A 56,165-nucleotide genomic window follows, 5' to 3' on the forward strand; every position below is an offset into this window, starting at 1 on the left:
CCCCACCCACCCCCCCCCCCCCCCCGGCCCGCGGCGGTGTTGCTTTTTTTTGGGGTGGTATTTTTGGCGGGGGGCGGGGGCTCGCCTCCCGCCCCGCGCCCCGCCCCCCCCGGGGGGGACTATCGACCGAGCGGAATGGCCAGGTCGACGACCTGGAAGTCACGCGGGAACGACCCGAGCCGGGTCGCCTTGCCGGTGGTCAGCTCGACGTCGTACAGCCGCATGCGGTCGCCGGTGCTCAGTACTGCGAGCCCGCGGTTGCCGCCTTTCTGCGTGGAGATGTCGAACCCGGCCCACGGGCCCGCATCGACCGTGAGCTTGCCGGTCGGCGCGAGCAGTCCGGCGTTCGCGGGCGACTGGATCACGACCTGGTCCAGCATGGTGTCGATGTCGAACAGCGTCGTCGCGGTGTTCGGATCGAGGTCGTTGTTCGTGTACGCCGCGGCCGTCACCCCGGTCGCCGTAGTCGCCGGAGCAGGCGGCACACCGGGGTACGCCAGCGTGCCGTCGACGGCAGTCATGCCGGCCGCAGGCGCACCAGCGGGGTCGTCGATGTTGTGACGCAGATTCTGGCCGGTATCACTGATCACCCGCAGCCGATTCGCCGCCGGGTTGAAGTCGACACCGAAGTTCTGCCCGTCCAGCGCCACGCTGAGCTGCGACACCTTCGTCGTCCGGCCGAAGGACGCCCCGGTGTTGATCGTGTAGATCCCACCGCGGTCCCCAACGCCGTACAACTTCCCGTCCTGAACCCGGAAGTCGATCCCCACCAGCCGCCGATCGTCCTTCAACCCCAGCACTCGCGCCGCATCGCGAATCCTGTCGGCCGAAGTACTACGAAACTTCACCAGCCGCCCCTTGTCCGTCAGCCCGACCACATCAGAACTCTGGGAGGGACCCTTCGCTGCCGGACCCGCCACAGTCGTGGCCACGCTGTCGCCGGCCGTCGCCTGCGTCGCACCGCTGAGCACCAGGGCCGTAGCAGGCAACGCGATCGCAGCCAGCGTCGCGGCGACGATACGAGCACGTCGTCGTGGTTGATACATGCCGATTCACCTCTCGGTAGCGGCGCCGTCCACCTCTCGCGTCCGGTCGCCAGCAATACCACCGGGCCGGGCCCAACTCCCGCGGCATCGCACTACCACTTCGGCACCACCAACCCACCGGATGTGCCCAACCACCCCGCCATCCGACAACCGCCAACCCCAACAACCGCGGCCGCCGTGGTTGGCGTGACGCAAGGGCCTTCGAGGTGTGCTGAACCGGGGTGGTTGGGGGTCAGCGGTCCGGGAGGTTGAGGCGCTTCAGGCGTTCGTAGGCGCCGAGGATGTGTTTGTCGATTCCGTCCTGGGCGGCCTGCGGATCGCCGAGGGCCAAGGCGTCTCGTAGTTCCTTGTGCTCGCTGTAGCCGACGTCGAGGAAGTCCGGGAAGCTTGCGTTGCGGGCGCGGAGGAAGACCGTCACCTGACCGCGGATGGACTCCCAGACGCGCAGCACCCGGGTGTGGTCGCAGTAGGCGTAGATGATGTCGTGGAACTGGAGGTCCAGCCGTACGGCGTCCTCCGGGTCGATCTTGGTGTCGACGCTCTTCATCTGCTCCAGGACCGCATCCATCTCGGCGAATCCCTGACCCTGCATCCGCGTACACGCCCGGCTGACGGCCAGTCGCTCGATGGCGCCGCGGAGGGTGTGCACTTCCTCGACATCGGTCTTCGTCAAGGTGCTGACGAACGCGCCGCGGTGCCGCCGGAGCTCGACGTGGCCCTCTTCCTCGAGTCGGGCCAGCGCCTGCCGAATCGGTCCTCGGCTGACCTTGAGTGCCTCGGCCAGCTCGGTCTCCTTGAGGTGCTGTCCCGGCTGGAACCTGGCGCCGGTGATCATCTCCCGGAGTACGTCGGTCACCAGATCACCAAGAGCGCGCTGCGAAGGCAGCGAGGGCACGACGTCGTCGGACATCATGCCGACCACCTCCTCGAAGCAGTTACCGCCAGTATCCGAAGTAGGACGACTCTAACCCCTGTCAGGTCTCTCTGTAGATTGTAAACAGTAAGTCATTGACAGTAAATCAATCGCAAGAGCAGACTCGGAACCTCCACTCAGGCAGAGGGCCGGCGCGAAGCCGGCCGACCGTGAGGCAGCCCGATCCCCCCAGGGCAGAGAGGTCACGACGATGACCACCGACACAGCGGTTCACACCGGACGCAAGTCACTCGGCCCGTTTCCGCCGGCCGCTCCCCGGAATCCCGATGCGCCGCACGTCACCACGGCGACGATCGACGTCGACGCCGCGGAGATCGAGGGTCCGCTGACGCGCATCTGGGAGAGCTTCGGGTACGACGAGTTCAACTGGACGTACACGCCGACCGGCAAGCGGCTGCTGCAGACCTTCGCCGACTTCTCCGGCGGCGGCTACTTCGTCCGGCCGCACTACATGTACTGCTCCGGCAGCGGCTTCGGGATCCCGCACTGGAGCAACGGCAACGTCTACCACGAAGACGCCGACGGCAATCCGTACTACGACTTCACGCTGCTCGACCAGGCGTACGACGCGATCGTCGGCGCCGGACATCACCTGCTGGTGGAACTCGGCTTCACCCCGCGCGATCTGCTGCCACCCGAGGCCGCTGAGCTGACCGTCGTACCGAGCCCCACGGCGTACACCAACTACGAGGCAGGCGCCTGGGGGTATCCGCCCAAGGACTACGCCAAGTGGGCGGGTCTGATCAGCGCCACGGTTCGGCACTGCATCGATCGGTACGGCGAGGCGGAGGTGAAGACCTGGCTCTGGGAGCTGTGGAACGAGCCGGACATCAGCTACTGGCGCGGCACTCTCGATCAGTACAACGAGCTGTACACCGCAACCGTCCATGCGATCCGGGCCGTGCTGCCCGAGGCCAAGGTCGGCGGACCGGCTGTCACCAGCGGCGGACTCGAGTTTCTGCGGGGCTTCCTGGACTACACGTCGCGCCGTGACGAGCCGCTGGACTTCATCGCCTATCACACCAAGGGCTGCCGCTTCCCGACCCGCGACTACCGGCCGTTCGCCGAACCGGCGGCCGAGCTCCTCAGTCCGTCGTCGACGAAGATGTTGTACGACCTGCGCGAGTTCAACCGGCTGATCGGTTCGTACGACGCGTACGCCGATCTGCCGGTGATCGTCGACGAGTGCGATGCCGCAGTGCCGGCGCACTTCGGACGCTACGACAACCGCAACTACAGCTTCCAGAACACCGAGTACTACCCGGTCTTCCAGGCGAAGCTGATGAAGAAGATCCTGGATCTGAACGCCACCGAGCCGGCCAAGGTCGCCTATGCGACCTCCTGGAGCTTCTACTTCGAGGCCGAACGCTATTTCGAAGGCACCCGGTCCTTCCTGACCGCGGGTGGCGTCGAGAAACCGTTCCTCAACGCCTATCGGATGCTGTCACTGCTCGGTCCGGATCGGCTTCGCGCGACCTCGGACGCGGCCTGGCAGGTCGGCGAACTCGAGCACACCGACGGCAGCAGCATGCCCGAGGAAGTCGACGCCCTCGCCTCGCGTGCGGAGGACGGGAGCATCGCCGTGCTGGTCTGGCGGCACATCGATGACCAGTACCAGACCAGCGAGGACCTGACGCCGGTGAGCGTGACCGTACGCAACCTGCCGGCCGGGTCGTACAGGTTGCGGCATCTGCGCATCGACGAGGACCACAGCAATTCCTTCACCGTCTGGCAGCAGCTCGGCTCACCTCAGGACCCGACCGCCGAACAGCTCGCCACGATCACCGGCCGGCAGGGTCTCGAGGAGTTCGACGCCGAACGCCGCCTGACGGTGGACGGCGACGTGTCCCTGGAGGTCACACTTCCGTTGCCCTCGGCATCGTTGCTGATCCTCGAGCCGAGCAGCTGACGGACGAGAGGGCAGACGATGGACCAGAACGTGATCACGCTGAACAACGGCGTACGGATCCCTCAGCGCGGCTTCGGCGTGTTCCAGGTCCCGCCGAACGAGACCCAACGCGCGGTCGAGCAGGCGATCGAGACCGGATACCGGCACATCGACACCGCGGCGGCGTACAACAACGAGGCTGGCGTGGGGGCGGCCGTGCGGGCGAGCGGGCTTTCCCGCGAGGAGCTGTTCGTCACCACCAAGCTCCGCAACGGCGAGCACGGCTACGAGTCGGCACTGACGGCGTACGACGAGACTCTCCAGCGCCTCGGACTGGACTACGTCGACCTGTATCTCCTGCACTGGCCCAATCCGACTGCTGATCTCTATGTCGACAGTTGGCGTGCTCTGGAGCGGATCCACACCGAGGGGCGGGTGCGGGCCATTGGTACGTCCAACTTCCTTTCCGAGCACCTGGACCGCTTGGCCAAGGAGGGCGAGATCGTTCCGGCGGTCAATCAGATCGAGCTGCACCCCACGTATCAGCAGCGCGAACTGACCGAGCTGTGCCGCGAGCGGTCGATCGCGGTCGAGGCGTACTCTCCGCTCGGCCAGGGCGGCGACCTCGATCATCCTGTACTGGCGTCGATCGCGAGCGATCACGAGGTGACGCCGGCCCACGTCGTACTGCGTTGGCATCTGCACCTCGGGCACATCGTCATCCCGAAGTCCGTCAGTCCCCAGCGGATCCGCGCCAACTTCGAACTCGGCGGCTTCGAGCTGACCGACGCCGAGGTCGCGTCCGTCACCGCGCTGGAGAACGGCAACCGGCTCGGCAACGATCCGCGCACGTTCGCGATCAGCCAGATCAGGTAGCCCGACGATGACGAGCAGATCAATGCAACTCAGCAGGCGGCAGGACCGCCGATCGAGGTCCGGCACGGCAGCCGTCGACCGACCACGTCACGGCTGGCAGAAGACCACCTGGATCTGGATCTTCCTGCTGCCGACCGTGGTCCTGTACGGCATCTACACGATCTACCCGATCATCGCGAGCTACTGGTACTCGCTGGTCGAGTGGAACGGCTTCGACTCCGGCCAGAAGTTCGTCGGACTGAGCAACTATCGCGAGGTGTTCGCCGATCCGCTGTTCTGGAACTCGTTCAAGGTCACGCTGCTCTTCATGCTGCTGGTGGTGCCGGCGCGGGTCCTGCTCACGTTGCTGATGGCAATGATCCTCAACTCGCCGAAGCTACCACTGATCGGCGTACTGCGATCGGCGTTCTTCATCCCGGTGGTGACCACGACGGCGATCATCGGCGTGGTGATGCGCTTCGTGCTGGACCCGGCCAGTGGTCCGGTCAGTTCCGTGCTGGCCAAGCTCGGCTTCGGGAGCGTCGACTTCCTGGGTGACCAGCACCTGGCGTTGCCGGCCGCGGCCGTGTTGTACATCTGGAAGTTCTTCGGCGTGACGATGATCTACTGGCTCGCGGCGCTGCAGACCATCCCGTACGAGTTGTACGAGGCGGCCCGGATCGACGGCGCCGGCACCTGGCAGCTCTTCCGGCACATCACGCTGCCGATGCTCAAGCCGTTCCTGATCATCATCACCGTGCTGACGATCGAGGAGACCTTCCACAACTTCGATCTGATGTACACGCTGACCTCGGGTGGGCCGTACTTCCACACCGAGATCATCGAGATCTACATCTACCGGTGGGCGTTCGCCGCCCCGATCCCGCAACTGGGGCACGCGTCCGCGGCCGCCGTGGTCTTCGGGCTGCTGGTCGCGATCGTCGGCGCCCTCCAGCTGTGGGCCCTGTACACCGGCCGTCGGCTGAGAGGTGACCAGCGATGACCGCTGAACTGACTGTCCAACGCTCGGACCGGCAACGACGCATTCTGTATCGACTGCCCTGGTGGATCGCCGCGATCGTCCTGGTCGGCATCGCCCTGGTCTGGATCTTCCCGTTCCTGTGGATGCTGTCGGCATCGCTGAAGGACAGCATGGAGATGTTCTCCGGCGGACTGAAGCTGTGGCCGGACAAGTTCGTCTGGGACAACTACGCGCGGGCCTGGAACGACGCGCACTTCGGCCGGTACCTGATCAACACCGTCCTGGTGACGGTGATTACGGTCGTGATCGTCACTGTCCGGTGCGCCCTGGCCGGCTATGTCCTTGCCCGCTACCGGTTCCGCGGATCCAAGCTCTTCCTGGGGATCCTGGTCGCGACGCTCTTCGTCCCCACCGGCTACACGATCATCCCGGTGGTCAAGATCTCGATGCAGTTGCACCTGATCGACTCACTGAGCGGAATGATTCTGGCGCTCAGCGGCGGGGCGTACGTGTCCGCGATCTTGCTGTACTACGGCTATTTCCGGCAGATCCCCCGGGAGTTGGAGGAGGCCGCGCTCGTCGACGGCGCCGGCTTCGTCCGGACGTTCTTCTCGGTGATGCTGCCGCTGGCGATGCCGGTCACGGCGACTGTCGCAGTACTCACCTTCATCGCCACTTGGAACGCCTTCTTCCTGCCCTTGGTGTTCACCTTCAGCCGGCCCGATCTCCGGACGGTGAGCGTCGGCATGCAGGCGTTCGTCGGGGAGACCGCGACCGACTGGTCCGGTATGGCTGCGGCCGGCGTGATCTCGATCGTCCCGGTCGTGGTGCTCTTCATCTTCCTGCAGCGCTACTTCGTCGAGGGAATCTCCGGCGCAGTCAAGTCTTAGCTCTTAGCAACACCCGAAGGAGTGGAACGATCATGACCGGAATGACACGTCGCAGTCTGCTCGGCGCATCGGTACTTGCCGTCGCCGGCGCCGCGGTGGGATGCAGCAGCTCGACCGATGAGGCCGGCGGCACGAGTGGCGGCGGCGCCACCGGAACGCTGGACTGGTGGGATCACTTCAGTTCGTTCAAGAAGCTCAATGACGACTGGGCGAAGAACCAGTCGTCGGCGCTGAAGACCAACGTCGCCCACACGTATTACGACGCGTCCAAAGCGCCGCAGGCGTTCCAGTTGGCGCATCAGGCCAACAAGATGCCGGACATCTACTCCAACGTGGTCGGGCTGCCGTTGTCAGCCCTGGTCAGTGGCAAGTGGGTGCACGAGGTGACGCTGCCGGCGGATGTCAAGTCGAAGCTGCCCAAGGACGCGTTCACCGAGGGCATCACCCAGTTGGACGGCAAGCTGTACGGGTTCCCGATGTTCAGCCTCCGGCAGAGCTCGACGCTGGTGTGGGTGAACAAGGATCACTGGGGCAAGGCCGGGCTCGACCCGAACAACGTGCCCAAGGACTACGCGGGGTTCAAGGACGCCCTGGGGAAGCTGAAGGGGGCCGGGCTCCAGCCGCTGACGCTGGCGATCGGTGCCGACGGCGGGCGCATCCGTGACCAGGTCGACGACATGGCGCAGACGGCGGGATTCCCTGGCTACCAGGGTCTGCAGTTCACCACCGGCGAGTACGCCTACCACCACGACGCCTACGTCACGGTGATCGAGTTCCTCAAGGAACTCAACGACGCCAAGCTGATCATGCCGGGCTCGAACAACTTCGGTGTCGTCGACGCCCGTACCCGCTTCGCCTCCGGTGCGGTCGGGACCTTCATCGACGGCATCTGGTGTGCCGGTGGATCGAAGGCGCTGGCGCCCCCGATCGTCGACAAACTCGCCTCCGGGTGGGTGCTGGCACCGACGGCCGACGTGAAGCCCTTCTGCTACCGCGGCCGGCCGTCCTCGGGGTACTTCGTCTCCGCGGACAGCAAGAACCCCGACGCGGCCGGGAAGCTGCTCGCGTCCTTCATGACCGAGGACTACCAGAACGGGATGATCGAGGCGATGGACCAGCCGCCGCTGAACCTCGACCTGGTCGCGGCGTCGAAGGCGATCGACGCGTACAAGAAGGGCGTCGAGTTCTGCAAGGCCAACGTGTTCCAGATGCCGCAGGCGATCGTGAAGAACCCCGCCCAGGCCAAGGTCGACGCGCTCCGCAAGCCGGTCACCCCGCACGTCGGCAACATCGTCCAGGGCTACCTGGGTGGATCGATCAGTGACCTCAAGGCCGAGCTGAAGAAGCTGAGCGACGCCACCACCGCCGACCGGGCCCAGGCGCTCCAGAAGGCAAAGGCAGCCGGAGCGAAGGTCTCCGAGGACGACTACGCCTTCACCGACTGGAAGCCCGGACAGGACTACGAGGGAGCCAAATGAGCCGTACCGCAGTTGTGACCGGTGCCGCCTCTCCGCGCGGCATTGGCCGTGCCACAGCGGTGTTGCTCGCCGAACAGGGCTGGAACATCGGCATCCTCGACATCGAACCCGGCCACGCCCTTGCTCAGGAGATCACCGAGAAACACGACGTCAAGGCCCTCGCCGTGACCGCCGACGTCTCCGACGAAGCCCAGGTCCGTGCGGCGATCGACGAACTCGAAGCCTATTTGCCGCCGCTCGCAGCCCTGGCCAACATCGCCGGCGTCAGCTCCCCGGTCCCGTACCTCGAACTCACCTCCGACGAGTGGCACCGCGTCATCAACATCAACCTGAACGGCGTCCACTACGTCACCCGCCGAGTCGCCGAATCCATGATCCGCCACAACTACGGCCGAATCGTCAGCGTCTCCTCCACCTCAGCCCAACGAGGCGGCGGCACCTACAGCAAAACCCCCTACTCCGTAGCCAAAGCCGGCGTAATAGGCCTAACCCGAGCCCTAGCCCGAGAACTCGGCCCGTACGGAATCACCGTCAACGCAGTAGCCCCCGGCCCCATAGACACCGACATCATGGGCGGCCCCCTAACCCCCGACCGCCGCGATTCCCTGGTCGCCGACCTAGTAGTCAACCGCCTGGGGCAACCCCAAGACGTAGCCACCGCCATAGCCTTCCTAATGTCCGAAGACTCCGCCTACATAACCGGCCACACCCTAAACACCGACGGCGGCCTATACATGCACTAACTGCCTCACCCGCGCGGACGGCCACCCCACCATCTGGACGGTCGCGCACCATTAGCCCCCGAAAGCCTGCGAACTGACGTGGTGGATCAGCGCAAGTTCACACTGGCTACTGGTGACCAGATCGCTGAGGCACCGCAGTCACTCGGACGCACCTCAATCGGGACAGGCCAGGCCGAGTGCAGCCATCAGATTCAGAGGCTGGGAGGGCAGGATCTGATTCGCTGGCGGGCCGGTGGCTGGGTGAGGCTGGATGCGAAGGAGGCCATGACACTGGCCGATGCAGACACGCGCTCACGGACCTCGACCACCGTCGCCGACTACGTCAGTCGGCGAGCTCGCCAGCCGGAGGCAGGAAGTCTCTCAGAGGAGCCGCTCAGGCGCATCCACCAGCCGGATCGGCAACCGACTGCAGGTCCCGTGATCGAGTCACCACGATGCCAAGCCAGTAGGACCCCTCAAGAACATGCCGGACGTGCATGTCCCCAGGTGGTGGAGACGAGGGACTCGAACCCCTAACCACCGCTTTCTGGGCAGTCACTTCCTGTAGTTACGCGTTGATGCTCAAATTCCTTGTGACACAGGGATTCTGGCGGATCGACTGGTTCGTCATGGGTCGGCTTCTCGCATCGGTTCGCGTTGAAACCCATGGGTTAAAGCATGGCCTCGGACTGGCGGGAACATCAGCAAGCTCGGTCCCGGCTTCGGGCATCGCTTCGACCACCTTAGGGTCGAGTGGTCCGTCCTGCGCCAACCGGCCGACACCCGGCATCCGTGCGGCCGAGGTGGAGTCGGACAGACTCCGGGCTACACCAGATCTCCGGACCCGACGCTCACGGTGGGCTGCGCAGGTCGGGGCGCTCACACCACGGCGCGGCAGTCCGATACTGTCGGTCCGCGCAGGTAGATTCCGGGGGAGTGACGGCGCATCCCATGCCGGACGGTGGACCCGACAGAGAGGGACAACATGACTGGCGGACCGACTCGCCACTTGGTGCACGAGGGCGATGCCCGCGACCTCTCATTCATCGAGACTGAATCTGTGCATCTCGTGTGCACCAGCCCACCGTACGCGATGCTCAAGGAGTATCCCGATCACGCCGGGCAGATGGGGAACATTCCGGTCTACGATGAGTTCCTCGATGAACTTGACAAGTCTTGGCGCGAGGCACTTCGAATCCTCGTGCCTGGCGGCCGGCTTGCCTGTGTAGTCGGTGACGTGTGCATTTCTCGAAAAAAGGGCGGGCGACACCACGTGCTACCCCTCGGTGCAGACATCCAAGTCCGAGCGCGCAAACTTGGTTTCGATAACCTAACCCCCATTCTTTGGTACAAGATTGCCAACGTAAAACTTGAGGCTAGTCGCAGCAGTCGATTCCTCGGCAAGCCAAACCTACCTAACGGCATCGTAAAGAATGACGTCGAGCATATCTTGCTTTTTCGGAAGCCTGGAGGCTATCGCAGTCCCACGCCTGACCAAGAGCGCCTTTCGCATATCCCGACAGAGGAATACTCTAAGCTATTCGCGCCTATTTGGTCAGATGTCCGAGGGCAGATCCGTAAGGATCATCCGGCGCCATACCCGCTCGAAATACCGCGCCGTCTCATCCGCATGTACAGCTTCGTGGGTGACACGGTTGTCGACCCCTTCGGTGGTACCGGGACGACTGCGGCGGCCGCCCTCGAGACTGGTCGAAATAGTGTTTCGGTGGAGATCGACCCCGGGTATGTCGATCTCATCGAGAAGCGACTCGCTGAACCGGGTCTGCTGGGGAGAATCGAGGTCCACAGGCCGGAACTGGAGCCGACACTCCCGCTGGCGAGCGATGGTAGCGCGTAACAGACATACTGTCCGTCATGGCTGAGCCTGTTTCCCTCCTCGCGCACCTCCGTGGCGAGGGCTATCACCCCCGGTCGTCGAAGCATGGCGACGCCATGGTGCGAGCAATCGTCGAAGACCTTATGGCGTACTGCCCGAAGATCGCCGCGCACGTCGCGTCTGGCCAGCTCGTGTACAACGTCGGTCATAAGCTCATGGTTGGTTCCGATTCGTGGAATACGGACCTTGCGATCGGAACCGCTCCTCACGCAGGTATACCAGCGACGTCGCCGCGGCTTGCAGGCATGCCTCAGGGCGCGCCCGTGCACGTACGAATTGCGGTGGAGGCAAAGGCCGTGATGACGAAGCACAGCGGCGCACGCCGTAATCGCAAGCGAGATCTTGAGGCCCATCACGATCACACGCATCGATACCGGAGCGAGTGCGTGGCAGCCGGGTTGACGATCGTTAATGCGGCATCAACCTTCTATTCACCTGTGCCACCAGCCGGCATGCGCAAGCACGTCCAGCCGCGCGACGCGGAGGGCGTGATCGACGTAATGCGTGGCGTTACGCGATCGGCGGGACAAGGTAAGCCGGGTCTTGATGCGATCGGTGTTCTGGTTGTCGACATGGACAATGTGAACTTGCCAACAACGAATTACGTGACATCTAGGCCTGCACCTAGGCCAGGCGACCCGATGCACTGGGACTCCTTCATTGCGGATATCTGCGCGGCCTACGACAAGCGTTACTCGTCGGCGTAGCCGTAGGCTGGGACTCCGCTCGTCTGCTGGTGCGTGAGTAGGTGCCCTCAAGACCGCTGGCTGAGCTCTCCTGATGCGTCAGTTCCATCTTGCTCAGACGGCCGAGGTCCCAGGATCGATGGTGGTGACCTGGCCCAGGCAACGCGGGTCTTCCGAGAGGAGGTCGTCATCGATGCGTATCCTTCGTGATGGCGAGGCCCCCTGCGGGCTAGTAGCAAGCGTTGGCGTCAGACTGGCACGGAACGATTGACGGTCGATTCAGGACTAGCGTGCCGTAGGGAAGGGATAACTGTGCACATTGTGCCAAGCAACATGACGGTCTCCGACTACTGTGCGGGCCTTACAAACCAAGGGATCACGGTTAACCGTGAGTACCAGCGCAGTGACAAAGTTTGGCCACTCATCGCACAGTCTTTTCTTATTGAGACCGTGCTGCTGAGTTATCCAGTGCCGAAGCTTTCTTTGCATCAGGTGACCGACGTGATAAGCCGCAAGACGGTCAAGCAGGTCGTCGACGGCCAACAACGCAGTCGTGCGTTGCTCAACTTCTACAACGACGATTTGCGGCTTTCCAGGTCGATAGATTATGCACCGGCCGCGGGCAAGAAATATTCTCAGTTGAGCGAGGAGTTGCAGGGACAATTCCTCAATTACTCGCTGAGCATCGATTTGTTCGTTGGTGCAAGCCAGGACGATGTTCGCGAAGTGTTCCGGCGTATGAATCTTTACACGGTTCCGCTCAACTATGAAGAACAACGTCATGCCGTGTATCAGGGCGAATTCAAGTGGTTTGTCCACCGCGTAACCCGTGATTATGATGATGTATTCGCGCGAATAGGACTTTTCCCGCAGAAGCAGTTGGTCAGAATGCAAGATACGAAATTGATCACTGACATTTGCCACGCGTACCTCAATGGCATCAAGACGACCAGTCGAACTGATCTTGATAAGCTCTATCAATCGCGAGACAGGGACTTCCCGGAGCAGTCAGATCTGGATGAGAAGGTGCGTGGAGCAATTGACGAATTGCTAACATACACCGATATTCAAAAGACTGCGTTAATGAAGCCACTGCACGCGTATGCTTTGATCCTTGCCTTGATACACACCAAGGAGCCTTGCCCCTCTTTGGAGTCGGCCTACCCAATGGAGGGCCGGGCGCGCGATACCTTCGAGGGATCGTCGGCGGCGCTTGAGGCATTGATCCTCGCCCTGGATAACCCCGATGACACGTACGAAGAATATGATCAAGACTATGACGAATTCGTAGATGCATCGACGGCGCGGACAAATGTAAAGAGCCAGCGTGAGACAAGGTTCGCCTGGTTCTGCGCAGCGCTCACCGTTGAGGCTTAGTTGCATCCCGAACCTCGGCTCTCCGACCTCATCAGCCAGGCACTTGGGCGACTGGACCGCATACGAGACTTGCCGAGCATAAAGGGTCCGTCCACCGATCCTCAAAAGGAGCGAGATACCGCCCACGCTTGTATTGAGCTTGTCACCCTTTGGGCATCATTTTCGCGATGTTTCTATCTTTCAAGCGCACTTGGCGCAAAAAATTCCGCAGGTCAACGAGTAAGAGTGCCTTCAATTACCGTCAAGAACACCGACGACGCTCTGACTGCCGCCATACATCACACCAAGCCCAAGCTCAGGTCGAAATCCGCGCCTTGGTCCGATCTGGATGAGCCGACTTGGCGCAAGCCCGATGTCCTGCTCGCCATTCTTTCAATGGCTGGCGCGACGAATCTGCAAACTGTTAGCGCGGCTCTCTCGTCTCCTCAGACGGACGTTTTCAAGGACCTCGCAGTATTTCGTAATCACTACGCCCACAAGAACCTTGACACTGCCCTCCGCTGTCGGAAGCTGTATATAAAGTATGGGCAACCGCGGGGCACTAGACCGACGATGGTGTTGCTCGGCCGACAACCACAGCGTCCGCAGTCTCTCCTCTACGACTGGATCGACGACATTGAGAACGTGGTCACGCTTATGGATTAGGCTTCCGCAAAGTCGGGCCAATGCTATGAGCATGTCGACTCGCGGCAAGACTCGGGTGGGAGCAGCCCTCGGTGACGCTTACGTGTCAAGCGCGCGGCAGTCCTCTCGCATCGCCCCGATAGCTGCCGACCTTAGGTTCGGTGCGGTGCGGGTCAAGGGTCGGAGATCCCGGAGGGACGCCGTAGGCGCCCTTGAGGCGTGCTGTGCCGGGCCGTCCCTTCCATGATTGCTAGCGGGGCGATGCGGGAGTCCACCGGCAGACGGGAGCATACGGTCACGGCGAGCGACGGGTAGCCGGCCATTTCCCTGGCGAGCGGTATACCGACAGGGTGTCGAGCGTTGACGGCGAGTTGTGCTGTCTTCGACCCAGGCACCCTGTTGGCACGTGCGCGCCAAGCCAAGGGACGCGCCCAGAACGTAGCGAAGCGGAGTGGCGGGCAGGCGGCCCGCCCTGTGGTGGCGGCGCGCTTTCGGGCCCCTGGAGGGGCCCGTCTTGAAGGCGTAGAGAAACTTGTCAGGCGGATGGACGAGTCACGACATGGACGAGGGCGCTCAAGGCGGACGCCAACCCGATGACAGAGCTCGAGGCGGCTCGGGATGTGGTCTTTCCCGTCATGCAGGTTGACTGGGTGGTATATACCCGGTTTATGCTAAGGATGTGTACGCCGTTCACGAGAGGGGACGCTAATGCCAGCGGCTGCTGCGCCGTCCCCACTTGGCGTTGAGCTTCGCTGGATGCGCAAGCTCGCAGGGCTGACAGGTAAGCACGCGGCTGACCTGATGGGCATCTCGCAGGTTGCGGTTTCTCGCTGGGAGACTGGGGCTCGTCATCCTGATCTGGATTCGGTTGAAGCTCTCAGGCGCGTAGCTGCCGAGACCGTCTCGGGGATCCTTGCCGGAGCAGGCCTTAGCGACGCCGAGCGACGTCAGCTCTCTGAGGGGTACGAGCGGCTAACAAGCGAGGATTATCAACTGCTACTTTCGCGCTTGGTGGACGATGGTGCCACAGAGGTGCTTTCCACATTTGTGATCACGCGCACTGGCCTCGTTGAGCGGCAAGAGGAAATCCATCGTCTGGAAATGCAGGCTCAAAAGATTAGGCATTTTCAGCCACTGTTTGCTCCGGGCCAGCTCCAAACATTGGAATATGCCCGCTACCTGATGCTCGGATATGAAAAAGATCCGCGCAAGGCCGAAGAAGCGGCGATGGCGAGAGTGCGGCGAGTTGAAGTAATCCTTAAGGGTCCTCGCCCGGAATATCATGTTGTTATCACCGAGTCGGCGCTTGACGTTACCTTCCGTGGTGCGCCACCAGACTTGCGCCTGGGGTTGTTGAGGCAGATCTACGACGGCGCACAGCGCCCGCACATTACAGTCCAGATTATGCCCCGAGACCGCCCGTATGGGTTGGTGCCGATTGGAAGTTTCGTCAGTTACGACATTGGGAATGATGACTCCGTCGTACTGGCGGACACGTTTGCCGCCCAAGTCACATTCAGATCAGGTCGTGATGTCCGTCAATACAACACGTTCTGGGATGAATTGACTGAAATTGCGCTAGATCCAGAAGAATCGTTGAACTGGCTGGCTGAAGCCATCCGTGAGAGTGAAGGGAATTGATCGTGACTGCTGTTCCTGCTCCGCCCCCGCTCGAAGAGTTCGGCCCATTCAAAGCGGCACAGAATGGTGGCAACTGTGGCAATGACTCGCCATGCGTCGAGGTCGCAAATGGCCCTGACGGCTGGCGTGCCGTGCGTGACTCAAAGCTCGGCGACGGGTCGCCAGTGCTGACGTTCGACGCTGCAGAATGGCGGGTCTTCTCCGCTGGCTTGAGGGCTGGCGATTTTGACTAGCTGTTAGTGATGCCAACCCCGAAGGAGGAGTTGAGGAGATGCCCATCATGCAGGAGCGCAAGGCTGGCCTAATGGGCCGCCTGCGTGCGCTCTACGTTGCAACCGCGGTCTCCTCCTTCGGGGATGGCGTGTTCGCTGCCGCTGTTCCGCTAGCGGCCGCTGCGGTGACACGTGATCCTGCCGCTGTAGCCATCGTCAGCGCTGCGGAGATGATCCCGTGGGTTCTGATCGGCCCGTTCGCCGGTGCGATGGTGGACAGACTGCCCTACCGTGCCGTGATGATTGGGGCTGACCTAGCACGCCTGATCGTGCTGGCAGTTGTAGGTCTTGCGATTGCTACAGGACACAGCTCCGTTCTCCTGCTGGCCTGTGCAGCTTTCCTCGTGATGGCCGGTACAACCTTCTTCGACGCAGCCTCGCAGAGCATCATCCCGGAGCTCGTCGATCGTAATGATGAACTGCTCAACCAGGTCAATGGTCGTCAAGGGTCGCTGAGTAGTGCCGGCCGTTCCCTGCTTGGCCCACCGGCAGGCTCGGCCATGTTCGTAGCCGGTCCAGCGATTCCATTTGTGGTCAACGCCGTCACGTTCCTGGTGTCCGGGCTTTGCGTCGCCTTCCTCAAGCACAAGACGGCGCGGATCCCGAATCGAGACGTGTCGATCGGTCGCTCGATTCGTGACGGAATGGTGTGGCTGGCTCGTCACAGTGTCCTTCGAGCGCTTGCGATCTTAATTGCTGTAAGCAACTTGTCATACAGCGCTGCGACCGCGACGCTCGTACTCTACGCACAGGAGTCGTTGCGGCTTGCGGATGCCGCGTACGGCATTCTTCTGGCCGTGGGGGCCATCGGTGGCATCGCCGGAGGCCTGCTGGCATCCCGTGTGATTCGTAAGATCGGTGACGCACGAGCGCTTCAGGTTGCGATGGCGTCGCAGGTAGTGGCCTGGGTCGGGCTGGCTTTGACGACGAGTCCGTACGTCGCGGGTGCGATGCTGGCCCTTGCATTCATGGGAACTTCTGTTGCGACCGTGGTAGCCGTGAGTGCACGACAGCGGCTTACGCCACCGGACATGCTTGGCCGGGTCGTGACTTCATTCCGGGTACTTGGAACGGGCATGCTTCCGGCAGGCGGTTTGCTCGGCGGCCTCGTAGCGGCCAACTGGGGTCTGCGAGCCCCACTGTGGGCTGCTGCGGCCCTTCTGATTGTGCCCACGATTCTTGCCCCCTTAGTGATCGGTCGATCGCTGGCCGGCCCATCTGAGCCAGTCGAGGAGTAGCCCAGCCCGGGCAAGTACATCGGGGCGTTGACACTTACGTGTCAGCGCCCTTCCTCTTGCCTCGGACTTGAAAACTACCAGCTAGTAGGACTTGTCTCGGTATATGCCTGGTATATACCATGGTTATACCGGGTTGAAGCATCTTGTGAGGATGCGCCTGGCTGACGCCTAGGAGGGCGATTCCTGATGAAGCTGACCGTCGACACCACGGGCAAGACGTTCACAGTCACCAAGGCAGTGGAGGAGAAGAAGGACCAGAACGGCCGGCAGAAGGCTGACCGGAACACCAACGAGCTGCTCTGGTCGGTTCAGGTGATGGCGCTCGACGAGACGGGCGGCGAGGTGATCAACGTGACTCTGGCGGGCAATGCCATGCCGAAGATCAACGTTGGCTCCGTCGTCGTACCGGTCGAGCTCGAAGCCATGCCGTGGGCCACCAACGGGCGGAACGGTGTCGCGTACAAGGCCAAGACCCTCGGTCCGGCTGGCAACGCGAAGGCCTGATCTCCACTCGTCCCGTGATTCGTGCACTGCTCAGCTAGGGGGTAGTCATGTCGCAACCGACGGAGCATCGAACCATCACCGCGAAGCAAGCACGGTCCGAATACGTGGCCAAGTGCAACGAAATCGTCGAGATCGAACTGGTGCTCGTCTTCTTGGATGAGAGCATCGCCAGCAGCCTGAACCGGGCTGAACCTGTCGTTGCGATCAGCAACGATGCCGTCGCCGTCTACGCCTCACAGGCGTTTTGGCAACTGCTGGATCTGTACCGCGAGGCATCGAACCGTCGCCTCGATCTGTATGCCGCACGCGACTACGCGTACGCGGTCTGGAAGTCGGCTTCGGCCGAACACCCCGCGGCTGACACCTACGTGTCAACGCCGATGAACCACCTGTAGAACCCAAGAACGGCCCTCGAAAGGGCCGCTCCCTGGAACACAGACGCGAAGTCGGGCTCAAGGCCTAGGAAACCGTTCCCGGCTTCGTGTCTTTCCATCTCACCACCCCACTGGGAGGGGCGAGCTATGCCCAAATCTACCCGTTCGAAGTCGTCCTGGCGATCTCGCCGTAGCGGCGGCTCAAGCCGTGTCCTGCCGGGTGCGGTCGAAACCATCACCCGGCCGAATCAGACCTGGCCGATCATCCTGCTGCTCACGATCTGGCGCTGGCGCTGGGAACTGGCCTGTCTCGCCGGACTCGTCTACGTCTGGCACTGGCACCTGGCAGAGATCCGGGTGTTCTTCACCGACACGCTCCCGACCTGGGTCGCGGTCGTGTTCCTGCTCGGCACCGTCTACTGGCTCATTGCCGACACCCTGGTCCGCCGGTTCACCCGTAACCGGTTCTGGTGCGTCATCACCCGCCACCGGGTGCGGGCCTGCCTGATCGAAACCAGGATGCTCAATTACTCCGGCAACCTGCCGTTCATCGTGGGCTGCTTCGCCACCAAGACCGGACAGGTCGTCTGGTTGTGGATGCGCCCCGGCCTCTCGGTCGAAAAGCTCGAAAACCAAGCCGAAACCCTGGCCTCGGCGTGCTGGGCACGCAAAGCCACCATCGCCCGGCACAAGCGCAACGCCGCCCTCGTGCGGCTCGACATCGACCGCCGCGACCCGCTGGCGAACAAGACCATCGATTCGCCACTGCTGCAAGACACCAGCGGCATGCCCGAAGCGGCAGTCGCCGACGACGCTGTCCTCGCGTTCCTCACGCCCGACAGCGCCCCACAGGACTCCACCACCCAACCGCCGGCCAAAACCGGCAGTGGTGAGACCCGAACCAGAACCTCGAAGACCAAGACCACCGCGGCCGTGAACGACGGCGAAGTCATGATCTTGGGCGCTAACGGAGAAGACGTGTCCGACTATGTCTAGCTTCAACCCGAAATCGGTGTTCCCCCGGCGCACGCCGGGGGCCACCCCCGCACCCAAGGGTGCACTCTCCATCTACGACCCGATCTACCTGGGTCTCGACACACGCGGCAAACGAGTCCGCGTGACCTTGATGTACCGCAACATCCTCATCGGCGGCGAACCCGGCGCCGGAAAGTCCGTTGCACAGGGCAACATCGTCGCTCACGCCGCGCTGTGCACGGACGTGGATCTCGTCCTGATCGACGGCAAGATCGTTGAACTGCTGCCGTACGCGCCAGTCGCGAAACAGTTCGTCGGCAACGACATGCGCAAGGCACTGCGTGTCCTGCGTGACCTCCAAACCGACCTCGACGAGCGCTATCTGCACCTTGCGCGCACGGGCCGCAAGAAGATCGTTCCTGGCGATGGCTTCCGCGCCAAGCTCCTGTGCATTGACGAGCTGGCGTACTTCACCGTCACCGTCGGTACCAAGGACCAGCAAGAAGAGTTCCGCGTCCTGGTGCGCGACATTGTCGCTCGTGGCCGCGCTGCGGGCATCATCACGGTCGCATCCACTCAGCGCCCGAGCGCTGACATCGTCCCGACGTCGCTGCGGGACCTGTTCGGGTACCGGCTCGCGTTCCGGTGCGCCACCGACTCCAGCAGCGACATCATCCTCGGCACCGGCTGGGCCTCCCAAGGCCACACCGCAGTGGACATCGAACCCGAAGCTCTCGGTGTCGGGCTGCTCCGCGCCGAAGGCGGCTTCCCGCGCCGCCTCAAAACGGCGCTCCTCGAAGACCACCACGTCAACCAGATCGTCCGCCGGGCCGCTCACCTCAGGAGGGCCGCATGAACACCACGATCACGATCGGTGTCGAGTCCGACTTCGACACAGGCTACGCAGCACTCCTCGACGCACGGGCCAACAAGTACGCCTACGTCCACGACTGCGGCTACATCGTCTACAGCTACACCACCCCGACCGGCTGCCTCGAATGCCGCAGCAACCGCCGCCAGACCCTGTCCAACCACGGCACCTGGCACCAGCTGTTCATCCGCCACCAGGAGGGGACATGACCTACTACGACGCCAACGGCGGCGAACGCGACGACCGCATCATCGTCGGCTACGACTTCACCGACCACTCAGTGGCCGGCATCAACCTCGCCTGCAACGGCGAAACGCCCTTGGTCGCCATCGACCTCGGCGGAACACCGATCGAGATCGAACTCATCACCGGCTCCGTCACCGCATTGAGCCACCTCATCGACGCCTGCTACGAGGCACGAGCGCTCCTCGAAGAACACCTCGTGGACCACGCCACGAAGACCGACACCTGGACCCAAGACCAGGTCTACATCCCCAACGACTGGACGGAGGGCCAGTCATGAACGGAACGACCGTTGCCGCCAAACCGGTGACCACGACCAAGCTCACCGGCCTGACATGGCACAACATCGACGTCCTGTCCGGCATCACCGGCTGGACCCTCACCAAGACGACCGCCGTCTACAACGGCGCACCCACCGCCGCCCTGACGTCGGTCCAACACCACATGGACCAAGTCCGGGCCACCGAAGGAGGCCGCGCACACGGCTACGCCTCACTCATTGCCGTGCGGAACAAGCTGAAGGAGTCCAGCACCGGCGCGAGTCACCCGGCCGTCGCGGTAACCATCAAACGCGCCAAGAAGACAACCACCAAGACCCGCACCGGGTCACCCACGGCGCGACTGACACGTAGGCGTCAAACCGAATACACGACTGCGGAACTGGTCTCTGCCCTCGAAACTGCGTGGGCGGCCATCCGGACCAACCACACCGAGATCCCGGCCGTGGTGATCGTCGTCGGCTCCGGTACCGCCACCAAACAGGCCAAGTACGGGCACTTCGCACCCGTTCGGTGGCAGCACGGCGAACAGCGCCTGGCCGAAGTCCTCATCTCCGGCGAAGGACTCAAAAGGCCGGCCGAAGAGGTCTTCACCACCCTGCTCCACGAAGCAGCACACGCTCTCGCGGATGCCCGCGAGATCAAAGACACCAGCCGCCAAGGCCGGTGGCACAACCAGAAGTTCGCCGAACTCGCAGGAGAGCTCGGCCTGGACGCCACCAAAGATCCCAAGATCGGCTGGTCACCCTGCACCCTCCGCGAGCAGACAGCGACCACCTACAGAACGGTCCTCGCTGGCCTGAGGAACGCGCTCATCGCCTACCGCCACCCCGAAGCCCTCGGCGGACAGGCCAAGAAGAACAACAACAACGCGGTCGCCTGCGCATGCGAATGCCCACGCCGGATCCGGGTCGCCAAAGCAGTCCTCGAACAAGGCGAGATCACCTGCGGTATCTGCGACTCCACCTTCGAACCCGACGAATAGACACCGGTTCGTTGCTGGCTCCCATCCCTGGGCGAACACCCGGGGATGAGGGCGAACACCGAACAACCACCCGACCAGGAAGGAGTGACCCGAGTGAGAACCAATCACGACCTCGCCGTCTGGCTGTTCGGATCGAGCTACCGCGCCTTCTACTGCGACGGATGCCAACAACCGATCGTCGTGTCCCGCACCCAGTGGCAACACCCCATCTACATCCTTACTCTCGCCGTCGAGCTCGGCGCCGGTGTCGTCGCCCACTGCGCCTACCAACGCTGCGGTCTCGGCGTCACCCAACACTCCGCACCCGTCGAACCCGACCCAACCCCCGCAAGGAGTATCCGATGACCGTCGATATCAACGCCTACGCCAACCTCGTCGCTCACCGCGCCGTGGCTGACCACGAGTTCCTGTGTGACTGGGTCGCCGCCGACCACCTCGGCGGCCACGACTGGTGCCCCACCGTCCTCGAACCCGGCGACGACTACACCCTCGTCGTCCTGCTCGACCCCACCGGCAACCCCGACAACGACCGCGTGGCCGGCCGCTACTGCATCGGCTGCGGCTACCACCTGTTCGGCACACCCGAACTCGAACCCCGGCCCCACACCCACCGCCTGACACGTCACCGGCAACCACGAGTCCCCCCGACCAACTCCCCGTAGCCTCCCCAGACTCTTGGTCGGGAAGGACCCGCGGCCCGCCGCTGGTCCCCAGCCACCAACGCCGAGCTGGCCCCCATTCAAGAACGGAGCCAGCCAACCTCCTCGGTGCCCCACCCCAACCGCATCAAACGGACCAATCGTCTCGAAAGGAGCCCGCCCATGACCGTCACCGATTCCACACGACCTGTGAGCGGCCTCCAAGACCCGCTCCTCGCGATCAACCCCCGTCGACCCATCATTGACCCTGGCAAGCGGCACAACCCCGCCTCGGCGATCGAGGAAGCCATCGCTCGAGCGGCCTCGACCGCCAACTACGACGCCTGGCTGGAGCACACCGGCTCAGCGGGCGGCTGCGTCCGGCCCGTCCAACTCCGCGGTGAATCGCACATCGTGTCCGACCGGACCGGGCGGATCATCTCCACCCGGCACACCGACGACATGCCAGACGGCGTCATCTACAAGGCCTGCGGCAACCGCCGTGCCGCTGTCTGCCCGTCCTGCGCCGAGACCTACCGCGGCGACACCTACCAACTCGTCCTGGCCGGCCTCCAAGGCGGCAAAGGCATCCCCGCCTCGGTCGCGCAGCACCCGTCCGCGTTCGTCACCTTCACCGCCCCCACCTTCGGCCCCGTCCACGGCATCCGCGCCATCCGCACCCGCGACGGGCAACTGCGCAACCGGCCGTGCCGACCACGCCGCAACCCCGAGCCGTGTCCGCACGGTGTCGACCTGCGCTGCCACCAGACCCACCGCGACGGCGAGAAGATCCTCGGCACACCGCTGTGCCTGGACTGCTACGACCACGACCACCAGGTCGTCTGGAACGCGCTGTCCGGCGAACTGTGGCGCCGCACCATGGACCGCGCCAAAGAGATCCTCCGCGCCGAAGCCAAGAAGCACGGCGCCACGGTCAAGCTGTCCTACGGCAAGGTCGCCGAAATGCAGGCCAGGGGAGTAGCCCACTTCCACGCCCTCATGCGCCTCGACGGCGTCAACCCGCTTGACCCGACCCTGATCGAGCCACCGGCCTGCGCCGCGACCTTCGCCATGCTCGCCGACGCTGTCCGCCGCGCGGCCACCAGCATCCGGTTCCGGTCCCTGTCTCATCCCGACAATCCCGATGGCTGGCTGATCGAGTGGGGGACACAGCTCGACGTACGCCCCGTCCGGCAAGCCGTCGACGGCGCGATCACCGAAACCGCCGTTGCTGGATACCTCGCCAAGTACGCCACCAAAGGCGCCGAAGCCACCGGACACTCATCGGCAAGGCTCACCAACGCGACTGTTCGCCGCTATATCAGCGAGGGCACCCATGCCGGCCGATTGGTCGACGCCTGCTGGCGACTCGGACGCCCCGGATCCGACCTCGACGAGGCCGAAGCTGCCAAGAACTCCGGGCGGCTCTCGTACCGGCGCCTTCAGCGGTGGGCACACATGCTCGGCTTCGGTGGCCACTTCTCCACCAAGAGCCGCCAGTACTCCACCACCCTGAAAACACTCCGGGAGGCCCGCGCCAACTGGCGGCGCGACCACCACCGCACCGCTGACCACATCGACGACGTCGAAACCACCCTCATCGTCGGCAACTTCATCTACGCGGGCACCGGCTGGAAAGCCATCGGCGACGCACTCCTAGCCAACACCGCCGCCGCCAAAGCCCGCGAACACCGACGCCTGGTCAAGGAATTGATTGCTGAGAGCAACAACGACTGACACGTAACTGTCAACAAGGAGGAAATGATGGTGGCAAGTATCGAACGGCGCTGGACTGTCGAGGATGTTTCCACTTACCTCGGCGTTCCGGTGAAGACGCTGTACAAGTGGCGCTGTCAAGGCTACGGTCCGGCAGGAGTCCGAATCGGCAAGCATCTGCGTTACGACCCGGCCGAAGTGGTCGCCTGGTTCAACGCGCAGAAGTCGGCGTCGTAGGTCAGGGGCTGGGGATGGCCAGGAAACCACTGCCGCTTGGGTCTTGGGGCAAGATCCGAAGCTATGCCGTGCATTTCAACGAGAAGGGCAAGGCGGACCGCTTCCGGGCGGTCGCATACTACCGAGACTTGGACGGCAAGACGCGACAGGTCGAGGCCAACGGCAAGAGCGCGACAGCAGCAGAGAACAACTTGCAGACGAAGCTGAAGGAACGCTCGCAGTTGGCGAGATCCGGCACGCTCACATCGATGACCCGGTTCTCCGCGGCGGTCGATGTCTACCTCGGAAAGCTCGAGGCGATGGTGAAGGATGGCAAGCGCGCGCCCGGCACGCTCTACACCTATCAGACACAGCTCAAAACGAACGTGCTGCCGCGGATCGGCGATATACGGCTCGGTGAGCTGACGACCCCGTTGCTGGACAAGGTCATCACCGCAATCAAGGACGAGGTAGGCGCGGTGTCAGCAAGGACGTGCAAGAGCATCGTTGCGGGTGTCCTCGCACTCGCCGTACGCCATGGCGCAATCCACTCGAATCCGGTTCGCGAACTGGATTCGATCGAGGCAGCACCTAGGAAGACACCGAGAGCGCTGACTGATGAGGAACGGCAGGCTTGGTTCGAGATGCTGGCGGGTGACGAGCGCGCCAATCGCGCGGATATCCCCGACCTGTCATTGTTCCTACTCGCCACCGGAGTCCGTATCAGTGAGTCGCTTGCCGTGCTCTGGGAGCAGGTGAACTTTGAAACCAACGAAGTCGAGATCACCTCGCAGATCAGCAGGGTGATAGGTGTCGGCCTCGTCCGGCGCCGCACGAAGACAAAGGCAGGTCTCCGCGTATTGAGTCTGCCGTCCTGGGCGATGGCAATGCTGCAACGAAGGTTCAGCGCTGGCGTTCGACTTGACGCTCCGATCTTCGCCGACGCGATCGGAGGGTTTCGGGATCCGCACAACGTCCGCACATCCTTGCGTCAGGCTCGAGAGCCGATCGGTAGTGAGCTGCGCCGGGATCTTGGTCGTGAGTTGAAGAAGGTTCGCCGCGAGGCCGGCCTTTTGCAGGCTGACGTCGCTCATCGGTTGGGATGGTCGATACATAAGCTCAGCCTCATTGAAACTGCGCGTGTGCGGGTGGACCCCTCTGAAGTGGAAGCTCTGTTGGCCCTGTACCGAGTCAAGGGGCCCGTTCGTGTATCGCTGCTCGACCTCGCAGCTCGAGCGGGTGAGCCCTCGGTATCCGATCAGTTCGCCTGGGTCACCTCCCACATCTTCCGGAAGACGACGGCGACGATCCTTGAGGACTCTGGGCAGACGCCACGCAAAATCGCGGACCAGCTTGGGCACTCAAGGATCTCGACCACGTTCGACGAGTACATCGGTCGGCGGTCACGCAACCCTGAGGCCGCATCCGCCCTGGACAAGGCCATGCCGGAGTTCCTGAAAACCGAAAACCATGGGGTAAACCATGGATCGGAGGACTCCGAATCATGAGCCATGAGGCATATGCCCTGGTCAGAGAGCCGGTGAGGGGACTCGAACCCCTAACCACCGCTTTACAAGAGCGGTGCGCTGCCAGTTGCGCCACACCGGCGGGTGTTTGCTGGACCATCTTAGGGGATGGGAGGTGGGCGGATGGGGGTGCTGCGGGAGGCACGCGGGTTTCGGGTGTTGTGGGTGGCTCGGGCGGTGTCGTTTCTGGGGGACTCGCTGGGGTTGGTGGCGCTGCTGCTGTATGTGGAGGCGTCGACGGGGGCTGCGCTGGCGGTGGCGTTGTTGTTGCTGGCGGGGGATCTGACGCCGGGGTTGTTCGGGGCGTTCGCGGGGGTGGTGGGGGATCGGTTCGATCTGCGCCGGGTGATGGTGACGTGCGACGTACTGCAGGGTGCGTTGGTGGTCGTGATGGCCGTCACATTGCCGCCGTTGCCGGTGTTGCTGGTGATGGTTGCCGTACGGAGTGTCGTGGCGCAGGTGTTCCAGGCGAGTTCGCGGAGTGCGGTGCCGGCCTTGGTGAGGGACGAGGATCTGGAGTCGGCGAATTCCACGCTCGGGGCGGGGACGAACGGGCTGGAGGCAGTCGGGCCGTTGATTGCGGCGGCGTTGTTCCTGGTGACGGATGTGCGGGGGATCTTGCTGATCGATGCGGCGACGTTCGTGGTGTCGGCGGTGCTGCTGAGCCGGTTGCCGAAGATGCCACCTGAGGGTGCGGGGGACGTGAAGACGGGCGTCTTCAGGGATGCTCGGGACGGGCTGACGTACATCTGGCGGACGAAGGCGGTGCGCGTCATCGGGATCGCGTTCTTCGCCACGGTGGCGTTCAACGGGGTGGATGACGTCGCGATGGTGTTCCTCGCCAAGGACGAGCTGGGCGCGGGCGACTCGGCGGCCTCGGCGTTGTACGCCGGGGTCGGGATCGGGTTGGTGGTTGGGTTCGCGGTGCTGGCGCGGTATGCGAGCCGGTTCCGGATGACGACGCTGATCTTGCTCGGGTTCGCGGTGAGCAGTCTGGGGAACCTGGTCACGGGGCTTGCCTGGGCGGTGTGGGCCGCGTTGGCAATGCAGGTGATCCGGGGGTTCGGGATCGCGGGCGTCGACGTGGGGATGAACACTCATCTGCAACGCATCGTGCCGCCGCACCTGCGGAGCCGAGTCTTCGGCAACCTGTACGGCGCTATCGGTCTGGCTGCCGGGGTGTCGTACGTCCTCGGTGGGCTGCTGCTCGAGCACACGGACGCCCGGGTCACTTTCGTTGCCGCAGGCACCGGTGGACTGCTCGCTACGGCTGCGGCTGCTCTCGCAGTTCGTCGATCGGCCGACGAAGGGCCCGAGCACCCCGTACGGCGATCAGCGGGATGACCGCCATCACGAGGAACGCCGCCGTCGGGTAGTCGACCAGCAGACCCACCACGGTCGCGACCAGGAGACCGCCGAGGTTGCCCGACATCCAGATCAGCCCGGCCGCGGTCCCCTCGGCTTCGCCGGTACGACGTTCCACCAGCTCGAGCACGATGGGAAGCGCAGGCAGGAGGAGCAACCCGATCAGCGCGATCGCGACGAACCCGGTGAGGACGCCAGGGGCCAGCGCCAGTACGACGCAGGCGATGGAAGTCACGGTCAGGCTGAGGACCAGCAATGCCGACTCGGCCCGGCGTCGCACGACCACAACAGGGATGATCGCGCTGCCGAGTACGCCGGCGACGACGGTCACCAGCAGGATCGTGCTCGCCGTACCGCCGGAGACGCCGGCCGGCTCGAGCAGTGCCTGGGCAAAGGTGGTCATGGCAACGAAAACACCGAACGGGAAGAGGGCGAGGACGCAGAGGCGCCGGATCAACGGGTCGCCCCAGGCGATCTCGAGAGCGCCCCGGTCACCGGAAGAGGTCGCCGCGACGGAGTGCGGGCCTTCGTTGCGGAGCGCAACAATCAGCACCAGAGCGGCAGCCACACAGAAGATCGCGGTCACAGCCAGCATCGTCCCCAACGACTCGCCGGTGGTGAAGATGGCGTCGAGGGAGAACGCGATCACCATGCCGGCGAAGATGCTGGCGGTGCCGACGGCGATGCCGGTCGGGCGGTCGTCCTCCTCGAGGTACCGCCCCGTGATCCCGGTGACCGCGTTCAGCACGAGCGGTTGGGCGACCGAGGCAACGATCTGCCCGGCCAGCAGCCAGCCGAAGTCGTCCCCGATCAGCCGTACCAGCGCGCCCACCGCGGTCAACACCGCGCCGGCAAGCAACCCGGCTCGGAACCACCGATCGAGGATCAGACCGCACGGGATCGCGAGTACGACGTACAGCAGCGGGAAGACCTGGGCGAGCCACCCGATCGCGGTCTCCGACACGCCGTAGTGCGCCGCCGCGACGGTGGTCACGCCGGCGAAGTTGAGCCAGACGAGCTGGGTGGCCGCGCCGACCAGGGAATAACCGACGATCGCCGCCCAGCGACTCCCGGTCACCACTCGCGCCATCTGATCCCTCCGATCTCGTACCCCCAGGCCATCACAATCGCGGCAGGTACGCCGCCCCACGCGGGAGCGGGCTCCGGGCGAGTCATTTGTGATGGCCTGGCGGTTCAGCACCCGAACTGTAGTGCCGTCACACGCCCCATCACACGATGCCGCAGTACAAAAGAGGCATGGTGGATTGGGAAGGACCGCTCACGGAGGCGTTCGAGCGGGCGACTACGTACCTGGCCGGGCTCCCGGAGCGTCCGGTCGGCCCCCGCGCGACCGCGGCCGAGCTCCGGCGAGCACTCGGCGGGGAACTGCCGACCGGACCCAGCGAGCCCAGGGACGTGATCGCGCACCTGGCGAAGGGAGTCGAGGACGGACTGCTGCCGAGCGGGAGCGCCAGGTTCTTCGGCTTCGTGTTCGGCGGTGCGACGCCGGCGTCGCTCGCCGCCGACTGGCTCACCACGACCTGGGACCAGAACGCCGGCCTGTACGCCGCCTCGCCCGCGGCGGCCGTGGTCGAGGAGGTCACGGCGGACTGGCTGGTCGAGCTGTTCGGCCTGCCGAGAGGTACGTCGGTCGGCTTCGTCACCGGCGCGCAGATGGCCAACTTCACGGCCCTGGCCGCTGCCCGGCACGAAGTACTGCGCCGGGCCGGCTGGGACGTCGAGCGCGACGGCCTCATCGGCGCACCCCCGATCCGGGTGCTGGCCGGGGCCGCGCGGCACGACACGATCGACCGCGCCCTGCGGTTCCTCGGCCTGGGCACGAACTGCATCGTCCCGATCGCCGTCGACGACCAGGGCCGGCTCAGAGCCGACGCACTCGCCGAGGCGCTCGACGACACGGGACCGCAGATCGTGTGCGCCCAGGCGGGCAACGTCAACACCGGAGCCTTCGACCCGATCCGCCAGATCTGCGACCTCGCGCACGAGAAGGGCGCCTGGGTGCACGTCGACGGCGCCTTCGGCATCTGGGCCGCGGTCAGCCCAACACTAAAAACCTTGGTCGACGGCATCGACCGCGCCGATTCCTGGGCGACCGACGCGCACAAGACCTTGAACGTCCCATACGACTCAGGCCTCGTCTTCTGCGCCCACCCCGAGCCGCATCGCGCCGCTATGTCGATCCGGGCGGCGTACCTGATCCAGGACGAGAACGGCGAACGCGACTCGCTGGACTTCAACCCGGAGTTCTCCCGCCGGGCGCGTGGGTTCGCCGTGTACGCCGCCATCCGCGCCCTCGGGCGGTCGGGGATCGCCGAGATCGTCGACCGGTGTCACGCGATGGCCGGCCGCTTCGCCGAGACCTTGGCGGCGAATCAAGCCGAGACCTTGCCAGCAACTCAAGTCTCAATACTCAACGATGTAGTCCTCAACCAGGTCCTGGTCCGCTTCGGGGACGACGACGAGCTGACTCGGCGGGTGGTTCGCGCGGTGCAGGACGAGGGCACCTGCTGGATGTCGGGCACGACCTGGCAGGGCAAGGCGGCGATGCGTATCTCGGTCTCCAACTGGACGACCGACGAGTCAGACATCGACCGATCAGCGGCCGCAGTTCTGCAATGCCTTCAACGAGCGTAGGACTCGAGGCGAGCGAGGGCGGCGTCGAGCGAGTCGCGCAGCGGCTCGACTCGGCGGAGGGTCTGAGCCAGCAGTACGCCGCCCTGCATCGCCGCAAGCATGGTGTTGGCCAGCGCATCCGGGTCGGCATCGGCGCGCAGCAACGCCCGGTCACGCATGCCGGACAGGTCGCGCCGGAAGCGGTCGAGCCAGCGGCCGTACCCGTCGGCCAGGTGGGAACGCGTCTGCGGGCTCGACTCCACGAGTTGCCCGGCGAGCGAGCCGAAATCGCAGCCGCCCTGGAACTTCCGCCCGGTGTGCCGCGCGACGATCAGGTCGGCCCAGCGATGCCAGGCGGCGAACGAGTCGAGCGCAGGTTCGTGGTCCGCGACGGCCTCCGCCTGCCAGGCGATCACGTCGTCGATCAGCGTCCGCTTGTCGTGGAAGTAGTGCGTCAGCTGCGATCCGCTCACGCCGGCGGCCCGGCGTACGTCGTCCAGCTGGGTCCGCGTGATGCCCTTGCGCCGGACCAGTTCGGCCGTGGCGGCGAGGATCCGGGCCCGGGTCGCCCGGCCCTTCGCGGTCAGTCGATCGTCCACCTCATCGAGACTAGCCGATTCTGGGGTTCTGAACCCAGAAACGGAGGCGCATGATGGTCCTATGGGTGAGGGGATTCTCGAGTTGGCGCAGGAACTGGCCGAAGTGAGCCGGCTGGTCGAGGACGATGACGTCCCGACCACGCTGGGCCGGTTCGTGCACCGGGTCGTGCTGACGGTGCCGGACTGCGAGGAGGCCGTGATCACGGTGCTCGCCGACGATTCGGCCGAGATCGTGGCGCGGTACCACAAGACCGCTGATCCGGTGGCAGAGCCGACCCGGTCCACACTGGCCGAGCAGCTGACCAAGGGCGGCGGTCCGCTGTTCGACGCGCTCAGCTACGGGGAGCCGCGCCGGATCGGCGACCTGGCCGCCGATCACCGGTGGCCCGAGTTCAGCGCCGCCGCGATCAACGCCGGCTACCGCAGCTGCCTGTTCCTCCCGCTGCCGGCCGCGGGTGACGCGGCGGCCGCGTTCAGCCTGTTCTCGGCCAAGCCGGATGCGTTCGGCAGTACGTCGTACGACATCGTGCTGCTGTTCGCCATGCACGCCGGGGTCGCCTTCGACAACGTGCAGCTGTTCAACGACAGCCGGACGCTGATCGAGCAGTTGCGGACCGCGCTCGGCACCCGGACGGTCATCGGTCAGGCCCAAGGGGTGCTGATGCACCGCTACGGCGTCCCCGCGACGGTGGCGTTCGACGTACTCAAGCGCTGCTCCCAGGACACCAACGTCAAGCTGCGGCAGTTGTCTCTCGAGCTGGTCGAGGCGCACAACCAGGGCAGGCTCAACGAGGCGCTGCGCAAGTACGGCCTGAACTCCGACGAGTGACCCTGTCGATTTCCGGCCCGGTCGCTCGACGCAGTGGTGTACGGCGCAGGAGGCGCCGGTCACGAGGAGGCTGCAGCGATGTCGTTCCAGGCGTACTTGGACAAGACCGAGGAGAAGACCGGCCTGACCCCGCGGGCGCTGGTCGACCAGGCGAAGGAGCGCGGGTACGACGCTCCCGGCGTGAAGGCCGGTGTGATCTGTGACTGGCTGAAGGCCGACTACGACCTCGGTCGCGGGCACGCGATGGCGCTGGTGCACGTGATCAAGAACGGCCCGGGGATCAGCGACAAGCACGTCGGCAGCACCGGCACCCACCGGGACCCGTCGGACACCCTGTGGCTGGATGGGAAGGCGACCAACCCGGCCGGCTGAACGGCGTACCGTAAGCGGGTGGATTCGAAGAGGTCACCGCGGGACAAGTGGATCACGATCTACGGGCGCAAGCCCGTGCTCGAGGCGCTGCATGATCCCGCGCTGTCGGTGGCGAAGGTGGTGGTGGCGGACAACGCCACCGGCGGTTCGCTGCAGGAGATCCTGCGCGCCGCGGACAAGTACGGGACGCCGGTCGAGCGCGCGACAGCCAGCCGGGTGAAGTGGCTCGCTGGGAACGGCAAGCACGACCAGGGTGTGGTCGCCGATGTCGACGCGCCGCGGATGACGCCGCTGGAGGAGTTCGTCCGGGCGCGCGGCCGCCGCCCGACGAACGTCTTCCTGCTGGACGGCGTCACGAACCCGGGCAACGTCGGGATGATCCTCCGAACCGCGACCGGAGCCGGCTTCGACGGCGTGATCCTGCCGCGCGCCGGGACGCCGCACGTCGGGCCGCTGGTGATCAAGGCGTCGGCCGGGATCGCGTTCCAGGCCCCGATCGTGAACACCTCGACCGCGAAGGCGGCTGTCGACCTGCTGCGCACGGCCGGCTACCACGTGTACGGCCTGTCGGCCCGGTCGCACGACTCCCTGTTCAAGGCCGAGCTTGCGCCGCGCGCCGTCTACGTCCTCGGCGGCGAGACCAACGGCATCACGGTGGCGACCGACTCCGACCTCCAGATCCCGCTGCACGCCGGTGTCGAGTCCCTCAATGTCGCGGTCGCCGCGGCTGTCGTAGCCTTCGAGGTCACGAATCGCTGATCGGCCGTGCAACGCGGAAGTCCGCCGCCGAGGGCCGCGGGGTCGCTGGCCCGGCCAGCGTGACGACCGTGTTCGGTGTCGTCCAGGGCACTCCGAAGGTCACTGTCCAGACCGCCGACGGCCACGTCGGCGTCGCGACGGTCAAGGACGGCTTCTACGCCTACCGCCGAGTCGAGCAGTCCCCGTGGCCCGGTCCGATCCCGGGCGCCGTGGTCAGGTTCCGGAACCCGGGCCAGGGCGAGTACGTCGCCGCCCATCGCTGAGACAGACGAAGAGCCCGACCGCGGGGGGATGCGACGGGCTCTTCTGAATTGTGCGGCCAAGCACAATGCAATGCCGGAGGGGGGATCCGGCGGTGCCCTTCTACGGTCTCGCGCCGGACGGTACGGCGGCAACGACGCTGGCGAAGGGTCCATCCACAAAACGAAGTCCACCGATGGTTCTCGACGTGGCGCGATCCGGTGGTCGAGACTGGCGGTGTGGGTGGGGGATTGCCGGCGGGGACGGTCTCGATGGTGTTCACGGACATCGAGGGCTCGACCATGCTCCTGCGCCGGTTGGGGGAGCAGTATCTGGAGGCGTTGAAGGGGCACCGCGAAATCCTTCGCGGAGTGTGGGACGAGTACGGCGGGATCGAGCTCGGCACCGAGGGCGACAGCTTCTTCGTGGTCTTCCCGACGGCTGACAATGCGGTCAGGGCGGCGGTCGAGGGGCAGCGGCGGCTGGCGGGGAACCGGTGGCCGGGCGGGGAGCGGTTACGGGTGCGGATGGGGATCCACACCGGTACGCCGGGCGTGTACGAGGACGACTACTGGGGTATGGACGTCCACCTGGCGGCGCGGATCGCGGGGTCCGCGCACGGCGGTCAGGTGGTGATCTCCGCGGCGACCGGCGACGTGGCGCGACTGCCCCAGGGTGCGTCGTTGCGTGATCTCGGCATGCACCATCTGAAGGACATTCCCGAGCCTGAGCACTTGTTCCAGGTGACGGTCGCGGGTCTCGAGCAGGACTTTCCTCCACCACGCACCGTAGGTACGGCGAGCAGCCTCCCGGTGCCCGCGAATCCCTTGCTGGGAAGGGATCCCGACCTAGCGCGCCTGACCGGGTTGATCCGCCAACCGGAGATCCGGCTGGTCACCCTCACCGGACCCGGCGGTGCGGGCAAGACGCGACTCGCGATGTCCCTGGCCGCCGAGCTGACGAACCAGTTCCCCGGCGGCGTGTATTTCGTGCCGCTCGCGGCGGTGACGTCGGAGCAGGTGATGTGGACGTCGATCGCCGAGGTTCTCGACGTACCCCCGCGCGAGCGCAGTCCCGCGCGGCTGACGTCGTACCTGGCGCATCGTTCGCTGTTGCTGGTCCTCGACAACCTGGAGCAGGTGGACGGTGCCGCCACGGTCGTTGCCCAGATCATCGAACGGGCGCCGCAGGTCGAAGTCATCGCGACGTCGCGGCGGCCGCTCGGGCTGATGGCCGAGCACCAGCATCCGGTGATGCCGCTGGACACGGTCGCCGAGGACTCGCCCGCCGTACAGCTGTTCGTGCAACGCGCACAGGCCGTTCAGCCTCGATTCACTCTCAGCCCGGCCAACGTCGCCGACGTGGTGGCCATCTGCCGTCACCTGGACGGCCTGCCGCTGGCCATCGAGTTGTGTGCTCCGCGCGTCCGTGTGCTCAGCGTCAACGAGCTGCTCGGCCGCATGGACCAGAGGCTCGACATCGCATCCACGAGCAGTGTCACACCGGATCGGCAGCGGACGTTGCGCGACACGATCGCCTGGTCCTACGAGCTCCTCAGTCCCGATCATCGCCGCATCTTCCGCCGCCTCGCCGTCTTCTCCGGCGGCGCGGACCTGGCCGCGATCACCGCCGTCGTCTGCGACGCCGAGGATCCGCTCGACGCGGTCGTCGAACTGAACGACGCCAACCTGATCGCCATCTCCGAGGGTCCGGAGGGGGGCAGCCGGATCGGGTTGCTGCAGACGATCCGGCAGTACGCCGGCGACGAGCTCGAGGCCACCGACGAGGCCGATGCGGTGCGTGCGGCGCACGCGTCGTACTACACCGGCGTCGCCGAGAATCTCCAAGCCCTGCGGGAATCCCGGCACAACACGGCCCTCGAACTGGCCGAGTCCGAGCTCGACAACTTCCGCGCCGCGCTGACCTGGTCGACCTCGGCCGACATCCCGACGAGCCGACGGCTCTGCGCCGCGCTCGGATGGGCCTGGCTGATGGCCGGTTACATCGCCGAGAGCCGACAGTGGCACGAGCAGGTCGTCGCGCAGACCGCCCATCCGTCGGCGGACCTCGCTGCCTGCCTTCGTGGACTCGGCAATCTCCTTCTCCTCCAGGGCGAAACGGATCAGGCCCACGAGGTCGCGCTGCGAAGTCTCGAGATGTCCAGAGCTCTGGACGACCGCCCCGGTATCGCGTATGCCCTGACTCTCCTCGGTACGGCGCAACGTCAGCAAGGCGAAGTCCACGCGGCCGAACGCACTCTCGTGGAAGCGCTCGACTTGCATCGCCACCTGGATGACAAGAGCCGGCTGGCCCGGGTCCTCGGCCACCTGGGTGGCATCGAGGAGGAACTGGACCGGCTCGAGCGCGCCGAGGCCCTGCTGCGCGAGTCGCTCGCGCTCTACGAGGCGCTCGGTGACGTGTACGAAGCCGCCGTACAGGGGCAGAACCTGGCCTTCCTCCTCGTGGTCTCCGGCCGGGTCGTCGAGGCGGGCGAACTGGTCCGTGAGCTGGCCAAGACCATCCTCGCCATGGGCAGCCCGAGTCTCATGCTGGCGTTCGCCAACACGGCGATGAACATCCTGATCCGGGAGGGCGATCCGGTCGGGGCCGCGCATCTGTTCGGCGCCGAGGAGGCGATGGGTGAGCGGCTGGAGATCGCGAACCCTTACCTGGAAGAGGAACTCGAGGAGGCGGTTGCCCTCATCAACGGCGTGCTGTCGCGGGCGGAGTGGGAGGACCACCGCCGGGCCGGCCGGTCGATGCGCGTCGAGGAGCTGTTGGCCCGGCTCTGAGTCCGACACGGGTGGTAGCGCTGAGTGGTTGTGCGAGGCCCCGAAGGACCCCATACTCTTCTCACCGCCGTCGGCGGTTCTGTGGGGGCAGAAGCATGTCTGGGGTTCATTGAAGTGGGGGGCTTTACTGTGCGTGCTTTGGGGACGTTTCGTGCTGCGCTGGTAACGGCGCTGGTGGGTGCGGGCCTGGTGGCCGGCACCCAGGTGGCGGCGGCCGCGCCACCGTCGAGTGTGATCGAGGTCAGTACGACGTCGGTCGCTCCTGGGCAGACCTTCACGGTCACCCAGACGCTGTCGAACGACCGCGACTTCAGCATTCTGGGATCGAAGGCGGGGATGTACGCGAAGGAGCCGGCATCGCTGCCCGGCCTGGTCGACCTGGTGGGGTGCGCGGGGGCCGTCGCCTGTGACCAGTTGGGCAGCAGTTACCGGTCCGGGCTAGGTGACATCCCGCCCGGTGAGTCCAGGTCGGTGACGTGGACGTTCAAGGTCAAGGACGACGCTCCGGCCGGGACGATCACGCTGCAGCACCAGTTCATCGGGGAGAACTACGCGTTCGAGATCTTCGACGGACCGGCGCTCACGATCGAGCAAGGGACCACGGACGCCGACGTAGCGGTCAGCATGACCGCGTCGGTACGGACGCTGCTCATCTCGCGGATCACCTACACGGTCACGATCAAGAACAACGGTCCCTCCGCGGCCACCGGCGTACGGGTGGTCGGTGCCTACCCGACCCGGCTCGTGTACGCCGGCGGCAACTGCACCCGGGTGGGGTCGACCAAGACGGTGAACTGCGACGTCGCTTCGCTGGCGAGTGGCGCCAGCGTGACGCGGACGTTCGCCGCCGACGCCGGCCTTCTGACGATCGGCCCGCTCGTTGCCGCGGCACAGCGCACGGGCAGCTCGCCGACCGACCCGGTCGCGAGCAACGACAAGGCCAGCCGCACCTGCCATGCGCTCACCAGCCTGCTGGTGCGCTGCTGATCACCTGGTAGGTCACACATCCGGCCGGCGGCCGCGGGTTCTCGAGTCCCGCGGTCGCCGGTCTTTTCGTGGTTCACGCCTTGCATCGATGGGTGGAGGGGGTTTACGGTCCCGGTTAACGTTTAAGTGTGCGTTAGTGAGCACTTGTTCAGAACTTGGAGCAGCTATGGTCAGTCGTCGGCGATTCCTGCAATTGGGCGGTGCCGTGGTCGGGGCGGCTGTCGCCGGTCCCACGCTCGCGGCCTGTGGTGACGGTGGTACGGCGAACGGTGGTGCGAAGGCCTCGGGCGACCTGGCGCTGCCGACGTACAAGCCGTTCGAGGGCGTGCGGCCGGATCTGGCCGGGGCGGAGTCCGGGCTCGAGCCCGGGTTCCTGCGGTTCCCACCGGACGCGACCGCGAGCGTGAAGGCGTCGCCGCTGAAGAACGCGGTGACTGCGCTGACCGAGACGTTCGCGACGCCTCCGCCACCGATGGGCAGCAACCCGATGTGGCAGTCGCTGAACCAGGCGCTCGGCGCCGAGTTGCGGCTCACCATCGGCACCGACCCGGGCTACCCGGAGAAGTTCGCCACACTGCTGGCCAGCGACTCGCTTCCGGACCTGATGTGGCTGCCGCCGAACCAGGGCATCCCGAACATCGGCCCGATGCTGGAGGCCAAGTTCCAGGACCTGACGAAGTACCTCTCGGGTGACGCCGTCCTCGAGTATCCGAACCTCGCCGCGCTGAAGCCGGCGTCGTGGCGGACCGCGGTGGTGAACGGCAAGATCTGGGGCGCGCCGATCCCGTCCACGCCGTTCGGCCAGGTGATGATGGGCAACCCGCGGACCTGGCAGAAGGTCGGCGGCCTGCAGTGCAGCACGGCGGACGAGTTCTTTGCCAAGTGCAAGGAGCTCACCAACGGCACCAACTACGCGCTCGAGCCCGCGATCATCAACATGCTGCACATGTTCGGCGAGTGGTTCGGCGCCCCGAACGGCTGGCGGGTGAACCAGGATCGCTCGCTGACCTACCTGTACGAGACCGACAACTACAAGGCCGCGGTCGAGTACGCCGCCAAGCTGTGGGCCGCGAAGGTCTTCTACCCCGACCTCAACCTGGCCGACGCCACCCCGAAGACCGTGAACGGCCAGATCGCCGCGCAGGTCACGGTAGGCCCGCGGGCGACCGCCGACTTCCGTGCGATGGATCCGACCCTGTTCGTCGACACGATGATCCCGTTCGGCCACGACGGCAAGGCGAAGCCGGTGTACGACATGGGCTACGGCACCGTCGGGTTCACGCCGTTCAAGAAGACCGACGAAGGTCGCATCCGTGAGCTGCTCGCGCTGATGGACTACCTGTCGGCGCCGTTCGGCACCAAGGAGTACCTGCAGAAGAACTTCGGTGTCGAGGGGCAGCAGTACCAGCTGGACGGTCAGAAGAATCCCGTGCTGACGAAGGCCGGAACCCAGCAAGGGCAGGGTCTGGTCAGTGCGCTGCAGATCATGACCGCGCCGGAGAGCGTGATCTTCAACCCGGCGTTCCCCGAGGACACCAAGAAGATCTACGCGACCGAGCAGAAGCTGCTCGAGCACGCGATGCGCAACCCGACCGCCGGCACGTACTCCGACACCAGCAGCAAGGTCGGCCCGAAGCTCACCGCGGCGTTCCGGGACACGATCGTCGATATCGTCACGGGCCGGCAGAAGCTGGACGCGTACGACGAAGCCCTCAAGCGCTGGAAGAACGGTGGCGGCGACAAGATGCGCGACGAGTTCGCCGCCGTCCTCCCGTCGAGTGTGCCGGTCACCGGGTCCTGAGTGATGCTGAAGCGAGCCTCCTCGACGACGCGGGTCAAGAGCGGTCTGCCGTTCGCGGTGAAATGGCGGCGGGACTGGCAGATGGTGCTGCTGATGATCCCGGGGGTCGTGTTCCTGCTGGTGTTCTTCTACCTGCCGGTGCTCGGCAATGTGGTCGCGTTCCAGGACTTCCAGCCGTACCTCGGCATCATGCACAGCGAATGGAACGGGCTGCAGAACTTCGTCAATCTCTATGACAACCCGGACTTCTGGGACGCGCTGCGTAACACCTTGGTGCTGGCCGCGGTGCAGTTGCTGTTGTTCTTCCCGGTGCCGATCGGGCTGGCGCTGATCGTGGACTCGCTGGTCAGCAACCGGGTCCGGCGCTGGTTCCAGACCATCGCGTACCTGCCGCACTTCCTGTCCTGGGTGCTGGTCGTGACCCTGTTCCAACAGTCGCTGGGTGGGGCGGGGTTCCTGAACAACCTGCTCCGGCAGGCCGGGCTGGATCCGATCCCGTTCATGACCAACCCGGACACCTTCCCGCTGCTGGTGGTCGCACAGCTGATCTGGAAGGACGCCGGCTGGGCGATGATCATCTTCCTGGCCGCGCTGACCACCGTGGACGTCTCGCTGTACGAGGCGGCCGCGGCCGACGGAGCCGGCCGCTGGCGCCGGCTCTGGCACATCACGCTGCCCTCGCTGCGGACCGTCATCGTGCTGCTGCTGATCCTGCGGATCGGCGACATCTTGAGCGTCGGCTTCGAGCAGTTCATCTTGCAGCGCGATTCCGTCGGCCCGGGTGCGGCCGAAGTACTGGACACCTTCACGTACTACGCGGGTGTCGTCGGCGGCGACTGGAGCAGTGGAGCCGCGGCCGGCCTGGCCAAGGGTGTGGTCGGCGCGCTGCTTCTGTGGGGTGCGAACTCGCTCGCTCATCGGCTCGGTGAGCCGGGGATCTTCCAGAGGCGCTCATGAGACCTGTGTGGAAAGAGAATCCGTCGCCGGGCTACCAGGCGATCAAGGCCCTCGTCCTGGGTGGATTCGCGCTGGTGATCGTGATTCCGATCCTGGTGGTGATCTCCACGTCGCTGGCCAGCGATCAGGACATCATCGACGCCGGCGGGTACGTCCTGTGGCCGTCGCATCCGACGATCAAGGCGTACCAGACCTTGTTCAGCGGCGGGCTGATGGGACGAGCGATCCTGGTCAGCGTCTTCGTCACGATCGTCGGTACGGCGATCGCCGTCGCGGTGACGATCGCCTTGGCCTACGCGACATCCCGGCCGGTGCTGTTCGGACGGCCGGTGCTGCTGATGGTGTTGTTCACGTTGCTGTTCGCGCCCGGGATCATCCCGATGTTCCTGGTGGTGAAGCAGCTCGGGCTGCTGGACAGCCTGTGGTCGCTGATCCTGCCCGGTGCGCTGGGCGCGTTCAACTTCGTTGTGCTGCGTACCTTCTTCATGAATGTGCCGGGCGAACTGCTGGAGAGCGCGCGGATCGACGGCGCGAGCGACTTCACCATCCTGCGGCGGATCGTGATGCCGCTGTCGAAGGCGGTGATCGCGGTGGTCGGGCTGTTCTACGCGGTCGGCTTCTGGAACGCCTTCTTCAACGCGCTGCTGTACCTCAACGACACTTCGAAGTGGCCGGTCCAGGTGATCCTGCGGACATACGTACTGCAGGGCAAGTCGCTGTCGGCGGACCAACTCGGGGTGGAACCGCTGCCGCAGCCGCAGTCGCTGCAGATGGCCGTGGTGGTGGTCGCGCTGGTGCCGATCGTCCTGCTGTACCCGTTCCTGCAGCGACACTTCACCAAGGGCGTCATCACCGGAGCCGTCAAAGGCTGACGGTCTGCGAGAATCGACCGCATGGCGATGGGGCGCACGCAGGACCGGCCGACGCTGCGGATGGTCGCGAAGGAAGCGGGCGTCTCGGTCGCGACCGTGTCCTACGTGCTGTCCGGGCGGCATCGCAGCCACACCATCAAGGACTCGACCGCCGACCGGGTCCGGGAGGCCGCGACCCGGCTCGGCTACCGGCGCAACGACGCGGCCCGCGCGATCCGCACCGGCAAGTCGGACCTGGTCCTGCTCTCGCTGAGCGTGCTCGCCGACCCGTGGTCGCAGGCGGTCGCGGCCACGGTCAGTACGGCGGTCGGCCCGTACGGGAAGACCGCGCTGATCGTGGCCGACGGCGACTGGCGGACCGTGCTCTCGAACCGGACGCCGGACGTGATCTTCATCGACAGCGTCAGCGCGGACCCCGAGCAGATCGCCGAACTGGAGGCGTTCGCGGCGCAGGGTGTGCAGATCGTGGCGTTCAGCGAGACGCTCGAGCCGCGCGGTTTCGACGTGATTCGGTCCGGCGCCGAGCCGCGCTGCCACCTGGCCGTCGAGCACCTGCTGGAACACCACGACCGGGTCGGTGCGCTCACCTCGCGGACCTCGGGCTTCGCTCGCTTCGACGCGTACCTGAACTCGCTGCGGTCGGCCGGCAAACCGATCCGCGAGGACGACATCGCGATCTTCGAACAGCACCCGGAGGGCGCCTACCGCGCCGCGATGGCTCTGCTGAGCAAGCCGGACCGGCCGACGGCGATCTACTGCACGACGGACTTCGCCGCGATCGCCGTCGTCCGCGCGGCGCATCGGCTGCGGATCGACGTACCGCGGGATCTGGCCGTGGTCGGTGTTGGCAACACGCCGGAGGGTGAGCATCTGGATCCGTCGTTGTCGACCGTCGGGCCGGTGGGGTTCAACGGGGCGCTGGCGCGGATCATCGTCGGGCGGCTGACCGACCGTGAGGGCGCGCCCGGCGAGGTCTTCGACTTTCCGTGGCAGCTCATCGTCCGCGACTCGTCGAAGGTGGTTCCTGGTTGAAGGGCTGGGAACGGGTGACGATCGGGGAGTCCGGCGCTGACGTGTTCCGCCGGGGCGACGTGTTCGCCAAGCGCTGCAGGGCGGGCGGGGTCCAGGCTCTGCGGGATGAGCGGGACCGGGTCGAATGGCTCGCGGGAACGGCGATTCCCGGGGCGACGGTCGTGGACTGGGTCGAGTCGGCGGATGGTGCGTGCCTCATGACAACCGCGGTGCCGGGCGTGCCGGGGGACTCGCTGGCTGTTGAGGACCGGGTGGCCGCGATGGACAGCCTGGGCCGGATCCTGCGCGACCTTCACGCCTTGACCGATTGCCCCTTCGAGCGTCCGCTCGCGTCGGTGGTGGCGCTCGCGGCGGACGTCGTACGGCGGGGTGCGGTGAATCCGGCGTTCCTCACCGACGAGTGGCGGAAGCTCGACCCGGCAGAGCTGCTCGAGCGAGTTGTTGCTGAGAGCCCCTATATCGCATCGGTCCAGGAGTTGGTCGTCTGCCATGGCGACCTCTGCCTGCCGAACGTGCTCTTCGACCCGTCGACGCTGGAGGTCACCGGGCTGATCGACCTCGGCCGCCTCGGGATCACCGACCGGTACCTCGATCTGGCGCTCGCCACCATCCAGATCCACGACGAGTGGTCGACCGACCCCGCCCCGTTCCTCACCTCGTACGGCCTCCCGCACCCCGACCAGCGCCGCCTGGACTTCCACCGCCTGCTCGATCCGCTGACCTGGGGCTGACGGCCGTACTGTTGATCGGGTGGGCATTCCGGTCGAGATCGTCGCGCTCGTGGTCTCGCGGGTGCATGCGTTCGAGGGGCGGCCGCAGGGCGGTCCGCAGCCGGATCCCGAGTCGGTGGGCCGGTCCGAGGTCGAGGTGCGTGCGGGGCTCGGCATTGTGGGGGACCGGTACTTCGGCCAAAAGGTGCACCGGAACGCGGCGGTCACCTTTGTGGACGCGGCGTCGCTGGACGAGCTGGCCCGCGCGCTCGATCTCGCGACACCACCGGACCCGCACCTCATGCGTCGCAACATTGTCTTGCGCGGATTCCCGATCGACACCCTGGCCTCGCACCCTGGCAGTCCGGGTCGTCGATTCAGCGTCGATTCCGGGTCCGGCGCGGTGGAGTTCCAGGCCTATCGGCCGGCCAATCCGTGCGCGTGGATGGACGTCGTACTGGCGCCTGGCGCCATGAAAGCTCTCCGGGGGCACGGCGGCGTCAGGACAACCCCGCTGAGCGACGGCACTCTCCGTCTCGGGTCTGCCACGCTCACGCTGCTGGACTGAACTTTCGGGCGGTTTTCGGTGGGGTCGCTTACCGTCGGAGGGTGAGGCTGGCGGTAGGGCTGGTTCTGGTAGTGGGGCTGGTTGGGTGCAGTGATGTGGCGCCCACCGCCGACTCGTCGCCCACGCCCACGCGATCCCCTGCGCGGACCTCCGCGCCGCCGCCCACCACCGCGCCCAGCAGGCCCGCCGAGACGCCGACACGGAAGCCGACGCCCAAACCCACGGTGTCCGGGCCGGTGAGTATGACGATTCCGGCGATCGGAGTGCGTGGGTTGCGGGTGGTGGCGTACGTCGGAACGGCGGACGATCGGGCCGGGACGCGGATCCAGGACCGGGGTGTCGCGGCGAGTCCACGCGGCCCGGCGGGTGGAGTGGGACCGGGACAGATCGGGAACTTCATCATCACCGGGCATCGGACCAGCCACGGGCGACCGTTGGGGCAGGTGCCGGAGCTGGTGAACGGGGACCACATTCTGATCACCATGGGCGGGACCGTGTACGACTACAGGGTGGACCGGACGATGACGATCTCGTTCCGGAAGCCGGCCGAGAAGGCGCAGCAGAACGCCGCCGTACCGGGACGCCCGGGCGTGACGCCGACGCAGGCGATGATCACGATCTCCACCTGCGCCACCCCGGAGGACCACGCCGCCGGCAACTTCTGGTCCGACGAACTCGGCAACCCCGAGCACCGGATCAACAAGATCGGCACCCTGGTCGCCACCCGCCAGGCGTGATCAACCGACCGGCTGCAGGTCCTGGATCAGCTGCGGCCGAACTTCCACCACTTCGGCTTGTTCATCTTGATCTCGTCGGCGGTCATCGGCGGCGGGACCGGCGGCCGGGACTCCTCGGTGAGGAAGTTGCCCGACTCGGTGTCGTACGGCGTGACGCCGAGGCGGCGGCTGATCTCCATCACGAGCGGGATCGAGCGCGGGCCGTCGTTCAGGTAGAACGTGATGTCGCGGACCTCGACACCCTTGCCGATCGTCATCTCGACGTCGTATTCCGGACTTCGCAGCGCCAGCCAGGACGGCTTGCTCGCGTCCACGTCCGGGACGACCTCGCGGACGGTCGCGACCACCTCCGTCGCCGTACCGACCGACGGCGGCTCGTACCCGTCCGGGATGTCGTCGAGGCGGCGCACGCCTCCTGGCCCTCGCATCGCGTACACAGCCCAGCTCATGCCCCCAGCATCCCTCACCACGGGCGCTCGGGCGACCCGCGGTCTCAGATCTTGCGGGCGGCCAGCATCGCGAAGGTCAGGTACTCGCCCTGGTCGGCCTCGAGCATGTCGAGCGAGCCGTCGCGCTCACCTCGGTGTTCCGAGACCGCGTGGGCCCAGGCGACCCAGTCGTCCCAGCCGGACTCCTGCAGCCGTGCGGCGGTGACCTCGACGAGCCCGGTGATCTCCCACTGGAACCGCCACCAGTCCGCGGTGTGCCAGGCGAGAGCCTCCCCGCCGACGACCTTCTTGATGTGGTCGGGGATGAAGCCGAGGTCGCGGATCTCCGCGCGCAGCGCGGGGGTGGCGACGCCGAGCTGGCCTCCCGGCTTGAGGAAGCTGGTGAGATAGGCAAGGTAGGTGTCCGCGGTGCCGAAGTACTCGTACGCGTCGACGCACACGATCGCGTCGAAGAACTCCCGCGCGAACGGCAGGGTGTGCGCCTCGGCCTTCACGGTCACCACCCCGTCGACGCCTTGCGACGCGATGTTCGCGGCCGCGTCGGTCGGGTCGATCCACAGGTCCGCGGCCCACACCTGGACGCCGTACTCCTTCGCCAGGAACACCGAAGTCGTGCCCTTCCCGGACCCGAGGTCCAGCACCCGCATCCCCGGCCGCAGGTCGAGATCCCGCGCGAGATCCTCCAGCAACCACAACGGATGCGGCCCCATGTCCCCACCCAGCACCCACTCGGCGTCGTACCTGTTCGACCGCGGATACCCATCCCTGCGCAGTTCCACCATCCCCCCACCCAAACAACCCCACCCCCGCACCGCAAACAGGTTTTCGCATCGTTCGCCTGGGTGCACATCGACAGGACGTATATGCCCGCTGCCCGCCGATCCCCGCCTGAGCCCACCGCGTCTCGGACTCGGACGCCGGACACCTCCTGTCGAACTGCACCAATCAGACTTCGGCGCGATGGGCGGTCGACCGGGAATCTGTCCCACGACGCCAGAGCCTCCTCCGGCCCCAATCTCCCCACCTTCAAGAGTCGCAGCGCGTCAGAAGACGGAATATCCGCCATCGATTAACAGGACGCTGCCGGTCATGAAGGAGGATGCGGGGCTGGCGAGGTAGACGACGGACGGAGCCATCTCCTCGGGGGTGGCGTAGCGCTGGAGCGGGGCGTCGAGGATCCAGTTCTGGCGGAACTCGGGCTGGTCGACGGGGGACATGTCGGTCTTCACATAGCCGGGGGCGAGCGCGTTGACGCGGATGCCATGCGTTGCCCACTCGGCGGCCAGGCTGCGCGTCAGGTGGTGTACGGCGGCCTTCGACGCGTTGTACGACGCCTGCCACTGCGGGCGGTTCACGATCCCGGCGGACATGCTGCCGACGTTGACGATCACGCCGCCGCCGGCCTCGATCATGCCGGGGGCGACCGCCGTACTGCAGTTCCACAGCGCGGTCAGGTTGAGGTCGATGACCTGCTGCCACTCCTCCGGCGGGATGTCGAGGGCCGGGCGGTGGATCGCGATCCCGGCGTTGTTGACCAGGATGTCGATCCCGCCGAGCTCCGCCGTCACGTCGGCGACCAGGCGCCGTACGTCGTCCGGAGCGGTGATGTCGGCCTGGATGGCCAGACCGCGCCGGCCGCGGGCCTCGATCTCGCCGGCGACCGCGGTGTTCCGCTCGGCGTCCCGGGCGACGATCGCGACGTCGGCGCCGGCCTCGGCCAAGGCGAGCGCGAAGGCCCGCCCGAGACCGCGGTTCCCGCCGGTGATCAAGGCCCGCTTGCCCGTGAGGGCAAAGGTGTCCAGGACGTTCATGCGCTGCTCCTCTGTCGATGGTTACCCGGAGTAAGTTTCCCGGCAGGACCGGGTCGCGAAACGGTGTCAAAAGCTGCAAGCCGGTTCCCGCAATGTTCGTCCAGCGCTTACTATCGCTCGTCGGTCTGGGACAGGGGGTGTCCCGGCCGTTTCTGACGAGTGGGTGGGACCGGCGGAGTCCGGTACTGGGGAGAAGCGGGGAAGCATGGCGGACAAGCCGGCGCCTAAGCCTGGCCATTTTCTGCCCGGCGGCGAGGGACACAACACCCCGGCCGACGGGGAACCGCAGCGTGGTTCCACCCCGCTGGCCGCGCCGACGCCGCGGCTGAGCGGCGACGCTTCGGACGCGGCGCCGGTTCTGCGCGGGTCACGGATCGAGTCGAAGCGTACGACCCTGACCGGCAGCCGGCTCGGCCCACCGCCGCCCGACGACCCGGCGGCCGCGGCGTACCAGGCGGTCTTCCACCCCGAGCCGATCCCGTTCGTCCCGAAGAAGCGATCCAAAATCATGGTCGCGGCCATCGTGGTCGTCGCCCTCCTGATCACAGGTGGCGGTATCGCGCTCGCCACGAAGCTGCTCTCGTCGTACGACGACCTGGTCGCCAACCCGATGGGCACGCCGTCGGTCCGGCCGAGCGACGGCGCGGCCGTGCCGGCCGGCAAGCCGAAGCCGGATGCCGAGGTGGTCAGGCAGAACCCGTTCTACACGGCCGGAAAGCTGCCGGCGGTGAAGTGCCAGGAGCCGGCGTACCGGCCGACCTCGAAGGAGAACGTCTACTCCTACTACCAGGCCCTGATCGCGTGCATGGACAAGGCGTGGAAGCCGATCGTCACCAAGGCCGGGTTCGAGTTCCGGTCGCCGCGGCTGATCGTCTTCGACGAGGGCGACGAGACGGCGTGCGGCTTCCAGAAGGACGTCTCGTCGTACTGCCAGGACGACCAGGGCGGCAGCGTGACGATGCCGTGGCAGGACCTGATGGACGAGTACCCGAAGAACAAGGCGTTGGCCCGGGTCCAGATAGCCGAGTCGATGGGCTTCGTGTACGGCGCTCACGTGCAGAACCTGGTCGGCATCTTCGAAGCGTCCGGCAACCTGCGCGACACCGCGGCGAACAAGGCCGGCCAGCTGGAACAGGACCGGCGGGCGGCGCTGCAGGCGAGCTGTTTCTCGGCGGTCTTCTTCGGCGCGGCCAAGGCCAGCTTCCCGCTGCGCGGCGAGCTGCTGCGGCAGTGGACCCTGCTGATCCAGCACGGCGGTGACGAGCACGCCGAGGACAAGGTCCGGAACCACGGCTCCGGCAAGAGCCTGGCGCTCTGGATGAACCAGGGGTTCGCGACCACCAACCCGGGCACCTGCAACACTTTCGTGGCATCATCCGCGAAGGTCAGTTGACGGTGCGGACGAACGAGGGGGGACGAGCGATGCCTGAGGAGCACCCTGACGGTGCCGGCGCGCCCGAGCCGGGGCACTTCATGCCCGGCGGCGCCGGTGACGTCCTGCCCGACGGCAGCCGCGCGGGCGTGCGTCCCCTCACTCTGAGCCGCCAGCTGCCGGGCAGCCTCGGCAAGGCTCGCGAACTCCACGGCACCGTCAGCCCGGCTGCGCGCCGGAAGGCACAGCCGCTCCCGACGGATCCCGACGCGGCCGGCGACTACGGCGCACCTCCGCCGGCGCCGCTTGCCGGCGCTCCGCTCACCCCGCTGACCGGCACCCGTCGCCCCGGCGGATCACGTCCGGTCGGCTGGCACTCACCAGCGTCCCGTTCCGGCGCGCAGTTCTCCGCCGACGCGCCGCTGGTCAAACCCCCGCGGCACTACTCCAAGGCGATCATCGTCACCCTCTCCGTCCTCGTCGTCATCATGCTCACGGGCGCGACGATCGGCGGCTTCAAACTCATCGACTCCTACGACAACCCGGTCGCCAACCCCTTGGCCCGCCCTTCGGTCAAGAACACCGAGCCGCCGCTCCCGGTCCCGCCGGACCCCACCGTCACCGTCACCGCCCCGGTCGTCCCGGACCTCGTCCGCCTCCAGAAGAACGAGATCTACAAGGCCGGCAAGGTCGCCTCGGTCGCCTGCAAAGAGCCGGCGATCAAGCCGAACTCCCAATCCGCGATCCTCAAGTACTACAGAGCCGTGCTTCCGTGCCTGAACAGGGCGTGGGAGCCGCTGATCAAGAAGGCCGGCTACGAGTTCGAGGCCCCGGGTCTCGTCCTGCAGAGCAAGCAAGGACAGACGCCCTGCGAGAAAGACATCGGCGCCATGTTCTACTGCGACTCTGGTGTCGCGATCAGCATCAACTGGCAGCTCGACCTGGAGAACTACCAGGAGGATCCACTCGCAACCCGGGTGTGGATGTTGGAGTCGATCGCGTCGATGTACGGCCACCACGTCCAGAACATGACGCAGATGCTGACGGCGGACCTCTCCAGGCAGGGCTGGGCGAAGACGGAGAGCGAGAAGTTGGAGTGGGGCCGCCGTCGTCAGCTGCAGGCAAGCTGCTTGGGGGCCGCCTTCCTCGGCGCCAACAAGAAGTCGCTCGGTCTGACCGGTGCCAAGCTCGACTCCTGGGAAGACCAGGTGAAGCAGATTGGTCAGGACCCGAAGGAAGCCCGCACGCACGGATCGCCCAAGAACAACTGGTTCTGGGCCGGACCGGCGTTCAAGTCGGCGGATCCTGCGTCCTGCAACACGTTCACGGCTCCCGCTGGCAAGGTGAGCTAGTGCGTGGGGTGGTGAGGACCGTCGGGCTGGCGGTTCTCGTCGTGGTGGTGGCTGTGGTCGCTGGAACCGCTACTCGATCGACGATGACGACCGTCGCGGCCCCGGCGACGGCAGCCACCGCGACCGCGCCACCAGCTGCCGGCGCATCGCCTCAGCTGACGCCGCCGGTGGCGCAGAACACGACACCGTCGAGCAGGCTCTCGATCGACATCAGGTCGATGACCCTCAAGAACAAGCTCTACGCTGCGGGCAAGGTTCCGGCGGTGTCCTGCAAGGTGCCCGGGTCGGCGCCGAGGTCGAAGACCGCGCTTCTGGCGTATGCCCGCGTCATGGTCGACTGCATGTACCGTGCCTGGGCACCGGTCGTCGCCCGCGCGGACGTCTACTTCGATCGCCCGGTCGTCGTCGCGTACAAGGTCGGGGCGAAGTCGGCGAGTGCGGCCTGCGACGACGGTCCGACAGACACCGATGCGTACTACCAGCCGTCTGCGCGGACGATCTGCTTCGAGTGGGGCGAGTTCGTCAGCTCCGGCGACACAGCCTGGGACCTGGTGGACTTCCAGACGATGCTGGCGCACGAGTTCGGTCATCATCTGCAGGCGTCCGTCGGGATCCTCACGACGTACTGGACAGGCCATGCGCAAGCGTCCAAGGCGGTTCGGCTCGAGGACGAGCGCAGGCTGGAACTGCAGGCGAGTTGCTTCGGCGCGGCCTTCCTCGGCGCGAACCGAAAGCCTTTCCGCCTGACCGGCTGGCGGTTGGGGATGTGGGAGGACCAGGTCACTCACACCGGCGACGAGTACGCCCCCGACAACGTCCGCGACCACGGCTCCCGCAAGAACCACGGCTACTGGAGCCTGCGCGCATTCGACTCCGCGAACCCCTCCTCCTGCAACACCTTCGTCGCACCCGCGAAGCGAGTCAGCTGAATGCACCTGAGGGTGCCGTGGGCGAAGATCAAGTGAGCTTGAGTTTGAAGCCTTCGTGGGTGTTGAGGAAGCCGAGGCGGTCGTAGAAGCGGTGGGCCGCGGTTCGGGACTTGTCGGAGGTCAGTTGGACCAGGGTGCAGCCTCGGGTGCGGGATTCTTCGATGGCCCACTGGATGAGCGTCGTACCGAGACCGGAGCCGCGGGCGGGGGCGGCGACGCGGACGGCTTCGATCAGGCCGCGGGAGGAACCGCGGCGGGACAGGCCGGGGATGATCGTGAGCTGCAGCGTGCCGACCAGCTCGTCATTGCGTTCAGCAACCATCAGCAGCTGGTTCGGGTCGGTGTCGATGCGCTCGAACGCGTCCAGGTACGGCGTCAGGTCGTCGACCGACTCGCGGGTCGCACCGAGCTGGTCGTCGGCGATCATCGCGACGATCCCGGCAACGTCGGCGCTGGTGGCACGGCGGATCACCACATCATTCATACCGCCAGCATCTCAAAGCGCTGAATCGGTTCAGCAGCCGGGGTAACGACCGTAGTACCGAAACGGTGCTTGCCTTATGCAAAGACCTTTCGCTGTCACACGCCGATGTCATCTGTTTGCCCTACGCAACGAAGGGTACGAGTGATACTGGACACCACTGCATCCGCCCGTGCCGGGGTCGTGTGCGGTGTGCGCGGCAGCGGATGCGGGCCAGTTCCGGAAAGGTTGGTCCGATGTCCGCGTTAGCGATCGACTTCACGCAGCCGTTCGAAGATGCCTTCAGCAAACTTCTCTCGTTCGTCCCGAACCTGCTCGGCGGTCTCGTCATCCTGGTGATCGGCTATGTCGTCGCCAAGGTGCTCGGGAAGCTCGTCGGCAAGCTGCTCGGGCGGGTCGGGTTCGACCAGTGGATGGAGCGGGCCGGTGTGTCCGGTGTGCTGCAGCGGTCCGGCACGGGGCTGACCGCTTCGGCGATGCTGGGCAAGGTCGTGTTCTGGTTCGTGTTCCTGATCAGCTTCACGATGTTCGCCTCCGCGCTCGGCGTACCGGAGATCTCGAGCTTCATGAGCGACATGCTCGGCTACATCCCGCGGATCTTCGCCGCGATCGTGATCATCTGCCTGGCGGCGCTGTTCGCGAATTTCCTGGCCGCGATCATCCGGGGTGCCACCGGCAACGAGATGCTCGCCAAGGTGGGCAAGTACGCGATCCTCGTGTACGCCGCGTTCGCCGCGCTGACCCAGCTCGGGATCGCGGTCCAGCTGACCGGCAACACGCTGCTGATCGTGCTCGCGGGCGCGGCGCTCGCCCTCGGCCTCGCTTTCGGCCTCGGGGGTCGCGAGATGGCCGGCCGCGCGCTCAGCAACCTGTTCGACCGAGACATGATCAAGAAGCCGGCGACCGGTTCGAACGGTACGACGGCCTACCCGGCTGACGGCGGTTACGAGCCCCAGCCCGGCTACCAACCCCAGCCCGGCTACCAACCCCAGGCCGGCTATCAACCCCAGGCCGGCTATCAACCCCAGGCTGGCTACGAGGGTCAGTCTGGTTATGAGGGTCAGGGCGGGTACGAGGGTCAGCCCGGCTACCAAGGCCAGCCGGGTGAACAGCACCCAGCCACCCACGGGGCCCCGCAGAACCGCGGCTGGTCCAACGGCTCCACCCCATCCAACGGCAACTGGCAAGGCGGCGGCCAACCCTGATCAACACCCGCGTGCCCCCGCGCTCCGCGCGGAGGCACGCGGGGTGTGTGGTTTAGATGGTGGTGGGGAAGCGGCCGCCTAGGAGGCGGGTGGCGTGTTCGGCGGATTCGACCAGGAGGTCGAGCCAGTCGAGGCAGCGGTCCAGGGGCATGCGGATGGTGGGGCCGCTGATGGTGAGGCAGCCGGCGAGTTCGCCGTTCGCCTTGAAGACGGGGGTGGACAGGCCGGAGGCGCCTTGTTCGCGCTCGCCGATGGTGATCGCGTAGCCGTCGGCGCGGGTCTGCTTGATCACGGCGGCGAGTTCGTCCGCGCTGGTGATCGTGCTGTCGGTGATCGACCCGAGCGGTTGCGCCAGCACCGACTTCGCCAGTTCGTCGTCCCAGGCCAGCAGGACACGGCTGGCCGACCCCGCGTGCAGCGGCATGATCTTGCCGACGTGCATCTCCCGGCGCAGCGCATGGTTGGTCTCGGCCAGCGCCACGCAGACCCGGTGCCCCTGCTCGGCCCGGAAGAACGCGGCCGTCTCGCCGGTGGCGTCGCGCAGTTGCCGGAGCAGCGGCACGATCAGGTCCAGTACGTCGACCCCCTTCACCGCCGGCGCCGCCCAGTACGCCATCTTCACGCCGACCCGCAGCTGATCGCCCTGCCGGTCGAGGAACCCGAGCGCGACCATGTTGGTGACGAGCCGCTGCACGGTGGAGGTCGGGAACCCGGTGGCGTCGCGGATCTCGCTGAGGGTCAACGACGGCCGGTCGAGCGAGAACGCATCGAGGATCTCGCCGATCTTGCCCAGCACCAGAAGGGGCTGACCGTTCCCACCCACCGGATCCGCAGTCGCCATGGAGTCAGGGTATGCGACCGGTTGTCGCACCGATCTGTCGCCGATCATCCCTCGATACCTCGCTCAGTACTCCGGATCACGACGCCCAGGGAAAGGACGTCGTACTGGCCTGTGCGCCCTGGCCCGCGCGGGAACGGTTCGGCTCGCCGAGCTCGGCCAGCAGCCCGCCCGCCAGCCGCACCAGCTCGCCGAACTTCGCGGGGGTCAGCCAGTCCGGCCGGAGCGCGAACACCAGGTCCTCGGTCGCCGTGTTCCCCGCCGCGCCGGGCGCGAACGGGCAGCCACCCAGCCCCCCGAGCGATCCGTCCACGACGGTCGCGCCGGCATCGATCGCGGCCAGGCTGTTCGCCACGCCGAGTCCCCAGGTGTCGTGGCCGTGGTACACGATCGGCCGGTCGTCGACGGCGGCCGTCCGGCCGACGAGGTGGTGGACCTGTTCCGGGATCGCCTGGCCGAGCGTGTCGCAGAGTACGACGTCGCTGGTCCCGTCGGTGCGCGGATCGAGGACGATGTCCAGCACCCGGCCGGGCGGGACCTCACCCTCGAACGGGCAGGTGAAGGCGGTCGCGATACACAGCTGGACCTCGCCCGACACATCCGCCGCCAGCTCCAGCGCCTCTGGCAATGCAGCCAGGCTGTCCTCGGTCGAGCGGCCGAGGTTCGCTTGGTTGTGCTTGTCCGACGCCGACAGGCAGTACTGGAAGTTCCGCGCGCCGGCCTCGGCCGCCCTCGCCACGTGGCGCGGCGTCGCGACCCAGATCCAGCACTTCTCCAGCTCCGCCGGCGTCAACTCGCGAATCACGTCGAGCGTTCCGTCCATCGCCGGCACCAGGTCCGGCCGTGCCATCGAGCCGATCTCGAGGGCCGGAACCCCCAACGCCAGCAGGGATCTGACGATCTCGACCTTCCGGGCCACGGACAACGGCTTGCCGGTGAGTTGCAGGCCGTCCCGCAGCGTCACATCGCGCAGTACGACGCTCACGACGCCTCCTCGAGGTCCTGCATCCCGCGCCGGATCTCTGCCGCGGTCAGGCCGAGCAGCCCGCTGAGCACCTGTTCGGTGTGCTCGCCCAGGTCGGGCCCGAGGCTGCGGATCGGCAGCGATTGCTTGCCGATCACCGGGACCACACCCGGGAACCCGACATCCTTCAGTACCTCTGCGCCGTTGGAGACGTCGAAGCGCTGGATCATCGCCCGAGCGGCGTACTGCTCGTCCTGGCTGATCTCCCGCGCGGTGTAGATCGGTCCGCACGGGACCCCGGCCTGCTCGAGCTCCTCGATCGCGGTCGACGCCGACCGTCCGGCCGTCCACGCACCGATGGCCTCGTCCAACTCGTCCCGTCGCGCCCATCGCCCTGCGTTCGACCGCAGGTCGGGGTCGTTGGCGAGATCGGCACGACCGATCAGTCCCATCAACCGCTGGAAGATCCGGTCGCCGTTGCCGGCCACGATGATGCTGTCGCCGTCCTGACACAGGTATGCGTTCGACGGTGCGATGCCTTCCATCCGGCCGCCGATCCGCTCCCGCAGTACGTCGTACGCCTCGTAGTCGGGGATCAGCGACTCCATCATCGACAGCATCGACTCGTTCAGCGCCACGTCGATCACCCGCTCGGTCAGCGGCGCCGGCGGCAGTCCCGCCGTACGCCGGACGTCGCGCTGGAAGAGCGCCATCACCGAGCCGAAGCCGGCGTACAGGCCGGCGATCGAGTCGCCGATGGAGATGCCGACCCGGGCCGGCGGCCGGTCCGGGTGACCGACCAGCTCGCGGAAGCCGCCGTGCGCCTCGGCGACCGCCGCGAAGCCCGGCCGGTCCGACATCGGCCCGGTCTGCCCGAAGGCGGAGATCCGGGTCAGCACCAGCTCGGGGTTCGCCGCGCTCAGTACCTCGGGGCCAAGGCCCCAGGCCTCGAGCGTGCCCGGCCGGAAGTTCTCCAGTACGACGTCGCAGTGCCGGACCAGATCGAGCACCGTCCGGCGGCCGAACTCGCTGCGCAGGTCCAGCTCGATCGACTGCTTGTTGCGGTTGATCGTGCGGAAGAGCAGCGACGTGGTCCCGGCGTACAACCGCCAGTTGCGCAGTTCGTCACCGGTGCCGGGCCGTTCGACCTTGATCACCTCGGCGCCGAAGTCCGCCAGCAGGCGTCCGGCCGTCGGGGCGGCGATGTAGTTGCCCAGCTCCAGGACCCGGACTCCGGCCAGTGGCGCCGGCGACTCGCTCGTGGTCATAGCAGTGCTTCTCCAAGGGTTGGTGGGTCAGAACAGCAGGCTGATCGGCATCAGCAGGAGGATGGCGACCACCGAGGCGACCGACACCCCGATCGTGCAGCTCTTCAACGTGCCGCGGGTGGTCTGGCCCATCAGTGCCTGCAGCAGCCAGAAGGTGTTGCTGGTGACATGCACCGCGAACAGCGAGCCTGCGCCGGCGGCCAGTGCGATCAGCACCGGGTCGAGGCCGAGCGCCGGGGCGATCGGCGCCAGGATGCCGGCCGCGGTGATCGCGGAGATGGTGACCGAGCCGACCGCGACGTGCAGCGCGGCGGCCATCACCCAGACCACCAGGAGCGGGGCGACGGTGTTCGCACTGAAGTAGCCGCGCAGGATGTCGCCGAGGCCGCCGGCCGCGACCACCGCCGCGAGCGAACCGCCGACCGCGGTCAGGATCAGGATCTGGCCGCTCTCCTTGAACCCGCGGGCGATCGCCTTCTCGACCCGCGGCTGTCCCATCGCGTACCGGCCGATCAGGCAGGTGCCGACCAGGCCGACCAGCAACGCGACGACCGGGTCCGAGATCAGTGCGACGACCTTGTTCTCCCAGTCGGCGGCCTCGGCGATCGCGCCGAAGCCGGTCAGCACCAAGGCCGACAGGAGCGGGACGAACAGCACGAACAGCGGCGGCTGGCCGGTCTCGTCCACGTCGGCGACATCACCAGTGCCACCCGCCGAGCCGGTACGTCGTACGTCCGTCGAACCGCTGCCCCCGCCGACGGTGACGGTCTCCTTCACGTCCTCCTCGATCGCGACGGCCTCGCCCGCGACGGCCTGCTGCTCGTCCACGGCCTCGTTCCAGAAGCCGCGGCGGAAGAGGAACGTCATGATCGTGATCGCGATCAGCACGGTCGGGATGATCAGGACCAGACCCCAGAGCAGCATCTTCCCGAGCGGGACGTGCAGCAGGGCGGACAGCGCCAGCGCGCCGACGCCGGGGACCATCAAGACGATGCCGCACTCCAGGCCGATCGCCAGCGCGGTCGCCATCCGGGCGTTGCCCAGCGGGCCGATCCGCTTCGCCGCGGAGCGGGCCAGCGGAGCCGAGATCACCAGCAGAACGTCGAGGTAGATCGACTGCAGCAGCGTCGCGATGGTGAGCGCCATCGAGTACGGCAGCCGTTTCGGGCCGAACAGTTGGAGCAGGTGCTTGACCAGACGCTCGATCGCGCCGAGCTCCTGCAGGATCGAGCCCATCAGAACACCGAAGGCGATGAGCAGGCCGACCTCGGCCATGATGTCGCCGAAGCCCTTGGTGATGGTCTCGACCGACTTGTCCAGCCCGAGCTTGCTGACCAGGCCGAGATAGAGCGACCCGACCACCAGCGAGATCACCGGGTTGACCCGGAACCGGACGATGAGGACCACGATGGCGAGGATCGCCACCGCGGTGTTGATCAGTACTCCGACGTCAGAAGTCATGGGGGCAGAAGTCCTTCGAACGGGGGATCGCGGGGACAGTGCGGACATCTTCTGGCTCACAATGTGAACATAGACCCACGAAGTAGGCAAGAGGTTGAACCTGGCACGTTCCCGGAATCTCCGTACAACGACAACGGCGGCCGCTCCCAGAGGGTGCGGCCGCCGTGGCGACGGGTGATCAAGGTCTCAAGTTGTAGCTACTGCTCCGAGTACTCAGTCGGTCGCGGCGTCGGGGCCCGCGCGGCGGACGTCCTCGACCTTGGTCATGGCGTCGCGCAGGTCGGCGAGCCAGGATTCGCTGTGCTGGGCGACGAGTTTGACGCACCAGCCGAGGGCGTCGCTGCGGGAGCGGGCCACGCCGGCGTCGACGAGAGTGTCGAGGACCTGGCGCTCGGGCTGGCGGAGCCGGGTCATCACCGGCGCGGACAGGGACGTGAACACCGTCCGGGTCTCGCCGCACCGCACACCCCAGGCGACCTTGCGGCGGGTCGCGTGCTCCAGTTCGCGGGCGATCTCGATCCGGCGCTCCCGGGTGTCCTCCCGGTACTGCTTGATCCGGCCCTCTTCGGCGGCCGACCGCTCGGCCGCGCTCACGTCGTCACTCTGCTCGGGCGCCGCGATCCGCCCGACGATCAGGATCTCGTCCCGGTCGATGCTCAGTTCCGGCTCACCCTCGAACCACTCGGCCGGCAGCCGTCCGGTCAGCCAGCCTCTCACCCGTTCACTCTCTGTCTGTGTACTCATGTAATCATGATTACACCTCAATCAAGAGACGTTCAAGCGGCCGGAGATGGTGCGAACGCCGCCCGCAGCCTGGCCTGTGCCGCCGGGGACGCCCCCGTGTGGTCGAGCCCGAGCAGCGCCGCCCCGACCACCGGCGGTACGTCGACCACTTTGGGCACCGCCTTCGGGGCAACCTCGGCCAGCAGCCGTACGACGCGATCCACCAGGACAGCGTGGCCGGCGGTGAGTACCCCGCCGCCGAGGACGACCGTGACCGGCTCGGTGAGTAGGTCGAGTCGCCGTAGCGCGCTGACCGCCATCGCGACGATCTCCTCGGCCTGTTGCTGCACCACCCCGAGCGCAACGGTGTCGCCGGCCGCGGCGACCTCGAACAGCAGCGGTCCGGCCTCGAGTTGGCGTTCTGCCGGCAGATCGCCGAAGTGGAACGCCTCGATCACCGCACTCAGTGTCGGCAGCCCGAAGTGCGCGGGCAGTGCGGTCGACAGTGCGGTCGAGGGACCGCGGCCGTCCTCGGCGCGGGCCGCCGACCAGAACGCCTCCTCGGCAAGTTGTGGCCCACCGCCCCAATCGCCGGTCAGCTTGCCCAGCGCGCGAAACCGAGCGGTGCGTCCGTCCGGCAACAGGCCGGAGCAGTTGATCCCGGCGCCGCACACGACCGCGACACCGCGCGGCTCGTCGACGCCCGAGCGGAGTAGCGCGAAGGTGTCGTTGGTGACGTACACCGACTCCGCCCAACCGTAGGACTCGAGAACAGCGGCTAACCGCTCCTCCTCGATCGGGAGGTCCGCATTCGCGAGGCATGCGGAGATCTGCTGCACCAGCGGTACGTCGCCGAGCGTCAGCCCGGCCTCCGCCGCGGCAGCCCGCACCAACGGCTCCAGCCCGGCGATGGCAGCGTCCGCTCCGACGATCTGCGGCTCGAACCCGCCGGCGCGCGCCGTACCGAGGACTGTCCCGTCGGCCGAGACCAGCGCGACATCGGTCTTGCTGTTGCCTGCGTCGAAGGCTAGTACGCCGCCGGCGACCGTCACGCCCATGGCAGATACGCCTTGTTGTGCGCGAGTAGCCGGTCCGTCAGCTCGCGCGCGATGGAGATCTGCCCGACCAGCGGATGGGCGAGCAAGGCCTCGAACACTCGCTCCGATCCACCCTTGATGGCGGCGTCCAACGCCAGATCCTCG

General features: G+C 66.1%; 58 protein-coding genes and 1 tRNA gene (1 of these 59 running past the window's edge). 43 read left to right on the top strand and 16 right to left on the bottom strand.

The window, feature by feature from the left end:
- Positions 1–119 precede the first annotated feature (119 nt).
- Positions 120–1,046 (bottom strand): DUF4394 domain-containing protein, encoded by a 927-nt coding sequence (locus AB0I34_RS37235; protein ID WP_360454875.1) that lies wholly within the window; start codon positions 1,044–1,046, stop codon positions 120–122.
- A gap of 232 nt (positions 1,047–1,278) precedes the next feature.
- Entirely contained in the window at positions 1,279–1,959 is a 681-nt protein-coding gene (locus AB0I34_RS37240; protein WP_360454878.1) for a GntR family transcriptional regulator, read from the bottom strand.
- A gap of 211 nt (positions 1,960–2,170) precedes the next feature.
- Here AB0I34_RS37240 and AB0I34_RS37245 point away from each other — a divergent pair, with 211 nt between their 5' ends.
- The 24 genes from AB0I34_RS37245 (at position 2,171) to AB0I34_RS37360 (ending at position 24,838) form a co-directional block, all read left to right on the top strand.
- Positions 2,171–3,889: a glycoside hydrolase gene (locus tag AB0I34_RS37245; RefSeq protein WP_360454881.1), complete on the top strand. Its 1,719-nt coding sequence runs from the start codon at positions 2,171–2,173 to the stop codon at positions 3,887–3,889.
- An 18-nt stretch (positions 3,890–3,907) separates the two neighbouring features.
- Complete coding sequence (locus tag AB0I34_RS37250) at positions 3,908–4,744, top strand: aldo/keto reductase (RefSeq protein WP_360454884.1); 837 nt, start codon at positions 3,908–3,910, stop codon at positions 4,742–4,744.
- A gap of 22 nt (positions 4,745–4,766) precedes the next feature.
- Positions 4,767–5,726, top strand: a complete 960-nt coding sequence (locus AB0I34_RS37255; RefSeq protein ID WP_360454887.1) for a sugar ABC transporter permease — start codon at positions 4,767–4,769, stop codon at positions 5,724–5,726.
- On the top strand, positions 5,723–6,595 hold the full coding sequence (locus AB0I34_RS37260) for a carbohydrate ABC transporter permease (protein ID WP_360454890.1): 873 nt from the start codon (positions 5,723–5,725) through the stop codon (positions 6,593–6,595). Before AB0I34_RS37255 ends, AB0I34_RS37260 begins: the two co-directional genes overlap by 4 nt.
- A 32-nt stretch (positions 6,596–6,627) precedes the next feature.
- Positions 6,628–8,073, top strand: coding sequence for an ABC transporter substrate-binding protein (locus tag AB0I34_RS37265; protein WP_360454893.1), 1,446 nt, complete (start codon positions 6,628–6,630; stop codon positions 8,071–8,073).
- Positions 8,070–8,816 (top strand): SDR family NAD(P)-dependent oxidoreductase, encoded by a 747-nt coding sequence (locus AB0I34_RS37270; protein WP_360454896.1) that lies wholly within the window; start codon positions 8,070–8,072, stop codon positions 8,814–8,816. The genes AB0I34_RS37265 and AB0I34_RS37270 overlap by 4 nt, the downstream gene beginning before the upstream one ends.
- Positions 8,817–9,756: 940 nt before the next feature.
- Positions 9,757–10,653 carry a site-specific DNA-methyltransferase gene (locus AB0I34_RS37275; protein WP_360454899.1) on the top strand — a complete coding sequence of 299 codons (897 nt, stop codon included), beginning with the start codon at positions 9,757–9,759 and terminating at the stop codon, positions 10,651–10,653.
- Between the two features lie 17 nt (positions 10,654–10,670).
- On the top strand, positions 10,671–11,399 hold the full coding sequence (locus tag AB0I34_RS37280; RefSeq protein ID WP_360454902.1) for a hypothetical protein: 729 nt from the start codon (positions 10,671–10,673) through the stop codon (positions 11,397–11,399).
- Positions 11,400–11,711: 312 nt separating this feature from the next.
- Positions 11,712–12,755: a DUF262 domain-containing protein gene (locus tag AB0I34_RS37285; protein ID WP_360454905.1), complete on the top strand. Its 1,044-nt coding sequence runs from the start codon at positions 11,712–11,714 to the stop codon at positions 12,753–12,755.
- A gap of 1,332 nt (positions 12,756–14,087) precedes the next feature.
- On the top strand, positions 14,088–15,020 hold the full coding sequence (locus AB0I34_RS37290) for a helix-turn-helix transcriptional regulator (RefSeq protein WP_360454908.1): 933 nt from the start codon (positions 14,088–14,090) through the stop codon (positions 15,018–15,020).
- A gap of 2 nt (positions 15,021–15,022) precedes the next feature.
- Positions 15,023–15,253, top strand: coding sequence for a DUF397 domain-containing protein (locus AB0I34_RS37295; RefSeq protein ID WP_360454911.1), 231 nt, complete (start codon positions 15,023–15,025; stop codon positions 15,251–15,253).
- Positions 15,254–15,291: 38 nt separating this feature from the next.
- Positions 15,292–16,530 (top strand): MFS transporter, encoded by a 1,239-nt coding sequence (locus tag AB0I34_RS37300; RefSeq protein WP_360454914.1) that lies wholly within the window; start codon positions 15,292–15,294, stop codon positions 16,528–16,530.
- A 186-nt stretch (positions 16,531–16,716) separates the two neighbouring features.
- Positions 16,717–17,034 carry a hypothetical protein gene (locus tag AB0I34_RS37305; protein ID WP_360454917.1) on the top strand — a complete coding sequence of 106 codons (318 nt, stop codon included), beginning with the start codon at positions 16,717–16,719 and terminating at the stop codon, positions 17,032–17,034.
- Positions 17,035–17,081: 47 nt separating this feature from the next.
- Positions 17,082–17,429, top strand: coding sequence for a hypothetical protein (locus tag AB0I34_RS37310; protein WP_360454919.1), 348 nt, complete (start codon positions 17,082–17,084; stop codon positions 17,427–17,429).
- A 336-nt stretch (positions 17,430–17,765) separates the two neighbouring features.
- Entirely contained in the window at positions 17,766–18,404 is a 639-nt protein-coding gene (locus AB0I34_RS37315) for a hypothetical protein (protein ID WP_360454922.1), read from the top strand.
- Positions 18,397–19,239 (top strand): FtsK/SpoIIIE domain-containing protein, encoded by an 843-nt coding sequence (locus AB0I34_RS37320; RefSeq protein WP_360454925.1) that lies wholly within the window; start codon positions 18,397–18,399, stop codon positions 19,237–19,239. Before AB0I34_RS37315 ends, AB0I34_RS37320 begins: the two co-directional genes overlap by 8 nt.
- Positions 19,236–19,463: a hypothetical protein gene (locus AB0I34_RS37325; RefSeq protein ID WP_360454928.1), complete on the top strand. Its 228-nt coding sequence runs from the start codon at positions 19,236–19,238 to the stop codon at positions 19,461–19,463. The genes AB0I34_RS37320 and AB0I34_RS37325 overlap by 4 nt, the downstream gene beginning before the upstream one ends.
- On the top strand, positions 19,460–19,777 hold the full coding sequence (locus tag AB0I34_RS37330) for a hypothetical protein (RefSeq protein WP_360454931.1): 318 nt from the start codon (positions 19,460–19,462) through the stop codon (positions 19,775–19,777). Before AB0I34_RS37325 ends, AB0I34_RS37330 begins: the two co-directional genes overlap by 4 nt.
- Positions 19,774–20,760, top strand: coding sequence for a hypothetical protein (locus AB0I34_RS37335; protein ID WP_360454934.1), 987 nt, complete (start codon positions 19,774–19,776; stop codon positions 20,758–20,760). Before AB0I34_RS37330 ends, AB0I34_RS37335 begins: the two co-directional genes overlap by 4 nt.
- A 93-nt stretch (positions 20,761–20,853) precedes the next feature.
- Positions 20,854–21,105 (top strand): hypothetical protein, encoded by a 252-nt coding sequence (locus AB0I34_RS37340; protein WP_360454937.1) that lies wholly within the window; start codon positions 20,854–20,856, stop codon positions 21,103–21,105.
- Positions 21,102–21,422 (top strand): hypothetical protein, encoded by a 321-nt coding sequence (locus AB0I34_RS37345; protein ID WP_360454940.1) that lies wholly within the window; start codon positions 21,102–21,104, stop codon positions 21,420–21,422. Before AB0I34_RS37340 ends, AB0I34_RS37345 begins: the two co-directional genes overlap by 4 nt.
- 159 nt (positions 21,423–21,581) lie before the next feature.
- A complete protein-coding gene (locus AB0I34_RS37350; protein ID WP_360454943.1) occupies positions 21,582–23,135 on the top strand; it encodes a replication initiator in 1,554 nt (517 codons plus the stop codon).
- A 27-nt stretch (positions 23,136–23,162) separates the two neighbouring features.
- On the top strand, positions 23,163–23,351 hold the full coding sequence (locus AB0I34_RS37355) for a helix-turn-helix domain-containing protein (protein WP_360454946.1): 189 nt from the start codon (positions 23,163–23,165) through the stop codon (positions 23,349–23,351).
- Positions 23,352–23,419: 68 nt separating this feature from the next.
- Positions 23,420–24,838, top strand: a complete 1,419-nt coding sequence (locus AB0I34_RS37360) for a helix-turn-helix domain-containing protein (RefSeq protein WP_360454949.1) — start codon at positions 23,420–23,422, stop codon at positions 24,836–24,838.
- Between the two features lie 27 nt (positions 24,839–24,865).
- On the opposite strand, the gene AB0I34_RS37365 is transcribed toward AB0I34_RS37360, so the two are convergent.
- Positions 24,866–24,938: transfer RNA gene (locus tag AB0I34_RS37365), tRNA-Thr, on the bottom strand.
- Positions 24,939–24,979: 41 nt separating this feature from the next.
- On the opposite strand from AB0I34_RS37365, the gene AB0I34_RS37370 reads away from it, so the two are divergent.
- Positions 24,980–26,200, top strand: coding sequence for an MFS transporter (locus AB0I34_RS37370; RefSeq protein ID WP_360454952.1), 1,221 nt, complete (start codon positions 24,980–24,982; stop codon positions 26,198–26,200).
- On the opposite strand, the gene AB0I34_RS37375 is transcribed toward AB0I34_RS37370, so the two are convergent.
- Positions 26,121–27,311: an MFS transporter gene (locus AB0I34_RS37375; RefSeq protein WP_360454954.1), complete on the bottom strand. Its 1,191-nt coding sequence runs from the start codon at positions 27,309–27,311 to the stop codon at positions 26,121–26,123. The genes AB0I34_RS37370 and AB0I34_RS37375 overlap by 80 nt on opposite strands.
- Before the next feature lie 167 nt (positions 27,312–27,478).
- On the opposite strand from AB0I34_RS37375, the gene AB0I34_RS37380 reads away from it, so the two are divergent.
- On the top strand, positions 27,479–28,876 hold the full coding sequence (locus tag AB0I34_RS37380) for an aminotransferase class V-fold PLP-dependent enzyme (protein WP_360454957.1): 1,398 nt from the start codon (positions 27,479–27,481) through the stop codon (positions 28,874–28,876).
- Here the strand turns inward: AB0I34_RS37380 and AB0I34_RS37385 are convergent.
- Complete coding sequence (locus tag AB0I34_RS37385; RefSeq protein WP_360454960.1) at positions 28,864–29,454, bottom strand: TetR family transcriptional regulator C-terminal domain-containing protein; 591 nt, start codon at positions 29,452–29,454, stop codon at positions 28,864–28,866. The two genes, AB0I34_RS37380 and AB0I34_RS37385, sit on opposite strands and share 13 nt — an antisense overlap.
- A gap of 61 nt (positions 29,455–29,515) precedes the next feature.
- Between AB0I34_RS37385 and AB0I34_RS37390 the strand changes: the two genes are divergently transcribed.
- From AB0I34_RS37390 to AB0I34_RS37450, 13 genes are all read left to right on the top strand, one after another.
- Positions 29,516–30,283, top strand: coding sequence for an ANTAR domain-containing protein (locus AB0I34_RS37390; RefSeq protein WP_360454962.1), 768 nt, complete (start codon positions 29,516–29,518; stop codon positions 30,281–30,283).
- A 78-nt stretch (positions 30,284–30,361) separates the two neighbouring features.
- Positions 30,362–30,655, top strand: a complete 294-nt coding sequence (locus AB0I34_RS37395; protein WP_360454965.1) for a DUF4287 domain-containing protein — start codon at positions 30,362–30,364, stop codon at positions 30,653–30,655.
- An 18-nt stretch (positions 30,656–30,673) separates the two neighbouring features.
- Positions 30,674–31,414 (top strand): RNA methyltransferase, encoded by a 741-nt coding sequence (locus AB0I34_RS37400; protein WP_360454968.1) that lies wholly within the window; start codon positions 30,674–30,676, stop codon positions 31,412–31,414.
- A 59-nt stretch (positions 31,415–31,473) separates the two neighbouring features.
- Entirely contained in the window at positions 31,474–31,677 is a 204-nt protein-coding gene (locus tag AB0I34_RS37405) for a hypothetical protein (protein WP_360454971.1), read from the top strand.
- A gap of 216 nt (positions 31,678–31,893) precedes the next feature.
- Positions 31,894–34,446, top strand: a complete 2,553-nt coding sequence (locus AB0I34_RS37410) for an adenylate/guanylate cyclase domain-containing protein (protein ID WP_360454974.1) — start codon at positions 31,894–31,896, stop codon at positions 34,444–34,446.
- A 138-nt stretch (positions 34,447–34,584) separates the two neighbouring features.
- Complete coding sequence (locus AB0I34_RS37415; protein ID WP_360454977.1) at positions 34,585–35,433, top strand: DUF11 domain-containing protein; 849 nt, start codon at positions 34,585–34,587, stop codon at positions 35,431–35,433.
- A 166-nt stretch (positions 35,434–35,599) separates the two neighbouring features.
- A complete protein-coding gene (locus AB0I34_RS37420; protein WP_360454980.1) occupies positions 35,600–37,234 on the top strand; it encodes a sugar ABC transporter substrate-binding protein in 1,635 nt (544 codons plus the stop codon).
- A gap of 3 nt (positions 37,235–37,237) precedes the next feature.
- Positions 37,238–38,191 carry an ABC transporter permease subunit gene (locus AB0I34_RS37425; RefSeq protein ID WP_131353006.1) on the top strand — a complete coding sequence of 318 codons (954 nt, stop codon included), beginning with the start codon at positions 37,238–37,240 and terminating at the stop codon, positions 38,189–38,191.
- Complete coding sequence (locus tag AB0I34_RS37430) at positions 38,188–39,063, top strand: carbohydrate ABC transporter permease (RefSeq protein WP_360454983.1); 876 nt, start codon at positions 38,188–38,190, stop codon at positions 39,061–39,063. The genes AB0I34_RS37425 and AB0I34_RS37430 overlap by 4 nt, the downstream gene beginning before the upstream one ends.
- Before the next feature lie 21 nt (positions 39,064–39,084).
- On the top strand, positions 39,085–40,095 hold the full coding sequence (locus AB0I34_RS37435; protein ID WP_360454986.1) for a LacI family DNA-binding transcriptional regulator: 1,011 nt from the start codon (positions 39,085–39,087) through the stop codon (positions 40,093–40,095).
- The gene (locus AB0I34_RS37440) at positions 40,092–40,826 is read left to right on the top strand and encodes an aminoglycoside 3'-phosphotransferase (protein WP_360454989.1); all 735 of its coding nucleotides are present in this window, start codon (positions 40,092–40,094) and stop codon (positions 40,824–40,826) included. Before AB0I34_RS37435 ends, AB0I34_RS37440 begins: the two co-directional genes overlap by 4 nt.
- Positions 40,827–40,845: 19 nt before the next feature.
- Positions 40,846–41,373, top strand: coding sequence for an MOSC domain-containing protein (locus AB0I34_RS37445; protein WP_360454992.1), 528 nt, complete (start codon positions 40,846–40,848; stop codon positions 41,371–41,373).
- A gap of 242 nt (positions 41,374–41,615) precedes the next feature.
- Positions 41,616–42,110 (top strand): class E sortase, encoded by a 495-nt coding sequence (locus AB0I34_RS37450; RefSeq protein ID WP_360455095.1) that lies wholly within the window; start codon positions 41,616–41,618, stop codon positions 42,108–42,110.
- 26 nt (positions 42,111–42,136) lie between these two features.
- Here the strand turns inward: AB0I34_RS37450 and AB0I34_RS37455 are convergent, their stop codons facing one another.
- From AB0I34_RS37455 to AB0I34_RS37465, 3 genes are all read right to left on the bottom strand, one after another.
- Positions 42,137–42,559, bottom strand: a complete 423-nt coding sequence (locus AB0I34_RS37455) for a hypothetical protein (RefSeq protein WP_360454995.1) — start codon at positions 42,557–42,559, stop codon at positions 42,137–42,139.
- 44 nt (positions 42,560–42,603) lie between these two features.
- On the bottom strand, positions 42,604–43,341 hold the full coding sequence (locus AB0I34_RS37460) for a methyltransferase domain-containing protein (protein WP_360454998.1): 738 nt from the start codon (positions 43,339–43,341) through the stop codon (positions 42,604–42,606).
- A 261-nt stretch (positions 43,342–43,602) separates the two neighbouring features.
- Positions 43,603–44,370, bottom strand: coding sequence for a glucose 1-dehydrogenase (locus tag AB0I34_RS37465; RefSeq protein ID WP_360455001.1), 768 nt, complete (start codon positions 44,368–44,370; stop codon positions 43,603–43,605).
- A 205-nt stretch (positions 44,371–44,575) separates the two neighbouring features.
- Between AB0I34_RS37465 and AB0I34_RS37470 the strand changes: the two genes are divergently transcribed.
- The 3 genes from AB0I34_RS37470 (at position 44,576) to AB0I34_RS37480 (ending at position 48,023) form a co-directional block, all read left to right on the top strand.
- Positions 44,576–45,763 carry a neutral zinc metallopeptidase gene (locus AB0I34_RS37470; RefSeq protein ID WP_360455004.1) on the top strand — a complete coding sequence of 396 codons (1,188 nt, stop codon included), beginning with the start codon at positions 44,576–44,578 and terminating at the stop codon, positions 45,761–45,763.
- 29 nt (positions 45,764–45,792) lie between these two features.
- Positions 45,793–47,094, top strand: a complete 1,302-nt coding sequence (locus tag AB0I34_RS37475; protein WP_360455007.1) for a neutral zinc metallopeptidase — start codon at positions 45,793–45,795, stop codon at positions 47,092–47,094.
- A gap of 83 nt (positions 47,095–47,177) precedes the next feature.
- Positions 47,178–48,023 carry a neutral zinc metallopeptidase gene (locus AB0I34_RS37480; protein WP_360455010.1) on the top strand — a complete coding sequence of 282 codons (846 nt, stop codon included), beginning with the start codon at positions 47,178–47,180 and terminating at the stop codon, positions 48,021–48,023.
- Positions 48,024–48,051: 28 nt separating this feature from the next.
- On the opposite strand, the gene AB0I34_RS37485 is transcribed toward AB0I34_RS37480, so the two are convergent.
- Positions 48,052–48,507: a GNAT family N-acetyltransferase gene (locus AB0I34_RS37485; protein WP_360455013.1), complete on the bottom strand. Its 456-nt coding sequence runs from the start codon at positions 48,505–48,507 to the stop codon at positions 48,052–48,054.
- 233 nt (positions 48,508–48,740) lie between these two features.
- Between AB0I34_RS37485 and AB0I34_RS37490 the strand changes: the two genes are divergently transcribed.
- Positions 48,741–49,709 carry a hypothetical protein gene (locus tag AB0I34_RS37490; protein ID WP_360455016.1) on the top strand — a complete coding sequence of 323 codons (969 nt, stop codon included), beginning with the start codon at positions 48,741–48,743 and terminating at the stop codon, positions 49,707–49,709.
- 52 nt (positions 49,710–49,761) lie between these two features.
- On the opposite strand, the gene AB0I34_RS37495 is transcribed toward AB0I34_RS37490, so the two are convergent.
- From AB0I34_RS37495 to AB0I34_RS37525, 7 genes are all read right to left on the bottom strand, one after another.
- Positions 49,762–50,550, bottom strand: a complete 789-nt coding sequence (locus AB0I34_RS37495; protein WP_360455019.1) for an IclR family transcriptional regulator — start codon at positions 50,548–50,550, stop codon at positions 49,762–49,764.
- A gap of 76 nt (positions 50,551–50,626) precedes the next feature.
- Positions 50,627–51,532 carry a hypothetical protein gene (locus AB0I34_RS37500; RefSeq protein ID WP_360455021.1) on the bottom strand — a complete coding sequence of 302 codons (906 nt, stop codon included), beginning with the start codon at positions 51,530–51,532 and terminating at the stop codon, positions 50,627–50,629.
- Entirely contained in the window at positions 51,529–52,779 is a 1,251-nt protein-coding gene (locus tag AB0I34_RS37505; protein ID WP_360455024.1) for a CoA transferase, read from the bottom strand. The genes AB0I34_RS37500 and AB0I34_RS37505 overlap by 4 nt, the downstream gene beginning before the upstream one ends.
- Before the next feature lie 27 nt (positions 52,780–52,806).
- Positions 52,807–54,240 (bottom strand): SLC13 family permease, encoded by a 1,434-nt coding sequence (locus AB0I34_RS37510; RefSeq protein ID WP_360455027.1) that lies wholly within the window; start codon positions 54,238–54,240, stop codon positions 52,807–52,809.
- Between the two features lie 213 nt (positions 54,241–54,453).
- Positions 54,454–54,984, bottom strand: coding sequence for a hypothetical protein (locus tag AB0I34_RS37515; RefSeq protein ID WP_360455030.1), 531 nt, complete (start codon positions 54,982–54,984; stop codon positions 54,454–54,456).
- A gap of 32 nt (positions 54,985–55,016) precedes the next feature.
- Positions 55,017–56,021: a BadF/BadG/BcrA/BcrD ATPase family protein gene (locus AB0I34_RS37520; RefSeq protein ID WP_360455033.1), complete on the bottom strand. Its 1,005-nt coding sequence runs from the start codon at positions 56,019–56,021 to the stop codon at positions 55,017–55,019.
- Positions 56,012–56,165: the final stretch of a 6-phospho-beta-glucosidase gene (locus AB0I34_RS37525; RefSeq protein WP_360455036.1), read on the bottom strand. The gene runs 1,100 nt beyond the window's last position; 154 of the gene's 1,254 nt are visible here — the last part of the coding sequence; its start codon lies off the right edge, out of view; the stop codon is at positions 56,012–56,014. The genes AB0I34_RS37520 and AB0I34_RS37525 overlap by 10 nt, the downstream gene beginning before the upstream one ends.

The organism is Kribbella sp. NPDC050281, assembly GCF_040655855.1.
In the GTDB taxonomy this organism is placed as follows: Bacteria; Actinomycetota; Actinomycetes; order Propionibacteriales; family Kribbellaceae; genus Kribbella.

Bases quoted from the DNA above. Each gene is read 5' to 3' on its own strand.
- AB0I34_RS37235 (WP_360454875.1), bottom strand. From the start codon at position 1,046: ATGTATCAACCACGACGACGTGCTCGTATCGTCGCCGCGACGCTGGCT.
- AB0I34_RS37240 (WP_360454878.1), bottom strand. From the start codon at position 1,959: ATGATGTCCGACGACGTCGTGCCCTCGCTGCCTTCGCAGCGCGCTCTT.
- AB0I34_RS37245 (WP_360454881.1), top strand. From the start codon at position 2,171: ATGACCACCGACACAGCGGTTCACACCGGACGCAAGTCACTCGGCCCG.
- AB0I34_RS37250 (WP_360454884.1), top strand. From the start codon at position 3,908: ATGGACCAGAACGTGATCACGCTGAACAACGGCGTACGGATCCCTCAG.
- AB0I34_RS37255 (WP_360454887.1), top strand. From the start codon at position 4,767: ATGCAACTCAGCAGGCGGCAGGACCGCCGATCGAGGTCCGGCACGGCA.
- AB0I34_RS37260 (WP_360454890.1), top strand. From the start codon at position 5,723: ATGACCGCTGAACTGACTGTCCAACGCTCGGACCGGCAACGACGCATT.
- AB0I34_RS37265 (WP_360454893.1), top strand. From the start codon at position 6,628: ATGACCGGAATGACACGTCGCAGTCTGCTCGGCGCATCGGTACTTGCC.
- AB0I34_RS37270 (WP_360454896.1), top strand. From the start codon at position 8,070: ATGAGCCGTACCGCAGTTGTGACCGGTGCCGCCTCTCCGCGCGGCATT.
- AB0I34_RS37280 (WP_360454902.1), top strand. From the start codon at position 10,671: ATGGCTGAGCCTGTTTCCCTCCTCGCGCACCTCCGTGGCGAGGGCTAT.
- AB0I34_RS37285 (WP_360454905.1), top strand. From the start codon at position 11,712: ATGACGGTCTCCGACTACTGTGCGGGCCTTACAAACCAAGGGATCACG.
- AB0I34_RS37290 (WP_360454908.1), top strand. From the start codon at position 14,088: ATGCCAGCGGCTGCTGCGCCGTCCCCACTTGGCGTTGAGCTTCGCTGG.
- AB0I34_RS37300 (WP_360454914.1), top strand. From the start codon at position 15,292: ATGCCCATCATGCAGGAGCGCAAGGCTGGCCTAATGGGCCGCCTGCGT.
- AB0I34_RS37305 (WP_360454917.1), top strand. From the start codon at position 16,717: ATGAAGCTGACCGTCGACACCACGGGCAAGACGTTCACAGTCACCAAG.
- AB0I34_RS37310 (WP_360454919.1), top strand. From the start codon at position 17,082: ATGTCGCAACCGACGGAGCATCGAACCATCACCGCGAAGCAAGCACGG.
- AB0I34_RS37320 (WP_360454925.1), top strand. From the start codon at position 18,397: ATGTCTAGCTTCAACCCGAAATCGGTGTTCCCCCGGCGCACGCCGGGG.
- AB0I34_RS37325 (WP_360454928.1), top strand. From the start codon at position 19,236: ATGAACACCACGATCACGATCGGTGTCGAGTCCGACTTCGACACAGGC.
- AB0I34_RS37330 (WP_360454931.1), top strand. From the start codon at position 19,460: ATGACCTACTACGACGCCAACGGCGGCGAACGCGACGACCGCATCATC.
- AB0I34_RS37335 (WP_360454934.1), top strand. From the start codon at position 19,774: ATGAACGGAACGACCGTTGCCGCCAAACCGGTGACCACGACCAAGCTC.
- AB0I34_RS37345 (WP_360454940.1), top strand. From the start codon at position 21,102: ATGACCGTCGATATCAACGCCTACGCCAACCTCGTCGCTCACCGCGCC.
- AB0I34_RS37350 (WP_360454943.1), top strand. From the start codon at position 21,582: ATGACCGTCACCGATTCCACACGACCTGTGAGCGGCCTCCAAGACCCG.
- AB0I34_RS37355 (WP_360454946.1), top strand. From the start codon at position 23,163: ATGGTGGCAAGTATCGAACGGCGCTGGACTGTCGAGGATGTTTCCACT.
- AB0I34_RS37370 (WP_360454952.1), top strand. From the start codon at position 24,980: ATGGGGGTGCTGCGGGAGGCACGCGGGTTTCGGGTGTTGTGGGTGGCT.
- AB0I34_RS37375 (WP_360454954.1), bottom strand. From the start codon at position 27,311: ATGGCGCGAGTGGTGACCGGGAGTCGCTGGGCGGCGATCGTCGGTTAT.
- AB0I34_RS37380 (WP_360454957.1), top strand. From the start codon at position 27,479: ATGGTGGATTGGGAAGGACCGCTCACGGAGGCGTTCGAGCGGGCGACT.
- AB0I34_RS37390 (WP_360454962.1), top strand. From the start codon at position 29,516: ATGGGTGAGGGGATTCTCGAGTTGGCGCAGGAACTGGCCGAAGTGAGC.
- AB0I34_RS37395 (WP_360454965.1), top strand. From the start codon at position 30,362: ATGTCGTTCCAGGCGTACTTGGACAAGACCGAGGAGAAGACCGGCCTG.
- AB0I34_RS37420 (WP_360454980.1), top strand. From the start codon at position 35,600: ATGGTCAGTCGTCGGCGATTCCTGCAATTGGGCGGTGCCGTGGTCGGG.
- AB0I34_RS37425 (WP_131353006.1), top strand. From the start codon at position 37,238: ATGCTGAAGCGAGCCTCCTCGACGACGCGGGTCAAGAGCGGTCTGCCG.
- AB0I34_RS37430 (WP_360454983.1), top strand. From the start codon at position 38,188: ATGAGACCTGTGTGGAAAGAGAATCCGTCGCCGGGCTACCAGGCGATC.
- AB0I34_RS37435 (WP_360454986.1), top strand. From the start codon at position 39,085: ATGGCGATGGGGCGCACGCAGGACCGGCCGACGCTGCGGATGGTCGCG.
- AB0I34_RS37450 (WP_360455095.1), top strand. From the start codon at position 41,616: ATGACGATTCCGGCGATCGGAGTGCGTGGGTTGCGGGTGGTGGCGTAC.
- AB0I34_RS37455 (WP_360454995.1), bottom strand. From the start codon at position 42,559: ATGAGCTGGGCTGTGTACGCGATGCGAGGGCCAGGAGGCGTGCGCCGC.
- AB0I34_RS37460 (WP_360454998.1), bottom strand. From the start codon at position 43,341: ATGGTGGAACTGCGCAGGGATGGGTATCCGCGGTCGAACAGGTACGAC.
- AB0I34_RS37465 (WP_360455001.1), bottom strand. From the start codon at position 44,370: ATGAACGTCCTGGACACCTTTGCCCTCACGGGCAAGCGGGCCTTGATC.
- AB0I34_RS37470 (WP_360455004.1), top strand. From the start codon at position 44,576: ATGGCGGACAAGCCGGCGCCTAAGCCTGGCCATTTTCTGCCCGGCGGC.
- AB0I34_RS37475 (WP_360455007.1), top strand. From the start codon at position 45,793: ATGCCTGAGGAGCACCCTGACGGTGCCGGCGCGCCCGAGCCGGGGCAC.
- AB0I34_RS37480 (WP_360455010.1), top strand. From the start codon at position 47,178: ATGACGACCGTCGCGGCCCCGGCGACGGCAGCCACCGCGACCGCGCCA.
- AB0I34_RS37485 (WP_360455013.1), bottom strand. From the start codon at position 48,507: ATGAATGATGTGGTGATCCGCCGTGCCACCAGCGCCGACGTTGCCGGG.
- AB0I34_RS37490 (WP_360455016.1), top strand. From the start codon at position 48,741: ATGTCCGCGTTAGCGATCGACTTCACGCAGCCGTTCGAAGATGCCTTC.
- AB0I34_RS37495 (WP_360455019.1), bottom strand. From the start codon at position 50,550: ATGGCGACTGCGGATCCGGTGGGTGGGAACGGTCAGCCCCTTCTGGTG.
- AB0I34_RS37505 (WP_360455024.1), bottom strand. From the start codon at position 52,779: ATGACCACGAGCGAGTCGCCGGCGCCACTGGCCGGAGTCCGGGTCCTG.
- AB0I34_RS37510 (WP_360455027.1), bottom strand. From the start codon at position 54,240: ATGACTTCTGACGTCGGAGTACTGATCAACACCGCGGTGGCGATCCTC.
- AB0I34_RS37515 (WP_360455030.1), bottom strand. From the start codon at position 54,984: ATGAGTACACAGACAGAGAGTGAACGGGTGAGAGGCTGGCTGACCGGA.
- AB0I34_RS37520 (WP_360455033.1), bottom strand. From the start codon at position 56,021: ATGGGCGTGACGGTCGCCGGCGGCGTACTAGCCTTCGACGCAGGCAAC.